At 68.5% G+C, this 43151-nt stretch carries 34 protein-coding genes; 15 read left to right on the top strand and 19 right to left on the bottom strand.

The annotated features are described in order from the left end of the window. The 7 genes from ABIS05_RS04655 to ABIS05_RS04625 form a co-directional block, all read left to right on the top strand. A partial coding sequence (locus ABIS05_RS04655; protein WP_348011866.1) for a transporter associated domain-containing protein occupies positions 1 to 425 on the top strand: 425 nt, incomplete at its 5' end. Continuing rightward, complete coding sequence (lnt, locus tag ABIS05_RS04650) at positions 422 to 1873, top strand: apolipoprotein N-acyltransferase (protein ID WP_348011865.1); 1452 nt, start codon at positions 422 to 424, stop codon at positions 1871 to 1873. The genes ABIS05_RS04655 and lnt, both read left to right, overlap by 4 nt. A gap of 34 nt (positions 1874 to 1907) precedes the next feature. Continuing rightward, complete coding sequence (glyQ, locus tag ABIS05_RS04645; RefSeq protein WP_348011864.1) at positions 1908 to 2837, top strand: glycine--tRNA ligase subunit alpha; 930 nt, start codon at positions 1908 to 1910, stop codon at positions 2835 to 2837. Continuing rightward, entirely contained in the window at positions 2837 to 4978 is a 2142-nt protein-coding gene (gene glyS, locus ABIS05_RS04640; protein WP_348011863.1) for a glycine--tRNA ligase subunit beta, read from the top strand. Before glyQ ends, glyS begins: the two co-directional genes overlap by 1 nt. Before the next feature lie 11 nt (positions 4979 to 4989). Continuing rightward, positions 4990 to 5634, top strand: coding sequence for a D-glycero-beta-D-manno-heptose 1,7-bisphosphate 7-phosphatase (gmhB, locus tag ABIS05_RS04635; RefSeq protein WP_348011862.1), 645 nt, complete (start codon positions 4990 to 4992; stop codon positions 5632 to 5634). Next, on the top strand, positions 5634 to 6437 hold the full coding sequence (locus tag ABIS05_RS04630; protein WP_348011861.1) for a lysophospholipid acyltransferase family protein: 804 nt from the start codon (positions 5634 to 5636) through the stop codon (positions 6435 to 6437). Before gmhB ends, ABIS05_RS04630 begins: the two co-directional genes overlap by 1 nt. A gap of 5 nt (positions 6438 to 6442) precedes the next feature. Continuing rightward, positions 6443 to 7252, top strand: a complete 810-nt coding sequence (locus tag ABIS05_RS04625) for a SprT family zinc-dependent metalloprotease (protein ID WP_348011860.1) — start codon at positions 6443 to 6445, stop codon at positions 7250 to 7252. Between the two features lie 347 nt (positions 7253 to 7599). Here ABIS05_RS04625 and ABIS05_RS04620 read toward each other — a convergent pair whose 3' ends face one another. Continuing rightward, positions 7600 to 8667, bottom strand: coding sequence for an MBL fold metallo-hydrolase (locus ABIS05_RS04620; RefSeq protein ID WP_348011859.1), 1068 nt, complete (start codon positions 8665 to 8667; stop codon positions 7600 to 7602). A 40-nt stretch (positions 8668 to 8707) separates the two neighbouring features. Here ABIS05_RS04620 and ABIS05_RS04615 point away from each other — a divergent pair, with 40 nt between their 5' ends. From ABIS05_RS04615 to ABIS05_RS04605, 3 genes are all read left to right on the top strand, one after another. Further along, a complete protein-coding gene (locus tag ABIS05_RS04615; RefSeq protein ID WP_348011858.1) occupies positions 8708 to 9112 on the top strand; it encodes a MerR family DNA-binding transcriptional regulator in 405 nt (134 codons plus the stop codon). 131 nt (positions 9113 to 9243) lie between these two features. After that, positions 9244 to 10020, top strand: coding sequence for a TonB family protein (locus tag ABIS05_RS04610; RefSeq protein WP_348011857.1), 777 nt, complete (start codon positions 9244 to 9246; stop codon positions 10018 to 10020). Positions 10021 to 10134: 114 nt separating this feature from the next. Further along, on the top strand, positions 10135 to 10734 hold the full coding sequence (locus tag ABIS05_RS04605; RefSeq protein WP_348011856.1) for a DUF938 domain-containing protein: 600 nt from the start codon (positions 10135 to 10137) through the stop codon (positions 10732 to 10734). Between the two features lie 436 nt (positions 10735 to 11170). Here the strand turns inward: ABIS05_RS04605 and ABIS05_RS04600 are convergent, their stop codons facing one another. The 5 genes from ABIS05_RS04600 to ABIS05_RS04580 all read right to left on the bottom strand — a co-directional run bounded on the left by ABIS05_RS04600 (position 11171) and on the right by ABIS05_RS04580 (position 15809). After that, positions 11171 to 11683, bottom strand: a complete 513-nt coding sequence (locus tag ABIS05_RS04600) for an O-acetyl-ADP-ribose deacetylase (RefSeq protein WP_348011855.1) — start codon at positions 11681 to 11683, stop codon at positions 11171 to 11173. Between the two features lie 3 nt (positions 11684 to 11686). Then, positions 11687 to 12418, bottom strand: a complete 732-nt coding sequence (locus ABIS05_RS04595; RefSeq protein ID WP_348011854.1) for an ABC transporter ATP-binding protein — start codon at positions 12416 to 12418, stop codon at positions 11687 to 11689. Continuing rightward, a complete protein-coding gene (locus ABIS05_RS04590; protein WP_348011853.1) occupies positions 12415 to 14190 on the bottom strand; it encodes a branched-chain amino acid ABC transporter ATP-binding protein/permease in 1776 nt (591 codons plus the stop codon). The genes ABIS05_RS04595 and ABIS05_RS04590 overlap by 4 nt, the downstream gene beginning before the upstream one ends. Positions 14191 to 14194: 4 nt before the next feature. Beyond that, positions 14195 to 15232 (bottom strand): branched-chain amino acid ABC transporter permease, encoded by a 1038-nt coding sequence (locus tag ABIS05_RS04585; protein ID WP_348011852.1) that lies wholly within the window; start codon positions 15230 to 15232, stop codon positions 14195 to 14197. A gap of 124 nt (positions 15233 to 15356) precedes the next feature. Beyond that, positions 15357 to 15809 carry a BON domain-containing protein gene (locus ABIS05_RS04580; RefSeq protein WP_348011851.1) on the bottom strand — a complete coding sequence of 151 codons (453 nt, stop codon included), beginning with the start codon at positions 15807 to 15809 and terminating at the stop codon, positions 15357 to 15359. A gap of 192 nt (positions 15810 to 16001) precedes the next feature. Here ABIS05_RS04580 and ABIS05_RS04575 point away from each other — a divergent pair, with 192 nt between their 5' ends. Then, positions 16002 to 17903 carry an AsmA family protein gene (locus ABIS05_RS04575; protein ID WP_348011850.1) on the top strand — a complete coding sequence of 634 codons (1902 nt, stop codon included), beginning with the start codon at positions 16002 to 16004 and terminating at the stop codon, positions 17901 to 17903. A 123-nt stretch (positions 17904 to 18026) separates the two neighbouring features. On the opposite strand, the gene ABIS05_RS04570 is transcribed toward ABIS05_RS04575, so the two are convergent. Then, complete coding sequence (locus ABIS05_RS04570; RefSeq protein WP_348011849.1) at positions 18027 to 18464, bottom strand: hypothetical protein; 438 nt, start codon at positions 18462 to 18464, stop codon at positions 18027 to 18029. 225 nt (positions 18465 to 18689) lie between these two features. Here ABIS05_RS04570 and ABIS05_RS04565 point away from each other — a divergent pair, with 225 nt between their 5' ends. The 4 genes from ABIS05_RS04565 to ABIS05_RS04550 all read left to right on the top strand — a co-directional run bounded on the left by ABIS05_RS04565 (position 18690) and on the right by ABIS05_RS04550 (position 24523). Beyond that, positions 18690 to 19928 carry an MFS transporter gene (locus ABIS05_RS04565; protein WP_348011848.1) on the top strand — a complete coding sequence of 413 codons (1239 nt, stop codon included), beginning with the start codon at positions 18690 to 18692 and terminating at the stop codon, positions 19926 to 19928. 115 nt (positions 19929 to 20043) lie between these two features. After that, complete coding sequence (locus ABIS05_RS04560; RefSeq protein WP_348011847.1) at positions 20044 to 21981, top strand: TonB-dependent receptor; 1938 nt, start codon at positions 20044 to 20046, stop codon at positions 21979 to 21981. Continuing rightward, positions 21981 to 22553 (top strand): YfiR family protein, encoded by a 573-nt coding sequence (locus tag ABIS05_RS04555; protein ID WP_348011846.1) that lies wholly within the window; start codon positions 21981 to 21983, stop codon positions 22551 to 22553. The genes ABIS05_RS04560 and ABIS05_RS04555 overlap by 1 nt, the downstream gene beginning before the upstream one ends. Before the next feature lie 14 nt (positions 22554 to 22567). After that, complete coding sequence (locus tag ABIS05_RS04550; RefSeq protein WP_348011845.1) at positions 22568 to 24523, top strand: ATP-binding protein; 1956 nt, start codon at positions 22568 to 22570, stop codon at positions 24521 to 24523. Positions 24524 to 24693: 170 nt separating this feature from the next. Here the strand turns inward: ABIS05_RS04550 and ABIS05_RS04545 are convergent, their stop codons facing one another. From ABIS05_RS04545 to ABIS05_RS04490, 12 genes are all read right to left on the bottom strand, one after another. Further along, positions 24694 to 25683 (bottom strand): LysR family transcriptional regulator, encoded by a 990-nt coding sequence (locus ABIS05_RS04545; protein WP_348011844.1) that lies wholly within the window; start codon positions 25681 to 25683, stop codon positions 24694 to 24696. Between the two features lie 14 nt (positions 25684 to 25697). Continuing rightward, the gene (locus tag ABIS05_RS04540) at positions 25698 to 26492 is read right to left on the bottom strand and encodes an SDR family oxidoreductase (protein WP_348011843.1); all 795 of its coding nucleotides are present in this window, start codon (positions 26490 to 26492) and stop codon (positions 25698 to 25700) included. A gap of 149 nt (positions 26493 to 26641) precedes the next feature. Further along, positions 26642 to 27634, bottom strand: a complete 993-nt coding sequence (gene araH / locus ABIS05_RS04535) for an L-arabinose ABC transporter permease AraH (protein ID WP_348011842.1) — start codon at positions 27632 to 27634, stop codon at positions 26642 to 26644. A 2-nt stretch (positions 27635 to 27636) separates the two neighbouring features. Then, on the bottom strand, positions 27637 to 29148 hold the full coding sequence (araG, locus tag ABIS05_RS04530; RefSeq protein WP_348011841.1) for an L-arabinose ABC transporter ATP-binding protein AraG: 1512 nt from the start codon (positions 29146 to 29148) through the stop codon (positions 27637 to 27639). Further along, positions 29149 to 30126: an arabinose ABC transporter substrate-binding protein gene (locus ABIS05_RS04525; RefSeq protein WP_348011840.1), complete on the bottom strand. Its 978-nt coding sequence runs from the start codon at positions 30124 to 30126 to the stop codon at positions 29149 to 29151. Positions 30127 to 30139: 13 nt separating this feature from the next. Continuing rightward, positions 30140 to 31036 carry an SMP-30/gluconolactonase/LRE family protein gene (locus ABIS05_RS04520; RefSeq protein ID WP_348011839.1) on the bottom strand — a complete coding sequence of 299 codons (897 nt, stop codon included), beginning with the start codon at positions 31034 to 31036 and terminating at the stop codon, positions 30140 to 30142. Positions 31037 to 31120: 84 nt separating this feature from the next. Beyond that, complete coding sequence (locus tag ABIS05_RS04515; RefSeq protein WP_348011838.1) at positions 31121 to 33523, bottom strand: beta-galactosidase; 2403 nt, start codon at positions 33521 to 33523, stop codon at positions 31121 to 31123. 40 nt (positions 33524 to 33563) lie between these two features. Further along, positions 33564 to 34181, bottom strand: coding sequence for a 2-dehydro-3-deoxy-6-phosphogalactonate aldolase (locus ABIS05_RS04510; protein WP_348011837.1), 618 nt, complete (start codon positions 34179 to 34181; stop codon positions 33564 to 33566). 1 nt (position 34182) lies between these two features. Next, a complete protein-coding gene (locus tag ABIS05_RS04505; RefSeq protein WP_348011836.1) occupies positions 34183 to 35085 on the bottom strand; it encodes a 2-dehydro-3-deoxygalactonokinase in 903 nt (300 codons plus the stop codon). A 2-nt stretch (positions 35086 to 35087) separates the two neighbouring features. Further along, entirely contained in the window at positions 35088 to 36236 is a 1149-nt protein-coding gene (dgoD, locus tag ABIS05_RS04500) for a galactonate dehydratase (protein ID WP_348011835.1), read from the bottom strand. A gap of 354 nt (positions 36237 to 36590) precedes the next feature. After that, the gene (locus tag ABIS05_RS04495; protein WP_348063216.1) at positions 36591 to 39008 is read right to left on the bottom strand and encodes a response regulator; all 2418 of its coding nucleotides are present in this window, start codon (positions 39006 to 39008) and stop codon (positions 36591 to 36593) included. Further along, positions 39005 to 43151: response regulator (locus ABIS05_RS04490; RefSeq protein WP_348011833.1), on the bottom strand; the 4147-nt coding region annotated here is incomplete at its 5' end. The genes ABIS05_RS04490 and ABIS05_RS04495, both read right to left, overlap by 4 nt.

Here is a 43151-nt window from a genome sequence, read left to right as displayed (position 1 = left end):
GGCTGAACGAGCTGCTGCGCGACTTCCGCTCCAACCGCAACCACCTGGCCATCGTCATTGACGAGTTCGGCAACACCGCCGGCCTCATCACCATCGAAGACGTGCTGGAAGAGATCGTCGGCGAGATCGAGGACGAGTTCGACGACAAGGACGGCGAGTCGGGTCTCTACACACTGGCCGACGGCAGCCAACGCGTGGCTGGCGACGCGACCATCTCAGCCGTCAACAGCAGCTTCGGCCTGGCGCTGCCGGACGACGACTTCGACACCATCGGCGGCCTGGTCGCTCACGAGCACGGCCGTGTGCCGCGTCGTGGCGAGTCCGTTCGGGTGGGCGGCCTCAACTTCGCCGTCATGCTGACCCGTGGCGGCGCCGTGCGCTGGTTCAAAGTCACGCGGGTGCCCGAAGGCGAGTCCGAAGCGTGAGGCCCGTCAAAGCCAGTACGGCCGCTGCGGTCGCGCTGGCTGCCGGGCTGCTGCAGACCGCATCCTTCGCGCCCACCGACGCCTGGTGGGCCCAGCTCGCCGCCCTCGCCCTGCTCTTCGGCCTTGTTGACCGCGCCACGCCACGCGTTGCCGCGCTCTGCGGCGCGCTGTTCGGCTGGAGCTGGATGGCCTCGGGCCTGTGGTGGCTGCACATCAGCATGCACCAGTTCGGCGGCATCCCCTGGCTCGTTGCCGCGCTGGCCGTGGCGCTGTTGGCGACTGTTCTCAGTGGCTACTTCGCGCTGGCGCTAGGCCTTGCGGCACGCTGGTTCGCCCCAGGCCGCTGGCGGCTGCTGGCCCTGGCGCCGGCCTGGCTGCTGGCCGAGCTGGCGCGCGCCACGTGGTTCAGCGGCTTCCCGTGGATCGCGTCGGGCTATGCGCACACGGTCGGCCCGCTGGCGGGTTGGGCGCCGTGGGTCGGCATCTACGGCATCACGGGGCTGGCGGCGCTGGTGGCCGCCGGACTCGTACTGCTGAAGGAGCGCGCCTGGGCCCTGGCCGCGCCGGCCCTGCTGTTGCCGCTGGCCGGGCTGCTGCTGCCGCAGGACTTCACCGCGTCGAGCGGCCGGGTGGCGGTGTCCCTCGTGCAGCCCAGCATCCCGCAGGATCAGAAGTTCGACCCCGCCCGTTTCGCCACCAACCTGGACGCGCTGGCGCGGCTCATCGAGTCGGCCAAGGGCCAGGTCGTCATCACGCCCGAGTCCGTCGTGCCACTGCCGCTGGACGAGCTGGACAGCGCCACGCTGGCCCGCCTGTCCCGCCCGGAACGGCCCGCGCTGCTCGGCGCGTTTCTCGGCAACGCCGATGACGGCTGGGTGAACTCGGTCGTCGCCCTGGGCAGCAACTACCACTACGGCAAGCGCCATCTGCTGCCCTTCGGCGAAATGATCCCGCCGGGCTTCGCGTGGTTCGTGCATGCGATGGGCATCCCCATGGAAGACCAGGCGCGCGGCGATCACCAGCACCCCTGGGACGTGGCCGGCCAGCGCTTGCGCCCGCTGATCTGCTACGAGGATCTGTTCGGCGAAGACTTCGTGCAGAGCGCTGTGGGGCCGGACGCCGCCACCGTCTTCGTCAACGTCAGCAACCTGGCCTGGTTCGGCACCGCCATGATCCAGGACCAGCACCTGCAGTTCTCGCAGATGCGCGCGCTCGAATTCCAGCGCCCCTTCGTGCGCTCGACCAACACCGGCGCCACCGCCGTCGTCGACCATCTCGGCCGCATCACCGCGCGCCTGCCGGCGCTCGAACGCGGCGTGCTGGAAGCCAGCGTTGACGGCCGCACCGGCAGCACGCCCTACGCCCGCTGGCTCAGCGCCTTGGGCCTGTGGCCACTCTGGGCGCTGGGGCTGTTGACCCTGATGGGACTCAAGAGGGCGGCCTCATAGAATCGTTCACCCCCCGCTCTCGCGCTCCCCGCCCATGCTGACCTTCCAGCAAATCATCCTGACGCTTCAGGACTATTGGTCCAAACAAGGCTGCGCACTGCTACAGCCTTACGACATGGAAGTCGGCGCCGGCACCAGCCACACCGCGACCTTCCTGCGCGCCCTCGGCCCCGAGCCGTGGAAGGCCGGCTACGTGCAGCCCAGCCGCCGCCCCAAAGACGGCCGCTACGGCAACAACCCCAACCGCCTGCAGCACTACTACCAGTACCAGGTCGTGCTCAAGCCCGCGCCGGCCAACATCCTGGAGCTCTACCTCGGCTCGCTGGAGGCCCTCGGTTTCGATCTGAAGAAGAACGACGTGCGCTTCGTCGAGGACGACTGGGAGAACCCCACGCTCGGCTGCTGGGGCCTGGGTTGGGAGGTCTGGCTGAACGGCATGGAAGTGACGCAGTTCACCTACTTCCAGCAGGTCGGCGGCATCGACTGCAAGCCCATCACCGGCGAGATCACCTACGGGCTGGAGCGCCTGGCGATGTATCTGCAGGGCAAGGAATCCGTGTATGACCTCGTCTACACCGACGGCCTGACTTACGGCGACGTGTTCCATCAGAACGAGGTTGAGCAGAGCACGTATAACTTCGAGCACAGCGACGTGGACTTCCTGCTGTCGGCCTTTGCCGCGCATGAAAAGACGAGCCAGGCGCTGATGGCCGAGAAGCTCGCCCTGCCCGCTTACGAGCAACTGCTGAAGGCCGGCCATAGCTTCAACCTGCTGGACGCACGCGGCGCCATCAGCGTGACGGAGCGCGCCGCCTACATCGGCCGCATCCGCAACCTGGCCCGCGCCGTCGCGCAGAGCTATCTGGACAGCCGTGCGCGGCTCGGCTTCCCGATGGCACCGAAGGCCTGGGCCGACGAGGTCGTCGCGCAGATCGAACTGAAGAACAGCAAGAAGGCGGCCTGATGAATCTGCTCGTTGAACTCTTCGTCGAAGAACTGCCGCCCAAGGCGCTGAAGAAGCTGGGCGAGTCGTTCGCCAGCGTGCTGGCCGACAGCCTCAAGGCTCAAGGCCTGGCCGCTGTGGATGCCGCCGTCTCGTCGTTCGCGTCGCCGCGCCGCCTCGGTGTGCATGTCGCGGGCGTCGCCACTAAGGCCGCCGACAAGGCCGTGCAGCAGAAGCTGATGCCCGTCGCCGTCGCGCTGACCGCCGACGGCCAGGCCACGCCGGCGCTGCTGAAGAAGCTCGCGGCCATCGGTGCCGGCCCCGACGTCGTGCCCCAGCTCAAGCGCCAGCCCGATGGCAAGGCCGAGGCGCTGTTCTGGGACAGCATGGTCGCCGGCGCCACGCTCGCCCAAGGCCTGCAGAAGGCGCTGGACGAAACGCTGGCCAAGCTGCCCATCCCCAAGGTCATGACCTACCAGCTCGCCGATGGCTGGAGCGACGTGAAGTTCGTGCGCCCGGCGCATGGCATCGTCGCGCTGCACGGCGGCGACGTCGTGCCGGTCAAGGCCCTCGGCCTGACGTCGGGTCGCATCACCAAGGGCCACCGCTTCGAGGCGACCACGCCCGAACTGTCCATCGACTCGGCCGACAGCTATGCCGCTCAGTTGTTCGAGCAGGGCGCCGTCATCGCCAGCTTCGCCGAGCGCCGCGCCGAGATCTCGCGACAGCTGAAAGGTGCAGCCGATGCTCTGAGCCTGACACCCATCGACGACGAAGCGCTGCTGGACGAAGTGACCGCCCTGGTCGAGCGTCCCAACGTGCTGACCTGCGCCTTCGAAGCCGAGTTCCTGGCCGTGCCGCAGGAGTGCCTCATCCTGACGATGAAGGCCAATCAGAAGTACTTCCCGCTGCTGGACTCTCACGGCAAGCTGACCCGCCATTTCCTGGTCGTCAGCAACATCGCGCCGGCCGACGCCAGCGCCGTCGTGCAGGGCAACGAGCGCGTCGTGCGCCCGCGCCTGGCCGATGCCAAGTTCTTCTTCGACCAGGACCGCAAGAAGACCCTCGAAGACCGCCTGCCCGGCCTGGCCAAGGTCGTCTATCACGGCAAGCTGGGCAGCCAGGGCGAGCGCGCCGAGCGCGTGCGGGCGATTGCGCATGCCATCGTCAACCAGCTCAGCATGGCGACGCTGCCCTACACGGTCGAGGCCGACGACGAGTTCAAGGTGCTGGACAGCAAGGTCAAGCAGGCCGCCCAACTCGCCAAGTGCGACCTGCTGACCGACATGGTCGGCGAGTTCCCCGAGCTGCAAGGGATCATGGGCGGCTACTACGCCCGCCACGAAGGTCTGCGCGACGGCGTCGCCATCGCCATCGAAGACCACTACAAGCCCCGCTTTGCCGGCGACGCGCTGCCGCGCAACCACACCGGCACGGTCGTGGCGCTGGCGGACAAGCTGGAAACGCTGGTGGGCCTGTTCGGCGTCGGCCAGTTGCCCACCGGCGACAAAGACCCGTTCGCGCTGCGCCGCCATGCGTTGGGCGTCATCCGCATCCTGGTCGAGAAGAACCTGCCGCTGCACCTGCCCGCGCTGATCGACGCCGCCGTGCCGCCGTTCGGCGAGCTGGTCACGAACCCGCAGGACACGCGTCAGACGCTGCTAACCTTCTTCGCCGACCGCCTGGCCGTAAGCCTGCGCGATCAGGGCTACGGCGCCCAGGAAGTCGATGCCGTGCTGGCGTTGAACCCCACGCGCCTGGGCGACATCCCGCGCCGGCTGGAAGCGGTGCGCGCCTTCGCTGCGCTGGCCGAAGCCGCCTCACTGGCGGCAGCCAACAAGCGCGTCGCCAACATCCTGAAAAAGGTTGAAGGCGAACTGCCGACCGAGGTCAAACCTGAGCTGCTGCAGGAAGCTGCCGAGCAAGCCCTGGCCGCCGCGATTGCCGAAGTGCAGCCCGCTGCTGACCTGCTGTTCGAGCAGCACGACTACACCGGCTCGCTCAAGGCGCTGGCCGCGCTCAAGGCCCCGGTCGACGCCTTCTTCGACGACGTGATGGTCAATGCCGAAGACCCGCTACTCCGCGCCAACCGCCTGGCGCTGCTGGGCCGCCTGCACGCCGCGATGAACCGAGTGGCCGACCTGTCGCGCCTGGCCACTTGAAGAAGACTTCCATGCGCGCTGACCACGCCCACGGCATGAAGCTCGTCATCCTGGGCCGCGACGGCACGATCAACCGCTACCGCGACGATCACGTCAAGGCGCCGGAGGAGCTCGACCCGCTGCCGGGCGCGCTGGAAGCCGTCGCGCGGCTCAACCATGCCGGCTGGCACACCGTGCTGGCCACCAACCAGGCCGGCATCGGCCGCGGCCTGCTCGACATGGCCTCGCTGAATGCCGTGCACCTGCGGCTGAACCAGTTGCTGGCCGAGAAGGGCGGGCGCATGGACGCCGCCTTCTTCTGCCCGCACACGCCCGAGGAAGGCTGCGACTGCCGCAAACCGCTGCCGGGGCTGATTCAGCAGATCGGCGAGCGCTTCGACGTCGAGCTGCCCGACGTGCACATGGTCGGCGCGTCGCTGACCGACCTGCTGACGGCGCAGAACGCCGGCTGCGTGCCCCACCTCGTGCTGACTGGCCCCTTCGGCCACCTCAGCACCCATGAACTCGCCAACCTGCTCGTGCAGGTGCCCAAGGCCCGCGTACACGACGATTTGATGAGCTTTGCCGAAACCCTGATCCAGGAGGAACGCCGCCGAATCGCCGAACAGCGTGGCCAGGCCTTTTCCCCCGACACCCAGGCCGGAGACCTGAATTGATGTCCAACTTGCTGAGCGCTATCCGCTCGCTGATCTTTGTCCTCTTCCTCATCATCACGGTCATTCCCTGGGCGACGGCCGTTGTCCTCCTGTCGATCTTCCTGCGCGGCGACCCCATCTACTGGGCCTGCGCCGGCTGGCTCAGGCTCTCCATCTGGGCTGCGCGCTTCATTTGCGGCATCCGCTGGCGCCTGCATGGCATGGAGAACCTGCCACCCGCGTCGGACCGCAAGGCCGGCGTGGTGCTGCTGTCCAAGCACCAGAGCACCTGGGAGACCTTTGCCTACCCCGCGCTGTTCAGCCACCCGCTGGCCTATGTCTTCAAGCGCGAACTGCTCTACGTGCCCTTCTTCGGCTGGGCGATGGCCCGCATGGACATGATCCACATCGACCGTGGCCGCCGCACCGAAGCCTGGAACAAGGTGCTCAAGCAGGGCAAGCGCCTGGGCGGCCAGGGCAACTGGGTCATCATGTTCCCCGAGGGCACGCGCATCGCCCGCGGCGAGGTGGGCGACTACAAGACCGGCGGCACGCGCCTGGCCATCGAGGCTGGCCTGCCAGTCGTGCCCGTCGCGGCCACGGCGGCGCGTTGCTGGCCGCGCAAGAGCTTCCTGCTGAAGCCGGGCGTGGTCGACATCTCCATCGGCAAGCAGATCCCCTCGGTGGGCCGCCAGCCCGGTGAGCTGATGGCTGAGGTGAAGGACTGGATCGAGAGCGAGATGCGCCGCCTCGACCCTCAGGCCTACGTCAACAACCCTCCGCCCGCCGGTGTCGCCGGCGGCCCGGCTGCGCCCTCACGCTGAACGCCATGCCCGCGAAGCGCCCGGCCCCACTTCTGCAGGACAGCCAGTTAGCGCTGTTCGACGCCGAGGCCGACGTTGCGCCCGCCGAACCCGGCGCAGCGAAATCGCGGCGCGAAATGTGGCTGGGCCAGCACCGCGTGGGCTATGAGCTCAAGCGCGCGCGGCGGCGCTCCATCGGTTTCGTCGTCGGGCCGCAGGGCCTGCGCGTCAGTGCGCCGCGCTGGGTGCCGATTGCCGAGATCGAGCGCGCCCTGCATCACAAGGGCGACTGGATCCTGCGCAAGATCGTCGAGCAGCGCGAGCGCCAGCAGCGTATGCAGGCCGCCCGCATCGACTGGATGAACGGCGGCCGCCTGCCCTACCTCGGCCAGCCGCTGACGCTGGTGGTGGCGCCCGGCGAACGCGAGGTCGTGTGGGATGCCACCACGCGCGAGCTGCGCCTGCCGCTGCCGCTGGAGGCCACGTCTGAGCAGATCCGCGACCTGAGCCAGTCCTGGCTGCAGGCGCGTGCCAAGGAAGACTTCCTGCCGCGCTGCCGGCTGTTTGCCGAGCGGCTGGATGTGGCGATGAAGTCGCTGCGGCTGTCGTCCGCGCAGACGCGCTGGGGCAGCGCCAGCGCGGATGGTTCGATACGCCTGAACTGGCGCCTCATCCACTTCGCGCCGGCCATCATCGATTACGTCGTCGCCCACGAACTGGCCCACCTGCGCGAGATGAACCACAGCTCGGCGTTCTGGGACACGGTGCGTTCCGTGCTGCCCGATTTCGAGCGCTCCCGCGAGGCGCTGCGCGAGGAATCCATCGTGGTTCAGTGAGCCCCTCGCCCAGTCTGGCTTCGCTGAACGCGGCCAGACTGGTCGGTCCCCCTAGGGGACGGCGATGCTTGCCGGATTGACCGGCAAGCACATCGCTAGGCGGGCCGGCTTGGGAGCGGCCCGGCGCTCGGCCCGACAGCCCCACGCTGCCATCGTTTGCTGGTGAATATTCCCGCTCGGGCGTACTCCGCTTGCAGACACGTTCAGCAACACTTCGTGTCGAACGCTGTCACCACAGGTACCGGAAGCCGGCTCGATCCGGTGAGTGAGGGAGGAAGGTACCGCTAGAAGGCCGAAACGCCGCCGCTGGGCATCCTGCGGCGGCTTTTCTTTTGGCGGGGTGCTGATCAGCTCGCCACGAAGCGGTAGACGCCGTCGGCGCCCAGCTCGCGTCTGAGTTCACCCTTCAGCCACAGCGCGTGCAGGTGGGCGATCGCCTCGCCCATGGCGAACGTGGTCTGGTGCAGGTCCAGCTTGCGCTTGAACAGCACGGGCAGCAGCCCCGCCGCATGCGTCGGCTCGGCGCGGCAGGCGGCCACCACCTCGGCCAGCCGCTCGTCGTGGTGCTCGCGCAACTGGTCGATGCGCGCGTGCAGGCCGGTGAAGGGCTTGCCGTGCGAGGGCAGCACCAGCGTGTCTTCGGCCAGGTCGAGGTAGCGGGTGAGTGAGTTCAGGTACAGCGTCAGCGGATCGGCCTCGGGCTCGACGTCGACGACGGACACGTTCGTCGAGATGCGCGGCAACACCATGTCGCCGGAGATCAGCAGCTTGGTGCCCTCCGCATCAGCGCAGGACAGGCTCATGTGCTCCGGCGCGTGGCCGTAGCCGGCAATGCAGCGCCAGAGGCGCCCGCCGATCTCGACCTCGGCGCCGTCCATCAAGCGCCGGTAGCTGGACGGCACGACGGGCACCATCTTGGGGTAGTAGTCGGCACGGTCGCGGATCTTGGCCAGCGAGTCTTCGTCGCTCAGGCCGTGGCTGCCGAAGAAGGCGGCCGCCGTGGCGCCGCCCATGCCCACCGTCGAGCCGCTCGCCAGCCGGGCAAGGTTGTAGTCCGTCGCGCTCATCCAGAGCCTGCAGTTCCAGCGCTCGGTCAGCCAGTGCGCCAGGCCGAGATGGTCCGGATGGAAGTGCGTGGCGATCACGCGCAGCACCGGCAGCCCGTCCAGCGCTTCAGCGAACACCTTCTCCCAGTTCGCCCGCGTGTCGTCGCTGGAGATGCCGCAGTCGACGATGGTCCAGCCCTCGCGACCATCGATGCGGTCGCGCAGCAGCCACAGGTTGATGTGGTCCAGCGCGAAGGGCAGGCCCATGCGCACCCAGCGCAGGCCGGGCGCCAGGTCCAGCGCCTCCCCGGGCTGGGGCAGGGTTTCGCCCAAGGGGTAGTGAAGTTCAGACTCTCTTGGATTGCCCATGGCCGTTCTAGACTGACGTTAACGTCAACCAAGTTTAGCCATGCCCTCCCGCAAACATGTCGCCGCTGCGACCGAAACCACCTTCACGATCACCGAGCTGGCTGCCGAGTTCGACATCACGCCGCGCGCCATCCGCTTCTACGAGGACATGGGCCTGCTGGAGCCCGGCCGCAAAGGCCGCAACCGCGTCTACACACCGCGCGACCGCACACGGCTGAAGCTGACGCTGCGCGGCAAGCGGCTGGGACTGGCGCTGCAGGAGATCAAGCAGCTCGTCGACATGTACGACAGCCAGGCCAGCGCCGCGCCCCAGCTGCAGGCTTTCCTGGCCATCCTGGCGCGGCACCGCGAGCAACTGGAACAGCAGCGCCACGACATCGAGGTGACGCTCGCCGAGATCCGCCAGCACGAGAAGCGCTGCCGCAGCCTGCTTGGCCCGGCATGAAGCTTGCAGCAATAACGCTTCAAATTGCACGTTTCGGGGCAGCTACCCGCTGCCGCCACGTTCGCGCTTGACTAGAGTGCGGGCGCACGGATCGTGCGTCGGCCCCCTTCACCCGTCTTCGCGGATCTGACATGCCTCCTGGACTGCTCACCACCCTAACGCCCAAGCTGACCGCCATCGCGGCCACCCTGCTGATGCTCGGCCAGTTGGCCATGGCGCAAACGGAAGCGCCCCAGGCCGACAAGAGCCTGGAGCGCGCGCAGAAGGCCGCTGACGCCGTCTTCCACTGGATCAAGCTCAACGGCGACAAGGGTGCCAGCCGCCAGACGGCGTCGCCCGCACCGCCTCCCGCAGCCGCGCCGGCCGTGGCGCCCGCACCGGCACCCCGCAAGCCCACGCCCACCCCCACCCCCACGCCCGCCGCCGTCGCCGCTGCACCCAGGCCGGCCCCCGCGCCAGCGCCGGCCGCCTTGCCCGAACCGGTCGTGGCCCGGGCCCGCACTGCTGCGCTCCCTGAACCCGAGCCCAAGCCCGAACGCGCGGCGCCCGCGCTGCTGGCCATCGCCTCGCCCCCGCCCGCGCCGGTGGCGCCCATGGCCGTCGCCGCGCGCGCCGTGGAGCCGCCGCCCCCGCCTGTTGAAGAGGCCGAGCTGCCGCTCAAGCTGCTGTCCCGCGTCAACCCGGGCATCCCGCGGCAGCTGCAGCAGCAGAACTTCCGCGACGGCTTTGCCCGCGTGAAGTTCACCGTGGCACCCGACGGCTCGGTCAGCAAGGCCGAGGCGCTCGCGAGCAGCCACAGCCGGCTGGGCACCGCAGCGATCGAAGCCGTCAAGCAATGGCGCTTCGAGCCCATCGCGGCGCCCCGCGAGGTCGCCATCGAGTTCGCGTTCAAGAACGCGGACGAGTAACGTCAGGCGCGCGGCGTCGGGCAGGCCTCCAACGAGGCTGACATCGCCTCCAGTGAGGCGCCTCGCCTGACCCGGCCGTCTGAACAGGCCGCATGGGCGGCTCTAATGCCGGCCATGGACCACCTCCGCCACAGCCCCGCCGCCGAACGCAACGGCCCACCCATCCTCGCCGCGTTGCAGCGGCTGCTGCCAGCCACGGGCGTGATGCTGGAGATCGCCAGCGGCACCGGCCAGCACGCCGCCTTTTTCAGCGCCGGCCTGCCCGGCTGGCAGTGGCAGCCCAGCGATTTCGAAGCTGGCGCCCTGCCCTCCATCGCCGCCTGGTGCGACGGCCTGGATCGCGTGCGCCCGCCCATCACGCTGGATGTGCTGGACGCCCCCTGGCCCGGCGTGTCGGCGCCGGTGGACGCCATCTACTGCGCCAACATGATCCACATCGCGCCGTGGGCCTGTACGGCCGGGCTGATGCGGGGTGCCGCGCGGCATCTGGCGCCGAACGGCTTGCTCATCACCTACGGCCCCTATCTGCTCGACGACGAGCCGACGGCGCCGAGCAACCTCGCGTTCGACGCCGACCTCCGCACGCGCAATCCCGGCTGGGGCATCCGCCGGCTGGCCGACGTTGCCACCGAGGCTGCTGCGGCAGGCCTGACGCTGAGCGAGCGGCTGGACATGCCGGCCAACAACAAGCTGCTGGTCTGGGCACGCGGCTGACTTGGGGTGCCCCGCATCAAGGCGGGCCGGCCAGCAAGGTGCGCCACGACCCCACGGCCCAGGCGTCGGCGATCCGGCAATTGCGCGCGCCTGAAAGCCCACCCTCGTGACGCCGGGGTACTGCTGCGCCAGGCGCTCGAGTACGGGCTGGATGCACATGGCTACATGGCTTGCTATTGCGCTTGTCCTTGCGGCTCGCGGCATTGCCGGGAGTCCCGCCCGGCGGCGGGGCGGACTCCCGGCAACCGTACTCGCCACAAAGAAGGCATCGCTGAAACGACCTGCATCCTGCGACGGCAGTTGGCGGGTCGCGACCCGCCCTACACGGCTGCGCTCGATCCGGTTCTTGGCACCGGGCGGCTGATTTGGCAGCCCATCGGTTGGGGTCAGGTGCGCGCCCCAACATCAACAGCGTGAAGGCGATGTGGGTCAAGCCTCAGGGCAAAGCAAGTAACCGTTCATAGGCTTGCAGGTCTTCCGCCGAGAAGCAGCAGAAGATGACTTGCTGGATGCTGCTGTGCGATGCAGCTTGAGCGCGCACGGTCTCGATGGCCACACGCGCCGCCTGCTCAATCGGGTAACCGAAGATGCCGGTGCTGATGCTGGGAAAAGCCACTGTCGCCGCCTGCTGGCCGGCGGCCAGTCTCAAGCTATTCCGATAGCAGGAGGCCAAGAGTTCGGCCTCGCCATGCGCGCCGCCACGCCACACCGGGCCGACGGTATGGACGATGTACTGAGCCGGCAGGCGATAGCCTTTGGTGAGCTTGGCTTCACCGGGTTTGCAGCCGCCAAGCAAGCGGCATTCGTGCACCAGGTTCGGCCCCGCCGCGCGGTGGATCGCACCGTCCACACCTCCGCCACCGAGCAGCGATGAATTGGCCGCATTGACGATGACGTCAACGACCAGCTTCGTGATGTCGGCGCGCTCAGCTTTGAGGAGGGTTGCCAACGGTCACTCCTTCCGGCCAGCGCCGAGATACGTCTCAATGACCCTCGGGTCCGCCGCCAACCGATCCGCCGGCCCGCTCAGCCCGAACTCCCCCGTCTCCAGCACATACCCGTGATCGGCCACACGCAGCGCCGCTCGGGCGTTCTGCTCAACCAGCAGGATGGTCACGCCGCTGGCACGCAAGCTTTCGACGATGGCGAAGATCTCGCGCACGATCAGGGGCGCCAGGCCCAGGCTGGGTTCGTCCAGCATGAGCAGCTTCGGCTGCCCCATCAGTGCGCGGCCCAGGGCGAGCATCTGGCGCTCGCCGCCAGACAGCGTGCCAGCCTGCTGCGCGCGGCGTTCCTTCAGGCGCGGGAAGCGCGTGTAGACGCTGTCCAGCCCGTCGCGCCAGCGCTTGTCGCCGAGCTTGCGGGGCCGCCAGCCGCCGAGCAGCAGGTTGTCTTCCACCGTCATCGTGCCGAACAGTTCGCGCTTCTCGGGCACCAGGGCCAGGCCGGCCATAACGCGCTCTTCGAGCGTCAGCCGGGCGATGTCCTCACCCGCAAAGCGCAGCGTGCCAATGCGCGACGGGATCAGGCCCATCAGCGCGCCGAGCAGCGTGGACTTGCCGGCGCCATTGGGGCCGATGACGGTGACGACGCTCTTCTCGGCCGCGCTGAAGCTCAAGCCATGCAGTACCTCGGCTCGGCCGTAGCCGGCGTGCAGTTCCCTCACTTCCAGGAGAGCACTCATTCGTCCGCCCCCAGGTAAGCCGCCCGCACCGCCGGGCTGGCCTGCACTTCGGCGGGCGTGCCTTCCATCAGCCAGCGGCCGAACTCCATGACGACGATGCGGTCGGTGAGCTTCATGACGAAGTCCATGTCGTGCTCCACCAGCAGCAGCGACAGGCCCTCGGCCTTCAACTGCTTCAGCACCTCGGCCAGCGCTTCCTTCTCCTTGTGACGCAGGCCGGCGGCGGGTTCGTCCAGCAGCAGCAGCGAGGGGTCGCTGGCCAGGGCTCGGGCGATCTCGACGAGGCGCTGGGGGCCCAGCGCCAGGTTGCCGGCAAGCTCGTGGGCGTGCTCGGACAGGCCGATGCGGCGCAGTTGGCGCATGGACTCAGCCAATGCCTGCGCCTCCTCGGCGCGGTCCAGCCGCAGCATGGCGCGCAACGTGCCGCTCTTGGTGCGCAGATAGGTTCCTAACACGACGTTCTCCAGCACCGTCATGTCGGGCACCAGCTTGACGTGCTGGAAGGTGCGCGACAGGCCGGCGCGGGCGATCTCGCGGCTGCTGCGGCCGTTGATGCGCTGGCCCAGCAACTCAACTTCGCCCGACGTCAGTGGCAGCACGCCGGAGACGAGGTTGAACGTGGTGCTCTTGCCCGCGCCGTTCGGGCCGATCAGGCCGACGATGTCGCCCGCGCGGATGGCGAAGCTGATGTCGTTGACGGCCACCAAGCCGCCGAAGGTCTTCCGGATGGCGCGCACGTCCAGCAGCGGCGCGCCGCGCTCCGGGTGCTTGCGCTCGCTCAAGGCAGGCGCGCTTTCGTCCACGGCGCGGCTGCCTGCGCCCGGCAGCCAGCGCGAAATGAGCGGCCACAGCCCGTCCGGCGCGAAGCGCAGCACCAGCACGAGGACAACGCCAAACACGATGATTTCGTAGTTGCCCGAGCCGCCGAAGACGAGCGGCAGCCAGACCTTGAGCTGATCCTCCGCCAGCTTCACCAGCGCCGCACCGGTGAAGGCGCCGCCCACGGTGGCTATGCCGCCCAGCACGGCCATGAAGAGGTACTCGATGCCGAACTTGATGCCGAAGGGCGACGGGTTCACGCTGCGCTGCATGTGGGCGTAGAGCCAGCCCGAAACGGACGCCAGCAGCGCCGCGATGACGAACATCGTCAGCTTGTAGCGGAAGGTGGACGCGCCCATCGCCTCGGGCATCGTGGCACCGCCACCGCGGTTGCCATTGAGGGCGCGCATGATGCGGCCCGGCCGCGAGTCCAGCAGCCGCGTCACGCCTAAAGCGGCCAGCAGCGCAGCCAGCCAGATCAGCAGATAGATGCGACGCTCGCTCTGGAAGCTGAAGTCGCCGATGGTGATTGCCGGCAGACCGAGCAGGCCGTCGTATTTGCCGAGCGCCTCCAGGTTGCCGACGAGATAGAACAGCGCCAGGCACCAGCAGATGGTGGCCAGCGGCAGGTAGTGGCCGGACATGCGCAGCGTCAGCAGGCCGATGACGAGGGCCAGCACGAGCGTCAGGCCCAAGCCGGCGACCAGGCCGAGCCAGGGCGACAGGCCCAGCGTCGTCGATAGATACGCCGTGGCGTAGGCGCCGATGCCGGCAAAGGCCGCCTGCCCGAACGACGTGAGGCCGCCCACGCCCGTGAGCAGCACGAGGCCGAGCACGACAAGGGAGAACAGGCCAATGTAGTTGAGCTGCGTGATCCAGAAGTCCGGCACCGGGGCGAAGGGCAGCACAAGAAGCAGGACGGCGACGGCCACCGACAAGTGAGTGCGGTTCATCGCGTCAATGCTCCTCGTGGTGCGGGTCGACGAACGACCGCCAGAGGAGGATGGGCAGGATCACCGTGAACACGATGACCTCCTTGAAAGCGCTGGCCCAGAAGGAGCCGAAGCTCTCGATGAGCCCGATGCCGATGGCACCCGCCAGGGCCATCGGGAAGCTGGCCAACCCACCGAAAACCGCCGCGACGAAGCCTTTCAGGCCGATCAGGAAGCCGGTGTCGTAATAGATCGTCGTGGACGGCGAGATCAGCAGGCCCGACAGCGCGCCAATGAAGGCGGCCATGGTGAAGCTCAGGCTGCCGGCCGCGTCGCCGGAGATGCCCATCAGCCGTGCACCCGTTCGATTGACCGACGTGGCTTTGAGCGCCTTGCCCATCAGCGTGCGCTCGAAGAAGACGAACATCGCCAGCAGCAGCACGATGGACGCGCCGAAGATGATCAGCGTCTGCCCCGTGAAGGTGAGCGGGCCGACGTCGAAGCGCGCCTCCCAGAAGGCCGGCGTGCGGTAGCCCTCGGCGCCGAAGAAGACGAGGCCGACGCCGGTCAGCGCGAAGTGCACGCCGACCGAGACGATGAGCAGCGTCAGCACGCTGGCGCCGGACAGCGCGCGGTAGGCGAGGCGGTAGAGCAGCGGGCCCATGCAGGTGACGATGGTCAGCGTGGCCAGCACCTGCACGATCAGCGCATGCTGCTGCCGCACGAACATCGGCGCCATGGCGGCGACGACGCACGGGAAGCTCAAGGTCTGGAGCAGACTGATGAAGATGCGAGATGGCCGCCAGCGTTCGCGCAGTCCCTGCACCAGGTCGAGCACCGCCACCGCCACGGCCATCAGCAGCAGCAGCCAGACGGTGCCCGGCGCCTTGCCCATCTGCAGAGACGCCAGCGTCAGCGCGCCGAAGGCGACGAACTCGCCCTGCGGGATGAAGATGACGCGGGTGACCGAGAAGACGAGCACCAGGGCCAGCGCAACGAGGGCGTAGATGGCCCCGTTGGTCAGGCCGTCGAGGCCGAGGATGGCGGCGATCGTGAAGTCCATGGCGGCGTGCGGTGTGGGGGGCTCATCCTATCGGCGAACCCCACCCGCACCGCTGCGGGAACACCCATGCCGAGCCACGTGAAAAAGGCGCCTCAAGGGCGCCTTCCGGGGGGGAAAGCGGCGATCAGCCGTTCTTGCCAACCACGAGTTGGTTATTGACGTGCTTCACGCCGTCGACAGCCGAAGCCAGGATCGTGGCACGTTCACGCGATTGCGCGTCCGGCGCCTGGCCGGTCAGCGTGACCTGGCCGGCCTGTGTGTCGACATTGATCTGCGTGGCCTTGAGCTTGTCGTCGGCCACCAGGGCGGCATTGACCTTGGCCGTGATGGTCACGTCGCCCGAAACCTCGGCGGTCTTGTCGACGGCGCGCGCAGCCGACTGTTCAGCCTCAGTCATGGCCTGCTTGGCGTCCTGCTTGGTTTCCTGCGCGGACTGCTTGGCCTCGGAAATGGCGCCGTCCAGGCGTTGGCCTGCCGTGCGCTCGTCCTCGTTGTGCTTGCCGCAGGCGGTTAGCGCGGCGGCGATGGCCAGGGCGGCGAGCAGGGGCAATCGGGTGGGGGTGTGGGTGTGCTTCATGGTCGTCCTTTCGGGGCTGTTGCGAAATCAGGCCTAGAGGGCCGGCAACTCCACTTTGGACGCCACGGCTTGATTTGAATTTCAGCCCAGGTGCCGATTGCATGTCGGACCACGCCGACAGCTCCGAGTCCTACACCCTCCGGCGCCAACGTCCCACCCGCACGACGCGCGTGACTGGGGACTATCAAAGGCATGAAAAAGACAGGCCTCGTCATCGCTGGTGTGCTCGTTGTGGCCGGGGTGGCCACGGTGGTGGCACTCGACCAAGCAGGCTGGCCCGGTCTCGCGACCCGGCTGGCCCAACGCACCAACTACGGGTTGAAGGTCGACCCCGACACGCGCCTTCACCTGTTCTGGAAGCCTCGGCTGGAAGCGCCGCAGCTGCGCGTCGTGAGCACTCAGGGCGACACGCTGGCCGACGCCCACGAGGTGCTGCTGGCCTGGCACTGGGGCGATATCTGGGACTGGCGCCACGGTGAGCCGCTGCGGCTTCGCACCGTCCAGGCGCAATCCCTGTCGCTGACCTGGGAGCGCGACGCCGACGGCCGCACGGCCTGGCCGGTGCAGGCCGACGCCGACGCCAAGAAGCCGGCGCCGCTGCCGCAGATCGAGCAGCTCATCATTCACAACGGCACGGCGCACATCGACGACGCGCCGTTGCAACTGGCTGGCGACGCCCGCTTCGCGACCGAGGCCGATGGCCAATGGAAGGCCGACGTCAAAGGCAAGTTGCGCGGCCAGCAACTGACATTGAACGCCCAGGCCGATGCCGGCCTGGCCCTGCTGTCGCCACCCGACGCCGGCACGCCGCCGGTAAAGCTGCGAGTGGCGCTGAGCCAGGGCAGCGAACGCGTCGAGTTCAACGGCACCGCTGCGTCGTTGCTCGATGCCCGCGCGCTGGACGGCCAACTGCACGTGCGGGGCAACACCCTCGCCGCCGTGGGCAAGCCGTTTGGCGTGACGCTGCCCAACACGCCGCCATTCGACCTCGCCGGCCGGCTGCAGCACGCGGCGGGCCTGTGGCAGCTCGGCGCCATCCGTGCGCGCATCGGCAAGAGCCAGCTCGGCGGCGACTTCGCCTTCGACACCCGGGCCCAGCGTTCCGTGCTGACCGGCACGCTGCGCGGCGGCCCGCTGCGCCTGGCCGACCTGGGCCCCGCCATCGGCACCGACGCACCGCCCAGCCGCCCCGGGCGCGTGCTGCCTGACCGGCCGATCGACGTGCCGTCGCTGAAGGCGATGGACGCCCGCGTCACCGTGGCCCTGAGCCAGCTCGACCTCGGCACCGCCAGACTGGAGCCGCTGGGGCCCGTCAACGGCAATCTGGTGCTGGAGAGCGGCGTGCTCACGTTCAGCCAGCTCAATGCCGGCGTGGCGGGTGGCGCGATCACCGGTTCGATCAAGCTCGACACGCAGCCCTCCCCGCCGCAATGGCAGGCCAGCCTGGATGCCAATGGTCTGGCCGTGGAGCGATGGATCAAGTTCGACGCGAAGGCGCTGACGAATCACCCGATTACCGGCAAGCTCAAGGCCCAGCTCGACGTGAAGGGCCAGGGCCGCAGCACCGCCGAACTGCTCGGCAGCATGAACGGGCCGCTGCAGCTGCGCGTGGAGAACGGCAGCGTCTCGCACCTGATCACGGAAGCCATCGGCCTGGACGTTGCCCAGGGCCTGGGCCTTCTGATCAAGGGCGATGAGAACCTGCCCCTGCATTGCGCGCGAGTCGACGGCCGCTTCGTGGCCGGCGTGCTACGCCCGCGCACCGCCCTCATGGACAACCGCGACAGCCGCATCGACATGGACGGCAGCATCAACCTCGCCAATGAAACGCTGGACCTGCGCCTGGTTGCCAAACCCAAGGATTTTTCGCCGCTGACCCTGCGTGCGCCGGTGCGTGTGCAAGGCACGCTGGCCGACCCGCGCGTGGCGCTGGAAGGCAAGCGCCTGGGCGGCCGCGTACTCGCGGCGTTGGCGCTGGGTTCGCTGGCACCGCCGGCTGCGCTGCTGGCCTTCATCGACCCGGGCGAGGACCTGCCGCCGGTCGACTGCAGCTTGAATCCGCGCGCGGCGGTGGCCCCTGACAAGAAGGGCTGATCACCAATTCAAAAGTACAGCCACAGAGGCACAGAGGCACAGAGGTCACAGAGAAAGCACCATCCTCTCTGTGCCTCTGTGTCTCTGTGGCTGTGTTCCTGTACGGCCACGCAGCCGCTCGCTCTAACGTCCCCTGTGCGGCTGTTCGTGCACGGCGTCCAGGAACTCGCTGAGCGTCTCATGGCAAGGGCCGTCGGGGCAGAGGAACAGGCCCTCGGCCTCGGCCGGCACATCGGCCGGAAAGCCCAGCGCGCCGAGCGAGTTCACCGCGTCGCCGCACAGCGCCACGGTGCGGCCGCAGCGCCAGGCCATCTTCAGCAGCGCCTGCAGCCGCGCGCAACCGGTGGGCGCGGCCCAGACGTCGGAGTTCAGCACGACCAGGCCGTCAGCCCAGTCGGCCGCTGCGGGCGGCTCGCCGAAGTCGTCGTCAAGGCACCAGGTCATCAGGCTGACCTCGTCGCTCGCCAGCGCAGACAGCTCGTCGGCGTAGTGGCTGAGCACTTCGGCCGTGCCGACGACGCAAACCAGAAAATTGCCCCCGGGCTGCTGGTCTTGGGTCATTTGGGGCGGACAGTCGGTCGCGTTCATACCGATTCCTTAGCAGTTAGGGATGACGCCACTTTCTCCCTGACCCGCGCCACCGGGTGTGAGTTGCCGGCCCGAGACCCCGTAGGACGGCGCCTGAGCTACAGAGGCCCCGGCCGACAAGCGTGAATTGCTGCCGCCACGCGGCGGTTTGACAAGCTGATGCAACATTGCCGCCAGAACTTTGCAAACACGGCCCCGATGTCCGAAACCAAACCCTCCGCCAAGCCAGCCGCGCCGCCTGCGGCCTTCACGCCCTACCAACGCTTCGCCACCGCGCTGCTGACGCTGCTGCAGTTCGCCGTCATCCTGGACTTCATGATCATGTCGCCGCTCGGCGCGCTGATCATGCCGGCGATGGGCATGACGACGCAGCAGTTCGGCCTCGTCGTGTCGGCCTATGCCTTCAGTGCCGGCGCGGCCGGCCTGCTGACCGCCGGCTTCGCCGACCGCTTCGACCGCAAACGGCTGCTGCTGTTCTTCTACAGCGGCTTCCTGCTCGGCACGCTGTGGTGCGGGCTGGCCACGAGCTTCGAGTCGTTGCTGCTGGCGCGCATCGTCACCGGCCTGTTCGGCGGCGTCATCGGCTCCATCGTCATGGCCATCGCGGCCGACCTGTTCGAGCCCGCGCTGCGCGGCCGCGTCATGGGCCTGCTGCAGGGCGGCTTTGCGGCCAGCCAGGTGCTGGGCCTGCCCTTTGGCCTGTACCTCGCCACACGCTGGGACTGGCACACGCCGTTCTTCGCGCTGGTGGCCTTCGGCGTTGTCGGCGGCGGCCTGATCGCTTGGCGCATGCGGCCCGTTACGGCCCATCTGGCCTTGAAGAACGACCGCAGCGCCTTCGGCCACCTATGGCACACCGTCGCCCAAAAACGGCATCTGCACGCCTTCGCCATCACCGCGCTGCTGACGACGGGCGGCTTCATGATCATGCCGTTCGCCAGCGCCTTCTCGGTTCACAACGTCGGCATCGACCTGCAGCATCTGCCCGTCGTCTACCTCGTCACCGGCATCAGCACGATGTTCGTCGCGCCGCTGGTGGGGCGCCTGAGCGACCGCCTCGGGCCGCTGCCGGTGTTCTACGTGGGCAGCGCCATCACCATCGTCATGGTGGCGATCTACACGCGGCTGGGGCCGTCGTCGCTGACAACGCTGATCGTCATCAACGTCGTCATGTTCGCCGGCATCTTCTCGCGCATGGTGCCCTGGCAGGTCATCGTCACGGGCATCCCGGCGCCAGAGCAGCGCGGCGCGTTCACGGCCATCAACGCGGCGCTTCAGCAGTTGGCTGGCGGCTTGGCGGCGCTGGTGTCGGGCCACATCGTCACCATGGGCGCGGATGGCCGGCTGGAGCATTTCCCGTGGGTGGGTAATGTGCTGATCGGCACGACGCTGATCGTCTGTGTGCTGATCTGGGCCATCAAGCGAGATCCACGGTGATGAGCGACCGGCACACCCAAGCGTTAGCAAACCCCGCTTTTCGTGCCTAATCTGACGTTTCCAAGCACGGTGCTGCGCTATCGTCGAGCGCCCACGGACAGTGCCTGGAGGTTGCATGCGTCTGTCTTTCCGCTGGCTCTGCCGCATGGCTGCAGCCGCACTACCCGCCCTGCTAGCGACGGCCGATGCGCGGGCGCGGGACGCATTGGTCAGCCTCAGCCTTGAGGAACTCGGCAGCCTGACGATCACGTCGGTGGCCAAGCGCGAGCAGCGCCTGGCCGACGCCGCCGCCTCGCTGTTCGTCATCACCGCCGATGACATCCGCCGCAGTGGCTTCACGCGCCTGCCCGAGGTGCTGCGTCTGGCGCCCAACCTGCATGTGGCCGAGGGCTATCGCGGCGACTACGCGATCAGCGCGCGCGGCTTCAACGCCAGCTCGGCCAACAAGTTGCTGGTGCTCATCGACGGCCGCTCCGTCTACACGCCGCTGTTCGCCGGCGTGTTCTGGGACGCGCAGGACGTGGCACTGGAAGACGTCGAGCGCATCGAGGTCAGCAGCGGCCCGGGCAGCACGCTGTGGGGCGTGAACGCGGTCAATGGCGTCATCAACATCATCACGAAGAGCGCGGCCGGCACGCGCGGCACGCTGGCGTCGATGACCGCCGGCAGCCAGGAGCGCAGCGCCCTCGTGCGGCATGGCTTTGCCATCGGCGGCGGTGACATGCGCCTGTACATCAAGCAATCCACCCAGCGCCACACCGAGACCGCCGATGGCCGGCCCGTCGAGGACGCCGGCCACCTGCTGCAAGGCGGTTTCCGCGCCGACTGGGGTGGCGGGAGCGACCGCTTCACGCTGCAGGGCAATGCCTACCGCGGCCGGCACGGCCAGCCATTGCCGGGCAGCATCAATGTCACGGGCGTGGACTTCGCGCTGGACACCATCCGGCTGTCGGGCGCCAACCTGCTGGCACGCTGGGAGAAGCCGGTTGGCGGCGGCGAACTCAGCGTGCAGGGCTACCTGGACCGCACCACGCGCGTCACGCCGCCCACCTTCGACGAGCGCCTGCTCATCGCCGACCTGGAGGTGCAATACACGCTGAGGCCGGCGGCGGCGCACACCGTCGTCGTCGGCCTCAACCACCGCCGCTCGCGCGACGAGGTGGGCCACAACGCGCCGGAATTCGCCTTCCTGCCCGAGCGGCTGAGCCAGTCATGGACCAGCCTGTTCGCACAGGACGAGATCGCGCTCACCGAGGCGCTGCGCCTGACGCTGGGCGCCCGCGCCGAACGCAACGACTACACGGGCACCGAATTTCTGCCGAATGCGCGCCTGGCCTGGAAGGTCTCGGCCGACCAGCTCTGGTGGGTCTCGGCCGCACGCACGGTGCGGGCGCCGTCGCGGCTGGACCGCGACGCCTACGTTCCCGCCACAGCGCCCTTCCTGCTCAATGGCGGCCCGGGCTTTCGTGCCGAGACGGCCACGGTGCTGGAGCTGGGCTACCGGGGCCAGCTGCTGCCCGCGCTGAGCCTGGCGGCCACGGCTTTCCATGGCAGTTACGACCATTTGCGCACCCAGGAACTGGCGCCCAGCAACGCGCAGGTCTACTTCGGCAACGGCATGCGCGGCCGTGTCAGCGGACTGGAGGCCTGGGGCATGCTGCAGATCACGCCGGCCATGCGCCTGCAAGCCGGCATGACGCTGCTGCGCCCGCATCTGCAACTGAAGGCCGGCAGCCGCGACACCGCCGACTCGGTCGCTGCGGCCGACGGCGCCATGCCGCGCCAGGTGTGGCGGCTGCGCGCGGCCTTCAACCTGCCACGCGAGGCCGAGTTCGACATCACGCTGCGCCACGTCGGCGCCCTGAGCACGCCCGCCGTGCCGGGCTACACGACGGCCGACCTGCGGCTCGGCGGGCGGCTGAGCGCTGACGTCGAGATCGCGCTGACCGCGCAGAACCTGCTGGACGGCGGCCACGGCGAGTTCGGCCCGGTCGAGACGCGCACCGAGATTGGCCGCAGCATCGGCCTGCAGTTGCGAATGCGCTGGTTCTGATGGCCGCTGCCCTGCTCCCCCCCCTCGCCCGCCGCACCCTGCTGCTGTCCGCGCTGGCTGCCTGGCGCGCGGCCGGCGCGGGCGCCAGCGACGACGATGGCGACGGCAGCGCCGAATACCAGGTCAAGGCTGCCTTCGTCTGCAAGTTCGGCAACTACGTCGACTGGCCGGCCCGGGCCCTGGGCGCTGCGAGCGAGCCGTTTCGCATCGGCGTACTGGCCGGCGGCGCGGTGGCGGAGGAGTTCCGCCGCACGGCTGCGGCGGCCTCGGTGGCAGGGCATCCGGTGGAGGTGAAGCGGCTGGTGCGCGGCGAGGCGCCTGAGGGGCTGCACGTCGTCTTCGTGTCGCGCGCCATGGGGGCCCAAGCGCTCGCGGTCATGGCCGCCGTGCAGGGCCGGCCGGTGCTGACGGTTACCGAGCTTGACTCCGGTGGCTCGCCGGGCATGATCAACTTCGTCGTGGTAGACGACAAGGTGCGCTTCGACATCCTGTTGCCACCCATCGCGCAAAGCGGCCTCCGGATCAGCGTGCGGCTGTTGGGCGTGGCACGCCGGGTCGAAGGCAGGTCATAGGACCTGACAACACGATGTTTACGCACTCTCTCCAACGCAGGCTGCTCGGCGTCACGATGCTGACGTCGCTGGTGGCCCTGTTCGTGGCGCTAAGTGCCATGGTGGCCTACGACCTGCGCGCCTATCACCAGGGCTGGGTGAGCGACCTGCAGACGCAGGCCGAGCTGCTCGGCCGCGCCACGGCACCGGCACTGGAGTTCGACGACCACAAGGTCGCCAGCGAGAACCTCGCGCTGCTGCGCCTGCAGCCCAGGATCAAAGCCGCTGCGCTCTACGGCGCCGATGGCGCGCGCTTCGCGACCTATGCCGTTGCGGGCGGCGACATCGTGCTGCCCGCCCGCGTGGAGGCACCGGGCGTGCGCCGCAGCGGCGGCGACCTGGTGGTCGTGCAGACCATCCGCCAGGACGGGCGCCTCATCGGCAGCGTGCACCTGCTCGCTGAGTACGCCCTCTACGACCGCGTGCTGAGCTACCTCGGCATCGCTGGCGCGGTGGCGGTGGTCGCGCTGGGCGTGGCGATGCTGCTGTCTCTGCGGCTGCAACGCGTCGTGGTGCGGCCCATCCTGGCCATCAGCGACGTGGCCCAGGACGTCATGCAGCGCCAGGACTATTCGCGCCGCGCGCCCAAGGCGACGCAGGACGAGGTCGGCACGCTGGCCGACTCCTTCAACGGCATGCTCGGCGAGATCGAGCGGCGCACGCAGGAGGTGTTGCGCCTGAACGAGGAGCTGGAGGCACGCGTGCGCGACCGCACCGCGCAGCTGGAGGCGTCCAACGAGGACCTGCGCCTGGCCACGGCGACGGCCGAAAAGGCCAACCGGGCCAAGTCGGAGTTCCTGTCCAGCATGAGCCACGAGCTGCGCACGCCGCTGAACGCCATCATCGGTTTCGGCCAACTGCTGGGCAGCGACGTCGGCGACGCCCAGACCCAGCGGCCCGAGCGGCGCCAGGAGTTCGTCGAGCACATCGTCGGCGCCGGCAAGCATCTGCTGACGTTGATCAACGAGATCCTCAACCTGGCGCGCATCGAGGCCGGGCATGTGGAGCTGTCGCTGGAGCCGGTGCAGATGGACGACGTGCTGGCCGACTGCCGCAAGATGATCGAGCCGATGGCCGGCCAGCGCGGCATCACCGCGCAGTTCATGACCCACAGCGGCTGCGTCGCGCTGGCGGACCGCATGCGGCTCAAGCAGGTGCTGCTCAACCTCGTCAGCAACGCCATCAAGTACAACCGCCCGAACGGCTCCGTGCGTGTCAGCTGCGGCCAGCTTGGCCCGCTGCACGTGCGCATCACCGTGCAGGACACCGGCCTCGGCCTGCAACCCAAGCAACTGGAAGCGCTCTTCCAGCCCTTCAACCGCCTCGGCCAGGAGGCCGGCCCCGAGCAAGGCACCGGTATCGGCCTGGTGGTCACACAACGCCTGGTCGAGTTGATGGGCGGCGAGATCAGCGTGCACAGCACACCCGGCGAGGGCAGCGTGTTCTCGGTCGACCTGCTTGCCAGCGAGAGCCCCGCAGCGCCGCGCGTGGAGACCGACTGGGGAGACCTGACCCGCCTGACCTTGCCGCGCGCAGGCGCGCCGCTGGCCACGGTGCTCTACGTCGAGGACAACCCCGCCAGCCGCCGGCTGGTCGAGGAGCTGCTGAGGGCGCGCACCGACCTGCGCCTGCTGACCGCGGACGACGGCAGCGCGGGCGTGGCGATGGCGCGCGCCGAGCAGCCCGACGTCATCCTGATGGACAACAACATGCCAACGATGAGCGGACGCGAGGCTCAGGCCATCCTGAAGCTGGACCCGCGCACGGCCCATATCCCGGTCATCGCGCTGACGGCCAACGCGATGCCCGAGGCGGCCACGGCCAGCCTGGCGGCGGGCTTTTTCCGCTACCTGACCAAACCGCTGTCGCCAGCGCTGCTGATCAACGCGCTGGACGACGCGCTCAGGACCGCGCGCTCGCGGCGAAGCTGAGGCGACGCCGGCGGGCGGCGCTCAGGCCCTCGCGAAGACGCCGATAGACAGCATGCCCACCATGCAGACCAGGTCCCAATGGGCCCAGCAATTGGTGACGTTGGCGTGTGTCGCCCGTCAGGGCGCTACGGGTCAGCCTGTTGCCAATCCCGACAACAGGGGTCACCGTTTCACTCTGTGGCGCCTGGCACCGTGACGGATCCGCGCGGCACCCGCTCGGTGCGGCCCGCCACCTCCTCGCGCAGGCAGGTCAGCATCAGTTCGGCGCCGGGCGAGAGCTGGTGGCCGCGCCGCGTGACGATGCCGTAGGCATCCATGCGCAGGCCGAGTTCGATGGGCAGCACGGTCAGCAGACCGGCGTCGAGATAGGGGCGCACCAGCTCCTCGGGCAGGGCCACGACCATGTCGGACTGCACGAGCAGGCTGGTCACGACGGGCAGGGACAGCGTCTCCACGGCCTGCTGGGGCTGGTCCAGCCCGGCGCTCAGGAACAGTGACGTGAGACGGTCCCGCAGGATGCTGCCGCTCGGGGGCAGGACCCAGCTCTGGCCGGCCAATTCCTGCAGGCTCAGGTCACTGCGGCCCGCCAGGGGGTGGCCGGCGCGCACGATGAGGGCGTGAGGCTCGTCGGTCAGCGGCTCGAAGCTGAGCTGGGCGGCGGAGGCGCTGTCCAGCACGCGGCCGATGACGAGATCGAGATCGCCGTTCTGCAGCTGCTGGATCATCGGCTTGCTGGTGTCCACCGTGATGGCCACGTGCACGCGCGGCTGGCGCGCCTTGAGCGCGACGATTGCCGCCGGCAGCAGCGTGGTGGACGGCGTCAGCACCGAACCCACGGCCACGCGGCCGGCCAGGCCGGACAGCAACTCCATCACTTCCTGATGCCCGGCGTCCAGCTCGGCCAGCGCAGCGCCGGCGCGACGGATCATGACCTCGCCGTACGCGGTGGGCGCCACGCCGCGCGGTAGGCGCTCGAAAAGCTTCACGCCGAGCGCGTGCTCCAGGTCGGCCAGCAGCTTGGAGGCGGCCGGCTGTGTCAGGTTGGCGCCCTGCGCCGCATGCAGGATCGAGCCGTGCCGCCCCAGCTCCACCAGCAGCACGAGCTGGCGGGTCTTGAGGTGGGAGCGGACGAAGCGATCCGAGCGCAGGTCAGTCGTCATGCCTGGGTGAGGAGCTACTCGTGATAGAGCTGCGAGCGGCCGCCATCGATGAGGATGTCGGTGGCGTTGATGAAGCGCGCCTCGTCGCTGGCGAGAAAGAGGGCAGTGTAGGCAACCTCGATGGGCTCGCCGATGCGCTTCGGTGGCAGCAGGTCGATCTGGCGCTGGCGCACTTCGGGCGGCGCGCCGTCCAGCCATTGCACGACGCGCTCGGACAGGATGAGGCCGGGCGAGATCGAGTTGACCCGCACGTTGTGGGCCGCGTACTGGATGCCCAGCGCCTTCGTCATGCCGATCAGCGCGTGCTTGGCCACCGGGTAGGGGAAGGCGTTGGGGATGATGCGGTGACCGTGCACGGAGGCGACGTTGACGATGCTGCCGCCGCCACCGGCGAGCATGCCGGGCAGCACGGCGCGGCAGCAATGCAGCGCGCCGTCCACGTCGACCGCGAAACAGCGCTGCCACTGCGCGCTGGTCATCTCCAGCGGCTCGGCGAAGACGTCGATGTCGGCGTTGTTGATGATCACGTTGATCGGCCCGAAGCGCTCGGCGCCGCGCGCGGCCATGGCCTGCACGGCGGCCTCGTCGGCGATGTCGGCGGCGATGTAGAGGGCGTTGTCTTCACCCAGCTCGGCGATGAGCGCATCGCTCGCGGCATCGGCGGTCAGGCCGTTGAGGATGACCTTGGCGCCCTCGACGACGAAGAGTCGGGCGATGGCCTTGCCGATGCCCTGGCTTGAACCGGTCACGAGCGCGACCTTGCCTTGCAGACGAAGCCTCGACCCAACAGTTGACCGCTCGCTATTCATCGAAACCCTCGTTAACTCATCAGCTTTTTCACACAGCCGCTTTCACCAATTTGGCGAACAGCGCCGCACGCCCGCTGGCTGCGTTGCGCCGATGCGCTTGTGGCTCAACGCCGCCCGCCCAAGGCTTTGCTTGGGCGAGGAGCTGCACGTTATACGCGGCGTTCGCCCCGCGCCTTGAGCTGGTCCAAAAGGACGGCGGCCAGCAGGATCAGGCCGCGCACGAGGTACTGGTAGAACGCGTCCACATTGAGCAAGTTCATGACGTTCTCGACCGTGCCCATGATGAGCACGCCGATGACGACGCCGAAGATGCGCGCCTTGCCGCCCGACAGCGACACGCCGCCCAGCACGCAGGCGGAGATGACGTCCAGCTCGAAGCCGGTGGCCGCGTTGGGCTGGCCGCTGGTGATGCGGGCCGACAGGATCAGCCCGGCCAGCGCAGCCACAACGCCCTGCAGCAGGAAGATCCACACGCGCAGGCGCTCGACCTTGACACCCGCCAGCCGCGCGGCCTCGGGGTTGCCGCCGATGGCCAGCGAGTTGCGGCCGAACACCGTGTGGTTGAGCAGCACGCCGAAGATGACGAAGCAGATCGCCGTCGTCCAGATCGGCAGCGACAGGCCGAACACGACGGTGTCGCCGAAGCTGATGAAGCCTTCATCGGCGATGCCCACCGCCTGGCCTTGCGAGGCGATGAAGGCCATGCCGCGCACCATCAGCATGGTGGCCAGCGTGGCGATCAGCGCGTTGACGCGCAGGTAGGCGATCAGCACGCCGTTGCCCGCGCCGATCAGCGCGCCGGCCAGCAGCCCGCCGCCGATGGCCAGGCCGATGCTGCCGGTGCGCTCCAGCACCATGGCGCCCAGCACGCCGGCGAAAGCGATGGTGGAGCCGACGGACAGGTCGAAGTCCCGCGAGGCCAGGCAGAACATCATGGTGCAGGCCACCATGCCGATCTGCGCCACCGACAGCAGCAGGCCGGCGATGTTGGCCGTGGAGAAGAAGTTCTCGACGGTGAAGGCCAGCACGACGAACAGCAGGGCGTAGCCCAGCGTCATGCTGTGCTCCTTGAGCAGGGCGCGAGCGGTGGAGTTCATGGCGGGGCTGGGCGACGTTGCGGTCGTTTGGGTGGTCGTGTTCATGATCAATGGACGGCCGCAGCGGGCGCTCCGTCGGGGAGTGCCAGTGCAAGCGCTGCGGTCTCGCTGGCGTTGGCACGATCCAGCTCCCCGCTGATGCGGCCGTCGCGCATGACGATGAGGCGGTCGGTGATGCCCAGCACCTCGGGCAGCTCGCTGGAGATGACGATGACGCAGCAGCCCGAGGCGGCCACATCGTGAATGATCTTGTAGATCTCGTTCTTGGCGCCCACGTCGATGCCGCGAGTCGGCTCGTCGAGGATGAGCACCTTCAGCCCCGGCTCGGCGAGCCAGCGCGCCAGGATGACCTTCTGCTGGTTGCCGCCGGACAGCAGGCGGATCTCCTGCTCGCGGCTCGGCGTCTTGATGCGCAGCTTCTTGATGAACTCGTCGGCACGCGCGGCCTCGGCGCCATGGCGCAGAAAGATGCCGCCCAGCAGGCCGTGGCGGCGGCAGCTGATATTGATGTTCTCGGCCACCGAGCTGTGGGCCAGGATGCCCTGCTCCTTGCGGTCCTCCGGGCACAGCACGATGCCGGCCGCGATGGCCTCGAACGGGCCGGCCGTGGACACCGCTTGGCCATCCAGCAGCACCTCGCCGCCACGGCGCGCATCAGCGCCGTAGAGCAGGCGCATCAGCTCGCTGCGGCCGGCACCCACCAGGCCGAAGAAGCCCAGCACTTCGCCGCCGCGCATCGCAAAGCTCAGCGGCTGCGGTAGGCGGGCGCTGTGCAGGCCGCGTGCCTCCAGGCGCACGGGACCGTGCTGGCGCGTGCGGTAGTCGTAGATGTCCTGCAGCTCGCGGCCGACCATGTCGGCAATGAGGCGCTCGCGCGGCACATCCGCCATCACCTCGTGCGTGGCGACCTTGCGGCCGTCGCGGAAGATGGTGCAGGCGTCGCACAGCTCGTAGAGCTCTTCCAGGCGGTGCGAGATGTAGATCAGCGTGCGGCCCTCGGCACGCAGGCGCTTCACTAAGCGGAACAGGATCTCCGTCTCGCGGTGCGACAGGCTGCTGGTGGGCTCGTCGAAGGCAATGACCTTGGCGTCCTGCATGACGGCCTTGCAGATCTCCACCATCTGGCGCTGGGCGATGGACAGCTCGGACAGACGCGCGGCCGGGTCCAGATCCACGCCGATGGCGGCAAGCTGCGCCGCCACCAAGCGGCGCGCGGCCTTGTGGTCGACAAAGCCCAGCCGCGTCGGCAGACGGCCCAGCAGCACGTTCTCGGCCACCGTCAGCTCGGCCACGTACTGCAGCTCCTGGTGAATGATGGCGATGCCGGCGGCGATGGCATCACCCGCCGACGTGAAGTGGCGCTCCTGGCCTTCCAGCAGCAGCCGGCCGCCGTCGGGCTTGTACTGGCCACCGAGGATCTTCAGCAGCGTGCTCTTGCCCGCGCCGTTCTCGCCGAGCAGGCCCATGACCTGGCCGGCATGCGCCTCGAAGCTCACCCCGTTCAGCGCCTTGACGCCGGGGAAGACCTTGCTGATGTTGTCGAACTGCAAGACCGCCATTTACAGACCCATTTGCTTTCGCAGTTCGGCTTGGTTTTGACGCGTCATCAACGTGCCCGCAGTCAGCGTGACCGGAGGAGGCGCCTTGCCCTGCGTGGCCCATTCGTAGACGAACACGGCCGTCTCGTAGCCATGGCGCTTCGGGCTGATCAGCACCGTGCCGAAGAAGCCGGTCGGCGTCGGCTTGGTGAACTCGTTGAGCGCCGTCTGGCTGCCGCCGATGCCGATGGCCAGCATCTCGTCATGCTTCATGCCGCGGCCTTCGCCGGCGCGCACGGCGCCCAGGGCGGCTTCGTCGTTCAGGCCCACCGCCACCCAGCGCTTGAACTTGGCGTTCTTCGTGAAGGCGATGTTGGCGGCGTTGAAGGCGCTCTCGGTGTCGGTCTTGGCCTGCGGCGCGTCGACGACGTTGGCTGCGGGCAGGCCGGCGGCCTTGAGCGCGTCGATGGCGCCCATGGTGCGGTCTCGGGCGGTGGGCAGTTGGTCGAAGGCCACGCGCAGCGCACCCACTTCGTCGAGCTTCCAGCCGCGCGTCTTCATCTCGGCCACGAGGGCCTGGCCCACCTGCTTGCCGATCTCGTAGCCCGAGATGCCCATGTGCGGGATCTCGGCAATGGGCTTGCCGGCGCCGTCCACGAGTTGGTCGTCCACCGACATGACCTTGAGCTTGTGGCGCTTGGCCGCGCGGTTGACGGCCACGCCGAGCTTCACGTCGGGCGCGCAGATGACGAAGCCGACCGCCTTCTGGGCCGCCAGGTTGTCGATGGCGGCCATCATCTTCTCGCCGTTGGGGATGCCGATCTTGACGAGCGTGAAGCCCTTGTCCTTGGCGGCCTGTTCAGCGAATTTCCATTCATCCTGGAACCAGGGTTCCTCGGCCTGCTTGACGAGAAAGCCGATCTTGACCGGCTCTGCGGCGTGCAGCGCGAAGGGGGTGGCCATCAGGGCCAGCGTGAGAGCGCGTCGTTGGATCTTCATGGGGTTGTCTCCGTCAGTCGTCAAACAAGGTGTCTTCAATGCCCAGCGCCTTGGGCAGGCGCAGGCCGAACAGGCTGCCGGACAGCGGCTGCGCGGCAAGCGCGTCGCGGCCGAGCTCGGCGCGGGCGGTGGTGAGCATCAGTTGATCCCCGCCCTCGCCGCCGATGGCGGGGCAGGTGGTGTGGGCAGCCGGGGCGTTCAGGACCCCCATCAGCTGCCCCTCGGGGTCGTAGCGCGCCACACGGCCGGCGCCCCACTGCGCATTCCACAGGCAGCCTTCGGTGTCGATGACCGAACCATCGGGCCAGGCGTCGGCGCGGTCCATCTGCGTGAACTGGCGGATGTTGTCGACCTGGGCGGTCTCGGCGTCGTAGTCGCACTGCTGGATGCGCTGGCTCAGCGTGTCGCAGAAGTACATCGTGCGGCCGTCGACGCTGAAGCAGATGCTGTTGGCAATGGCCACCGCCGGCAAGGCCAGGCGGCGCAGCCCGTGCGGCACAGAGAACTGGTAGAAGCTGGCGATGGCGCGCTTGTCCTTGGCCTCGTTCATGGTGCCGAAGACGAAGTAGCCGCGCCGATCCGTGCGGCCGTCGTTGATGCGCGTGCGCGGCTCGGCGGCGTCCACCGGCGCCAGCGTCTGCAACTGGGTCAGCTCCAGCTCGGCGCCCAGCGAAGCAACGGCCAGCCGCTTCGCCAGGCCCAGCAGCACGCGGCCGGAGCGGGTGTGGGCAAAGCTGCCCACGCGGTCGGGCAGGCGACAGAACTGCGGCGCGGCGCTGCCGGGCCGCCAGGCAAACAGCGTCGCGGCCTCGATGTCGGTCCACCACCACCGACCGGCCCGCCACAGCAGGCCCTCGCCGAGGGTGGCGCCTTGCGGCACGGTCAGTTCCAGATCGCCGGTCAATTTCATCAGAAGCTCAGGTTACGGAGCGGCTCCATTCCCTACAAATCGAATGTCCGGGCTTAACTATCCGGATTTCGAATACGTCCGAGCTCAGGGTTCGATCACTGAACGCCGCACCGTCAGCAAACGTGCACCGCGCAATTCGGCAATTTGCGTCTGACCGGCGGCGAAGACGGGGCGGTGGGCGGCATCGATGTAGATCGGCGCGTCGGCCCGCAGCGGCAGCACGCTGAGTTGCAACTCGGCGCCCGGCCTGAGCGCGAACTGGCGCAGGCCGATCTCCCAGCGCTGGCCGTTGTAGTACCAGTCGTCCAGCATCTGGGTGTCGGCGAAGACGCGGCCGATGTCGCCGACGAAGTCCAGCTGCAGCAGCACGTCCTCGGCCTGGGGCGCGAGCTCGGCGGGCAGCTCCAGCGACCAGGTCGCCGCGTTGGCGAAGGCCTCCGGCACGGGCTGCACGGCTGCATTGGCCAGGCCGCCCTTCAGGATGCGCGGCGCATTGCCGGCCTTGCGGGTGGCGCTGATGTGCAGCGTCGGCTGGGCGTTGTCGCCCGCCAGCTCCAGGCGTTGCAGCAGGCCGTCCTGCTTGACCTGCAGGCCGGCCGCACGCGGCTTGGGCAGGGCCGGGAAGACGGCCGCGCTCAGCGACTGCGGGCCCACGCCGCGCAGTTGCAGCTTGCCGTCGGCCACCCAGGCCTGCTGCTCGCTGAAGACAAGGCGGCGCTGGCCGGCGATGTCCAGCACGCTGAGTTGCTCGACCTGCTCGGGGGCCAGCAGCAGCACGCTGACGGCGCGGCCCTTGCTGGTGCCGTCCGTGGTGCCGATGCGCTGCAGGCTGGCATCGGGCTTGAGTGTCTTCACGCCGTCCGGCAGCGCGAACTCGGCGGGGATGCCAGCGGTCGTTGCAAAGACATGCACGATGCCCAGCGCACCCGCGTCCACCCGCGTGACCGGCTGGGCCGTTGCGTAGCGCAGCTTCACGCCGTCAAGGTCCAGGCTGATCGGCCAGATGAAATAGGCGCCGTTGGGAATGTCGACCGGCGCGCTCGGCAGCGTCACCGTGCCGCCCGGCAGTTGCACCTCGAAGCGCACGCCGAGCTGGGCCGGCACGGCGTACTGGCGCACATGGTTGTTGAAGAACAGGAAGCCGCTGTCGCCATGGTTGCGCACGGACCAGCGCGGCGTCTGCAGGTCGGCCGGCGTGGCGGGCGAGCGCTCGGGCTGGCGCACCGTCATCGTCGCCAGCGCGGCGCCGTAATCGCGCAGGAAGTAGTGGAAGGGGCGCAGCTTGGCGAGCACCGGGCGCTGCTGGCCGTCCGGGCCCAGCGGCGCCTGGAAGTCGTAGCTGATGCGCGGCGTGTCGTTGTCGCCGCCGCTCAGCGTGCTTTCCTCCAGGCCGGTGCCCCCCACGCTGACCGGGTTGCGGCCGCCGTGGAACATGTAATAGCCCAACAGGTTGACGCCCGAACCGATCTGCACCGGCAGCATGGCGGCGATGTCGTCGGGCGACACCAGCGTGCGGCGGCGGTACATGGCCGGCAGGCCGGGGCCGTATTCCGCGCCGAGGAAGGGCACCTTGTCCTTGTCGGTCTCGGCCGTGCCGGCGCCGTGCGACTTGGTCTGCGCGCCCAGGTCGCCGCTGACGCGGGTGTTGAAGCGGAAGGCGTGCGTCTCCTTGGGCGGCAGCTCTTTCGTACTCGCTGCCCAGGGCTCATCCGGGTAGCCGCCGAACACGGGCGTGACCTCGCCGGACGGGTAGACCGTGCCGTCCCAGCCGGTGACGGTGTACAGCGGCACATCCATGCCCGCCTTCAGCGCCAGCGCCTTCAACGCACTGATGTGTTCCTCGCCGCGGCCGGCGCCGCGGATGTTGTATTCGTTCTCGATCTGCACGCCGACGACCGGGCCGCCGTCCTTCCACAGCAGGCCCTTGATCTGCGCGCCGATCTCGGCGTAGAGCTTCTCGACATGGCCGAGGTACTCGGCGTCGTTGCGGCGCGTGGGCATCTTGTCGACGACCCAGTCGGGGATGCCGCCGTAGCGCGACTCACCATGCGCCCACGGCCCCAGGCGCACGACGACCTTCAGGCCGGCGGCCTGGGCCAGTTGCACGAAGCGGCGCAGGTCGCGGTTGCCCTTCCAGTTGAAAGCGCCCGGCTGCTCCTGGTGGTGGTTCCAGAACACATAGCTGGCGACGATGTCGATGCCGGCGGCCTTCATCAGGCGCAGCTCGGTGTCCCATTGCGCGGCAGGCGCACGGCTGTAGTGGTACTCGCCCATGACCGGCAGCCAGGGTTTGCCGTCTTGCAGCAGGTACTGGTTGTTGGCCGCCAGCGTCTCGCCCTTGGGCGAGGTCGCCGTGCCGAGCTTCAGGTGCCCGGTCAGCGGCGTGGCCACCGCGGCGCGGGCGTCGAGCTTGAGGGTGTCGGCAGCTGCGACCGGGCCAAGCGCGGCCAGCAGCAGCGCAGCGCCCAGCGTGCGGATGCGGTTCATGGCAGTCCCCGGTCGTTGTTGTTTTATGCGTGGCGCGTCGTCAGAGCGCGCGCCAGGCCTGCACGAAGGCGCGTGCGCGCTCGGCGACCTGGGCCGCCGACAGGCCGGGCGCGTACAGCGCCGAGCCTAGCCCGAAGCCGGACGCGCCGGCGTTCTTGAAGACGGCCATCGTGTCCGGCGTGATGCCGCCCACCGGCAGCAGCCGCAGCTCGCGCGGCAGCACGGCGCGCATGGCCTTCATGACGCTCGGCGTCACCAGTTCGGCCGGGAAGAGCTTGACCGCGTCGGCACCGGCGTTGACGGCTGCGAAGGCCTCGGTCGGCGTGGCCGCACCCGGCACGCAGAACAGGCCACGGGCCTTGGCGTCGCGGATGACGGCCACGTCGGCATGCGGCATGACGATGACCTTGCCGCCGGCCGCTTCGACATCGGCCACGGCCTGAACGCTCAGCACCGTGCCAGCGCCGACGACGGCATCCGCCGGCATGCGGCGCGCCAGCCGGGCGATGGAATCCAGCGCGTTGGGTGAATTCAGCGGCACCTCAATGACGCGAAAGCCTTCGACGTAGAGCGCATCGGCAATCGCCTCGACCTCCTCGGGCTTGACGCCGCGCAGGATGGCGACGAGGGGGAGGTGTTTCAGGGCGGCGTCGAGCATGTCAGGTCAGTTGGAGGGTTTGCGCCAGCTGCCACAGGCCGGCGGGCGCGGTGTTGTCGAGTTGCAGCGGTGCCGCGTGGCCGAGGTGATGCAGCGCCTGGGCGTAGCGGCCACACAGCGCCGGGTCGCCAATGAGCGCCAGCCGCTGCGGCGCGCGTTGCAGCTCGCTGGCGATCTCGTGGCCGATCAGCAGGCCGGAGAGGTAGTCGGGCAGTTGCTCGGGCGCCAGTTGCTTGAACAGGCCCAGCGTGCGCACGGCGAACAGCTGGTGCGCGAGGCCGCCCTCCTCCTGCGCAGCACCCACGCCCTTCAGGAAGGCCTCGGGCGACGCGGGCGAACTGCCGTCGGACGGCATCAACCGCGACAGCACCGAGTGCTGGCGCAGCAGCGCGAACAGCTCGCCCGTCATGTGCGTGGCAAAGCCCGTCACCCGGCCGGCGCTGACGCGCGCCCACTTGGAATGCGTGCCCGGCAGCACCAGGCAGGCGTTCTCGGCCAGTTCGGGGTTCAGCGCCAGCGCGCCGACGATCTGCGTCTCCTCGCCGCGCATGACGTCGGGCTGGGCCGCGTCGTCCACCAGGCCCGGGACGATGCTCAGTGCGTCGTCGATGGCCAGCGCCTGACTGGCCAACGCAGCGGCATCGGCCGGGCAGCGCACATAAGCCGCCTCGCGCCAGCCGTGCTGGCTGCCGACCATGCCGCAGGCGAGAAGTCTGAGCTTGGGGTGATCGGCTCGCCAGTCGCCCACCAGGTCGGCGAGCGCGCGCGCGAACACGTCGGCGCCGGAAAGCGTCGAGGCACCATCGTTGGACTGGCGCGTCTCCAGCACAGCACCGTCAGCGCCCAGCAGGAAGGCGCGCAGCCGCGTGCTGCCCCAGTCGAGCGCAATGAGCCGGGCTTGCACCATCACCACTCGGCCACAGAACCGTCAGCGTGGCGCCAGACCGGATTGCGCCAGTCGGGCGGGTTCCTGGCGGCCTCGATGACGCGCTCTTCATCGATCTCGACACCCAGGCCCGGCTTGCGCAGCGGGTTGATGAAGCCGTTCTCGATGCGGAAGTCGTCCTTGTTCTTGACGAAGTCCAGGAGCTCGGCACCCTGGTTGTAGTGGATGCCCATGCTCTGCTCCTGCAGCACGGCGTTGTGGGAGACGAAGTCCACAGCCAGGCAGGAAGCCAGCGCCACCGGGCCCAGCGGGCAATGCGGCGCGAAGGCGACGTCGTGAGCCTCGGCCATGCCGGCGATCTTGAAGCACTCGGTGATTCCACCGGCATGCGACAGGTCGGGCTGCACGATGGAAATGCCACCGGCCGCAAACAGGCGCTTGAAGTCGAAGCGCGAGAACATGCGCTCGCCGGCCGCCAGCGGGATGGAGGTGTGCTCGGCCAGGCGCGGGTAGTACTCGGCCTGCTCGGCCAGCACCGGCTCTTCGACGAACAGCGGCCGGTAAGGCTCCAGCGCCTTCAGCAGCGGCTTGGCCATCGGTGCGGCGACGCGGCCGTGGAAGTCGATGCCGAACTCGATGTCATGGCCGAAGGCCTCGCGGATCTCGGCGATGCGGGCCACCGCCTCGTCGATCTTGCGGGCGCTGTCGACGATGCCCATCTCCTCGGTGCCGTTCATCTTGAAGGTGTCGAAGCCGCCCTCGCGCAGCCGCTTGATGTCGGCGATAACGTCGGCCGGGCGGTCGCCGCCGACCCAGGAATAGACCTTCATCTTGTCGCGCACCAGGCCGCCGAGCAGCTCGTAGACCGGCTGGCCCATGACCTTGCCCTTGATGTCCCACAGCGCCTGGTCGATGCCGGCGATGGCACTCATCAGGATGGGGCCGCCACGGTAGAAACCGGCGCGGTACATGACCTGCCACAGATCGTTGATGCGGGACGGGTCCTGGCCGATCAGGTAGTCCGACAGCTCGTGCACGGCAGCCTCGACGGTGCGCGCGCGCCCCTCAATGACCGGCTCGCCCCATCCGACGACACCCTCGTCGGTCTCGATTTTCAGGAACATCCACCGCGGAGGCACTCGGTAGGTCGTCAGCTTCGTGATTCGCATGGGCTCATGGCTCGTTCAGGAACGCCACGAGCTTAGGAGGGCCATCTAGTTCTGAAATATTGTTTCTTTCGCTTGGTTTATATCCAGTTCGTATAGAACGACGCGCCATCTCAGCGCGCAGTGCCGTGCCACCCTGCCGATTCAAAGGGTTAACCCTTGTCAAACAGGTGTAAACCCTTATACTGAAGCTGTTTCAACAATCAACAAAGGGAAAAGAAATGGAACTGCTCATCATCACTTTGGCCTTCTCGGCCGTCGCCATCGTGGCCCAGTTCGCCGACTTCATGAGCCGCCGCGCAGCCGCCAACGCCATCGGCGTCTGAGCCTCCCGGCGCGACGGCGCCGATGCAGCCCCTAATTGGGGCGCGGACGGATCTCGTCGATCAAGCGGCGAACGTCATCGAAATCAAACGGCTTGAGCAGGGCGCGCACATTCGGGCCGAAACCGCTCAGGTCGTTGCCCATCGGGTAGCCCGATGAGAACACCACCCAAGCGTCGGGCGCACGCTGCAGGATGGCTCGCGCCAGCTCCACGCCCGACATGCCGGTGAGGCTCACGTCGGAAATGACGAGGTCGAACTCCTCCGGCACATAGTGGGCCAGTGCCTCCTCGGCGCTCGCATAGGCCTGGACCTTGAGCCCCTCCTCCTCCAGCAGCCAGGTGATCTGCTCACGCAGGTCGTCGTTGTCCTCCACGAAGAGGGTGCGCAGCCGCCGGCCCGCGCGCCGCCCGAGTTGCGCCACGGTGCGCACGAACTCGCCGGGCGACACAGGCTTTTGCAAGCAGCGCTGGTAGCCGGCGTCCAGCGCGGCGTCGCGGTCTTCCGTGCGAACGAAGGCGGTGACGGCCAGCGCCGGCAGCGTGTCGGCGTCCAGGCCCAGGTCGCTGCGAACGCGGCGGATCAGGCCATAGCCGTCGAGCTCCGGCATGCCGAGGTCACTGAGCAGCACCTCGAAGCGATGCACCGCCAGCAGCGCCAGCGCCGCATGCGCGGACTGCGCCGTCGTGACGACAGCGCCCTGCTCCGACAGTAGGCGTGCGTGCACCTCCAGCACATCGGCGTGGTCGTCCACCACCAACACGCGCAGCCCGGTCACAGAGCCGTCACCGCCGTCGCCACCGTCGCCGGCCGGCTCGTGGCTGGCGGGGTAGTCGCGCGGCAGGGCGGCGTGGCTGGCCCGCGGGAAGCGCACGACGAAGGCGGAGCCCTGGCCGGGCCCTTCGCTGCGCGCCGACACCTCGCCGCCATGCAACTCGGTCAGGTTCTTGACGATGGACAGGCCCAGCCCCAGGCCGCCGTGTACGCGCGCGGCCGTGTCGTCGGCCTGGCTGAAGCGGTCGAACAGCTTCGGCATGAACTCCTGCGCAATGCCCTGGCCGGTGTCGCTGACGCTGAGTTCGACCGTCGTCCGATGGACTGCCGTCCCGAGCGTGATGGTGCCGCCGGCCGGCGTGAACTTCATCGCGTTGGTGACGAGGTTCATGACGATCTGCGTGAGCCGGCTCGCGTCGCCCAACACCTCGGCCGGCTCGGCGGCGGCCTGCATCACGATGACGTGCCGGCGCGACTGCGCGGTGGGTCGCGCCGTCTCGGCGGCGCCGTGGACGATCTCGTTGAGGTCCACGTGCTGCATGTCCAGGCGCAGCTTGCCGGCAATGATGCGGCTCATCTCCAGCAGGTCGGACACCAGGAAGGACTGCGCCTGCGCGTTGCGCGCGATGGCCTGCACGCCACGCTGCATCGTGCTCGCCTCGATGCCGGGCTGGCTCAGCACATTGGCCCAGCCGACGATGGCCGCCAGCGGCGTGCGCAGCTCGTGGCTGACGGCGGCGATGAATTGCTCCTTGGCATGCGCTGCGTGCTCGGAGGCGCTGCGCGCGGCCTGCTCGGCGGCCAGCAGCTGATCGCGTTGCACCTGTAGGTCGCGGCGGTCGGTGATGTCGTGAAAGTAGATCGACAGGCCGTCTTCGGACGGGTAGCAGTGGAACTGCAGCCAGCGCTCCACGCCCCCACCGACCTCGGCCTCGAAGGACACGGCCTGGCGCTCGCTCGTCGCGCGCCCGAACTGGGTGTCGAGCACGTCGTCGCCGACGATGCCCTCGAAGCGCTGCCCGGTCAGCTCGCCGGCATGCCGCCCCAGCAGCTGCGCGCCCTGCTCGTTGGCGTAGCCGATGAGGCCGTCGTGCTCGATGAGGAGCAGGCCGTCGGTGATGCTGCTCATCATGGCCTGCAGCTTGCGGTCGGCCAGCAGCAGCGCCTCGGAGCGTTCGCGCACGCGCCGCTCCAGCGTCTCGTTGAGTTCGCGTAGGCGCTCCTCGGCGCGGCGGCGCTCCTCCACCTCGGCGAGCAGCGCGACGTTGGCCCGTTGAACCTGCAACGTCTTGCGGTGCAGCTCGGCGAACACGGCCACCTTGGAGCGCAGGATGGCCGGGTTCACCGGCTTGCTGAGGTAGTCCACCGCGCCGGTGCCGTAGCCCTGCAGGCGGTGCTGGTCCTCGTCGAAATAGGCGGTCATGAAGATGATGGGCAGGTGCGCCGTCTTCTTGCGCTCCTTGATCATCTGCGCCAACTCGATGCCGTTCATGTCGGGCAACTGGATGTCCAGCACCATGACGGCGAACTCGTCGGTCATGAGCGCGCGCAGTGCCTGGTCGGCCGACTGGGCGCGGACGATGCGGTAGCCCGGGTCGTCCAGCACCGTCTCCAGCACGAGCAGGTTGGCGGGCTCGTCGTCGACGATGAGGATGTTGGTGGGCGCTTGCACGATCATCGATGCAGCCACACACGCATCAGCGACAGCAACTGCGCAGTGTTGACCGGCTTGGAGATGTAGTCACTGGCGCCGGCTTCCAGGCATTTCTCGCGGTCGCCCTTCATGGCCTTGGCGGTCAGGGCCAGCATGGGCAGGTTGCGGAAGTCGGGGTTGGAGCGGATCGCGCGCATGGTTTCGTAGCCGTCCATGTCGGGCATCATGATGTCCATCAGCACGAGGTCGAGGTCGGGCGTGTGCTGCACGATCTCGATGGCCGTGCGGCCACTGGTGGCGGTCATGACCTGCATGTCCTGGTTCTCCAGCAGCGTCGTCAGCGCAAAGATGTTGCGCGCATCGTCGTCCACCACGAGCACGCGGCGGCCGCGCAGCATCTCGGCGGCGCCGTGCAGCTTCTGCAGCACGGCCTGCTTGTCCGGCGGCAGCTCGCTGACCACGCGGTGCAGGAACAGCGCCGTCTCGTCCAGCAGCCGTTCGGGGCTTTGCACGTCCTTCAGCACGACGCTCTTGGCCAGCATGCGCAACTGCTTGCGCTCGGCGTCGGACAGGTCCTTGCCGGTGAAGACGACGACCGGCACGCGGGCCAGCGCCGGGTCAGCATGGAGCTGCTGCAGCAGACCGAAGCCGTTGACGTCGGGCAGGCGCAGGTCCAGCACCATGCAGTCGAAGCGCTGCTCCTGCAGCAGCTGCAGTGCCTCGGCGCCGGTGCCGACAGCCACCAGCTCGATGTCCTGGTGGCTCAACAACTCGACGATGGCGCTGCGCTCGATGTCGTTGTCTTCCACCACCAGCAGCCGGCGCGTGCGCGGCTCGGTGAAGTCGCGGATGCGGTCCAGCGCCGCCTCCATGCCCTCGCTGGTGGACGACTTGACGAGATAGGAGAACGCCCCGTGCGCCAGGCCGTGGTTGCGGTCCTCCTCGGCGACGCTGAAGATCTGCACGGGGATGTGGCGCGTGGCCGGGTCGAGCTTGAGCTGGTTGAGCACTGTCCAGCCCAGCATGTCGGGCAGGAAGATGTCCAGCGACACGGCGGTCGGCAGGAAGCGCCGCGCCAGCTCGAGGCCCACGCCGCCCTTGAGCGCGACCAGGCCCTTGAAGCCGCGGTCTCGCGCCAGCTGCAGCACGATGCGGGCGTAGTGCGGGTCGTCTTCGATGATGAGCAGCACCGGGTCGCCGTCGACGATGCCGTCACGGTCGTCGGCCACCTGAGCCTCGCGCACCAGCGGCACGGTGGCGCGCATGTGCAGCGCGGCCTCAGGTTCGCCCGCCGGGCGCGGCGCGCGGGCGCTGTCGCCACCGACGAACTGCAGCGGCAGGAAGAGCGTGAAGGTGCTGCCCTCGCCGTGGCGGCTGACCAGCTTGATCTCGCCGCCCAGCAGCGCTGCCAGTTCGCGGCTGATGGCCAGGCCCAGACCGGTGCCGCCGTACTTGCGCGAGGTGCCGGCATCGGCCTGCTGGAAGGCCTCGAAGATGAGGCGCTGCTTGTCGGGCGGGACGCCGATGCCGGTGTCCTCGACCGCGAAGGCCAGCACCTGCGGCGCCTTCGCCAGCACGGGGTGGTCGCTGCTCCAGCCCTCGCGCGCCAGGCTCACGCGCAGCTCCACGTGGCCATGCGCCGTGAACTTGACGGCGTTGGACAGCAGGTTCTTCAGGATCTGCTGCAGGCGCTTGGCGTCGCTCTCCATGCTGCGCGGCAGGTCGTCGGCAAACAGGATGCGCAGCGGCAGGTTCTTTGCCTCGGCGAAGTGGCTGAAGTTGCGGTCGATGCTGTCTCGCAAGGACCCGAAGGCGATGTCCTCGATTTCCAACGTCACCGTGCCCGATTCGATCTTGGACAGGTCAAGGATGTCGTTGATGAGGTGCAGCAGGTCGGAGCCCGACGAGTTGATGTTGCGCGCGAACTCGATCTGTTTGCCGCTGAGGTTGCCGCCGTTGTTGACGGCCAGCTGCTGGCTCAGGATGAGGATGGAATTCAGCGGCGTGCGCAGCTCGTGGCTCATGTTGGCCAGGAACTCGCTCTTGTACTTGGACGTCATCGCCAGCTCGGCGGCCTGGTCTTCCAGCGCGTGGCGGGCCTGCTCGACCTCGGCGTTCTTGCGTTCGACCTCCTCGTTCTGCTCGGCCAGCAGCCGCGCCTTGGTGCCGAGCTGCTCGTTGGTCTCCTGCAGCTCGCTCTGGCGCGATTGCAGCTCCACCGTCAACTGCTGCGACTGCGACAACAGCGACTCGGTGCGCATGGTCGCCTCGATGGTGTTGAACACCGCGCCGATGCTCTGCGTCAGCAGCTCCAGGAAGGCCAGCGAGCCGCTGCTGAAAGGCTGCAGCGTCGCCAGCTCGATGACGGCCTTGGTCTGCCCCTCGAACAGCACCGGCAGCACGATGACGCTGACGCGCGCCGCACGGCCGAGGCTGGAGGAGATGGAGACGAAGTCCGACGCGATGTCGGCCAGCAGCACGCTGCGCTTCTCCAGCGCGCATTGGCCGACGAGGCCTTCGCCCAGCTCGATGGAGGGCAGCAACGCCACGTTGCCGGACTGCGCGTAGCTGGCCAGCAGGCGCAGCCGCGGTTGCTCGGGCCCTTGAGCGCCGGCCAGGTGGTAGATGGTGCCCTGGTGGGCCTGCACCAGCGGCGCCAGCTCGGTCAGCAGCATCTGGCTGACCGTCTTCAGCTCGCGTTGGCCCTGCAGCATGCCGGTGAACTTGGCGAGGTTGGTCTTGAGCCAGTCCTCCTCGCGGTTGCGCTCGGTGGTCTCGCGCAGGTTGGAAATCATCGTGTTGATGTTGTCCTTGAGCTCGGACACCTCACCCTTGGCGTCCACCTGGATGGCGCGCGTCAGGTCGCCCTGGGTCACGGCGGTGGCCACCTCGGCAATCGCGCGCACCTGAGTCGTCAAGTTAGCGGCCAGCAGGTTGACGTTGCCGGTCAGGTCCTTCCACGTACCGGAGGCGCCGGGCACGTGGGCCTGGCCGCCCAGGCGCCCGTCCACGCCCACCTCGCGGGCCACGTTGGTGACCTGCTCGGCAAACGTGGCCAGCGTGTCGGTCATGTTGTTGATGGTGTCGGCCAGCGCCGCCACCTCGCCCTTGGCCTGCACGGTCAGGCGCTGCGTCAGGTTGCCGTTGGCCACGGCCGTGACGACCTTGACGATGCCGCGCACCTGCTCGGTCAGGTTGGAGGCCATGAAGTTGACGTTGTCGGTCAGGTCCTTCCAGGTGCCGCCCACACCGGCCACCTTGGCCTGGCCGCCGAGCTTGCCCTCGGTGCCCACCTCACGGGCTACGCGCGTGACCTCGCCGGCAAAGGCGTTGAGCTGGTCGACCATCGTGTTGATGGTGTCCTTGAGCTCCAGGATCTCGCCCTTCACGTCCACCGTGATCTTGCGGTTCAGGTCGCCCCGCGCCACGGCCGTGGTCACCTCGGCGATGTTGCGCACCTGGGCCGTCAGGTTGGCGCCCATGGTGTTGACCGAGTCGGTCAGGTCCTTCCACGTGCCGCCCACGCCGGGCACCACGGCCTGCACGCCCAGCCGCCCTTCGGTGCCCACCTCGCGGGCCACGCGCGTGACCTCGGACGCGAAGGAGCGCAACTGCTCCACCATCGTGTTGATGGTTTCCTTGAGCTGAAGGATCTCGCCGCGCACGTCGACGGTGATCTTCTTGGACAGGTCGCCGTTGGCCACCGCGATGGTCACCTCGGCGATGTTGCGCACCTGGTTGGTCAGGTTGCTCGCCATCGAGTTGACGTTGTCGGTCAGGTCCTTCCAGGTTCCGGCGACGCCACGCACCTGCGCCTGCCCGCCGAGCTTGCCGTCGGTTCCCACTTCGCGGGCCACGCGCGTCACTTCCGAGGCAAAGCCGTTGAGCTGGTCCACCATGATGTTGATGGTCGACTTCAGCTCCAGGATCTCGCCGCGCACGTCGACGGTGATCTTCTTGGACAGGTCGCCGTTGGCCACGGCGATGGTCACCTCGGCGATGTTGCGCACCTGCCCCGTCAGGTTCGACGCCATCGAGTTGACGTTGTCCGTCAGGTCTTTCCAGGTGCCGGCCACGCCCTCCACGGCCGCCTGCCCGCCGAGCTTGCCGTCGGTGCCTACCTCGCGCGCCACCCGGCTCACTTCGCCCGCAAAGGCGTTGAGCTGG

The sequence above is a fragment of the Roseateles sp. genome (assembly GCF_039929605.1).
Taxonomy (GTDB): Bacteria; Pseudomonadota; Gammaproteobacteria; order Burkholderiales; family Burkholderiaceae_C; genus Pelomonas.
Note: the sequence above shows the minus strand (reverse complement) of the source record. Positions and strands in the feature narration are given on the sequence as shown.

Excerpts from the sequence above, each read along its gene's own strand:
- glyQ (WP_348011864.1), top strand. The coding sequence starts at position 1,908 with ATGCTGACCTTCCAGCAAATCATCCTGACGCTTCAGGACTATTGGTCC.
- glyS (WP_348011863.1), top strand. The coding sequence starts at position 2,837 with ATGAATCTGCTCGTTGAACTCTTCGTCGAAGAACTGCCGCCCAAGGCG.
- gmhB (WP_348011862.1), top strand. The coding sequence starts at position 4,990 with ATGCGCGCTGACCACGCCCACGGCATGAAGCTCGTCATCCTGGGCCGC.
- ABIS05_RS04630 (WP_348011861.1), top strand. The coding sequence starts at position 5,634 with ATGTCCAACTTGCTGAGCGCTATCCGCTCGCTGATCTTTGTCCTCTTC.
- ABIS05_RS04625 (WP_348011860.1), top strand. The coding sequence starts at position 6,443 with ATGCCCGCGAAGCGCCCGGCCCCACTTCTGCAGGACAGCCAGTTAGCG.
- ABIS05_RS04620 (WP_348011859.1), bottom strand. The coding sequence starts at position 8,667 with ATGGGCAATCCAAGAGAGTCTGAACTTCACTACCCCTTGGGCGAAACC.
- ABIS05_RS04615 (WP_348011858.1), top strand. The coding sequence starts at position 8,708 with ATGCCCTCCCGCAAACATGTCGCCGCTGCGACCGAAACCACCTTCACG.
- ABIS05_RS04610 (WP_348011857.1), top strand. The coding sequence starts at position 9,244 with ATGCCTCCTGGACTGCTCACCACCCTAACGCCCAAGCTGACCGCCATC.
- ABIS05_RS04605 (WP_348011856.1), top strand. The coding sequence starts at position 10,135 with ATGGACCACCTCCGCCACAGCCCCGCCGCCGAACGCAACGGCCCACCC.
- ABIS05_RS04595 (WP_348011854.1), bottom strand. The coding sequence starts at position 12,418 with ATGAGTGCTCTCCTGGAAGTGAGGGAACTGCACGCCGGCTACGGCCGA.
- ABIS05_RS04590 (WP_348011853.1), bottom strand. The coding sequence starts at position 14,190 with ATGAACCGCACTCACTTGTCGGTGGCCGTCGCCGTCCTGCTTCTTGTG.
- ABIS05_RS04585 (WP_348011852.1), bottom strand. The coding sequence starts at position 15,232 with ATGGACTTCACGATCGCCGCCATCCTCGGCCTCGACGGCCTGACCAAC.
- ABIS05_RS04580 (WP_348011851.1), bottom strand. The coding sequence starts at position 15,809 with ATGAAGCACACCCACACCCCCACCCGATTGCCCCTGCTCGCCGCCCTG.
- ABIS05_RS04575 (WP_348011850.1), top strand. The coding sequence starts at position 16,002 with ATGAAAAAGACAGGCCTCGTCATCGCTGGTGTGCTCGTTGTGGCCGGG.
- ABIS05_RS04570 (WP_348011849.1), bottom strand. The coding sequence starts at position 18,464 with ATGACCCAAGACCAGCAGCCCGGGGGCAATTTTCTGGTTTGCGTCGTC.
- ABIS05_RS04565 (WP_348011848.1), top strand. The coding sequence starts at position 18,690 with ATGTCCGAAACCAAACCCTCCGCCAAGCCAGCCGCGCCGCCTGCGGCC.
- ABIS05_RS04560 (WP_348011847.1), top strand. The coding sequence starts at position 20,044 with ATGCGTCTGTCTTTCCGCTGGCTCTGCCGCATGGCTGCAGCCGCACTA.
- ABIS05_RS04555 (WP_348011846.1), top strand. The coding sequence starts at position 21,981 with ATGGCCGCTGCCCTGCTCCCCCCCCTCGCCCGCCGCACCCTGCTGCTG.
- ABIS05_RS04550 (WP_348011845.1), top strand. The coding sequence starts at position 22,568 with ATGTTTACGCACTCTCTCCAACGCAGGCTGCTCGGCGTCACGATGCTG.
- ABIS05_RS04545 (WP_348011844.1), bottom strand. The coding sequence starts at position 25,683 with ATGACGACTGACCTGCGCTCGGATCGCTTCGTCCGCTCCCACCTCAAG.
- ABIS05_RS04540 (WP_348011843.1), bottom strand. The coding sequence starts at position 26,492 with ATGAATAGCGAGCGGTCAACTGTTGGGTCGAGGCTTCGTCTGCAAGGC.
- araH (WP_348011842.1), bottom strand. The coding sequence starts at position 27,634 with ATGAACACGACCACCCAAACGACCGCAACGTCGCCCAGCCCCGCCATG.
- araG (WP_348011841.1), bottom strand. The coding sequence starts at position 29,148 with ATGGCGGTCTTGCAGTTCGACAACATCAGCAAGGTCTTCCCCGGCGTC.
- ABIS05_RS04525 (WP_348011840.1), bottom strand. The coding sequence starts at position 30,126 with ATGAAGATCCAACGACGCGCTCTCACGCTGGCCCTGATGGCCACCCCC.
- ABIS05_RS04520 (WP_348011839.1), bottom strand. The coding sequence starts at position 31,036 with ATGAAATTGACCGGCGATCTGGAACTGACCGTGCCGCAAGGCGCCACC.
- ABIS05_RS04515 (WP_348011838.1), bottom strand. The coding sequence starts at position 33,523 with ATGAACCGCATCCGCACGCTGGGCGCTGCGCTGCTGCTGGCCGCGCTT.
- ABIS05_RS04510 (WP_348011837.1), bottom strand. The coding sequence starts at position 34,181 with ATGCTCGACGCCGCCCTGAAACACCTCCCCCTCGTCGCCATCCTGCGC.
- dgoD (WP_348011835.1), bottom strand. The coding sequence starts at position 36,236 with ATGCGAATCACGAAGCTGACGACCTACCGAGTGCCTCCGCGGTGGATG.
- ABIS05_RS04495 (WP_348063216.1), bottom strand. The coding sequence starts at position 39,008 with ATGATCGTGCAAGCGCCCACCAACATCCTCATCGTCGACGACGAGCCC.